Annotated in this window: 58 protein-coding genes; 29 read left to right on the forward strand and 29 right to left on the reverse strand. The window is 52.2% G+C overall.

The features are described 5' to 3' along the window. Positions 1 to 142: 142 nt before the first annotated feature. The 4 genes from ABSB80_RS11485 to ABSB80_RS11500 all read right to left on the reverse strand — a co-directional run bounded on the left by ABSB80_RS11485 (position 143) and on the right by ABSB80_RS11500 (position 3,770). A complete protein-coding gene (locus ABSB80_RS11485; RefSeq protein WP_428370763.1) occupies positions 143 to 829 on the reverse strand; it encodes a hypothetical protein in 687 nt (228 codons plus the stop codon). Between the two features lie 13 nt (positions 830 to 842). Further along, a complete protein-coding gene (locus ABSB80_RS11490; protein ID WP_428370764.1) occupies positions 843 to 1,151 on the reverse strand; it encodes a hypothetical protein in 309 nt (102 codons plus the stop codon). A gap of 827 nt (positions 1,152 to 1,978) precedes the next feature. Beyond that, complete coding sequence (locus ABSB80_RS11495; protein ID WP_428370765.1) at positions 1,979 to 2,479, reverse strand: flavodoxin domain-containing protein; 501 nt, start codon at positions 2,477 to 2,479, stop codon at positions 1,979 to 1,981. 223 nt (positions 2,480 to 2,702) lie between these two features. Then, positions 2,703 to 3,770 (reverse strand): DUF5677 domain-containing protein, encoded by a 1,068-nt coding sequence (locus ABSB80_RS11500; protein WP_428370766.1) that lies wholly within the window; start codon positions 3,768 to 3,770, stop codon positions 2,703 to 2,705. 194 nt (positions 3,771 to 3,964) lie between these two features. On the opposite strand from ABSB80_RS11500, the gene ABSB80_RS11505 reads away from it, so the two are divergent. Continuing rightward, on the forward strand, positions 3,965 to 6,784 hold the full coding sequence (locus tag ABSB80_RS11505) for a tetratricopeptide repeat protein (RefSeq protein WP_428370767.1): 2,820 nt from the start codon (positions 3,965 to 3,967) through the stop codon (positions 6,782 to 6,784). Between the two features lie 194 nt (positions 6,785 to 6,978). Here the strand turns inward: ABSB80_RS11505 and ABSB80_RS11510 are convergent, their stop codons facing one another. Together ABSB80_RS11510 and ABSB80_RS11515 are read right to left on the reverse strand one after the other, a co-directional pair. After that, complete coding sequence (locus tag ABSB80_RS11510; protein WP_428370768.1) at positions 6,979 to 7,236, reverse strand: helix-turn-helix domain-containing protein; 258 nt, start codon at positions 7,234 to 7,236, stop codon at positions 6,979 to 6,981. 1,085 nt (positions 7,237 to 8,321) lie between these two features. Next, complete coding sequence (locus ABSB80_RS11515) at positions 8,322 to 8,576, reverse strand: CBS domain-containing protein (RefSeq protein WP_428370846.1); 255 nt, start codon at positions 8,574 to 8,576, stop codon at positions 8,322 to 8,324. Between ABSB80_RS11515 and ABSB80_RS11520 the strand changes: the two genes are divergently transcribed. The 3 genes from ABSB80_RS11520 to ABSB80_RS11530 all read left to right on the forward strand — a co-directional run bounded on the left by ABSB80_RS11520 (position 8,575) and on the right by ABSB80_RS11530 (position 11,066). Then, positions 8,575 to 8,766: a hypothetical protein gene (locus ABSB80_RS11520; RefSeq protein WP_428370769.1), complete on the forward strand. Its 192-nt coding sequence runs from the start codon at positions 8,575 to 8,577 to the stop codon at positions 8,764 to 8,766. The genes ABSB80_RS11515 and ABSB80_RS11520 overlap by 2 nt on opposite strands. A 179-nt stretch (positions 8,767 to 8,945) precedes the next feature. Further along, positions 8,946 to 10,301: an ATP-binding protein gene (locus tag ABSB80_RS11525; RefSeq protein ID WP_428370770.1), complete on the forward strand. Its 1,356-nt coding sequence runs from the start codon at positions 8,946 to 8,948 to the stop codon at positions 10,299 to 10,301. Positions 10,302 to 10,466: 165 nt separating this feature from the next. Continuing rightward, entirely contained in the window at positions 10,467 to 11,066 is a 600-nt protein-coding gene (locus ABSB80_RS11530) for a nitroreductase family protein (RefSeq protein ID WP_428370771.1), read from the forward strand. An 80-nt stretch (positions 11,067 to 11,146) separates the two neighbouring features. Here the strand turns inward: ABSB80_RS11530 and ABSB80_RS11535 are convergent, their stop codons facing one another. The 3 genes from ABSB80_RS11535 to ABSB80_RS11545 form a co-directional block, all read right to left on the reverse strand. After that, positions 11,147 to 11,314 (reverse strand): DUF2769 domain-containing protein, encoded by a 168-nt coding sequence (locus tag ABSB80_RS11535; RefSeq protein WP_428370772.1) that lies wholly within the window; start codon positions 11,312 to 11,314, stop codon positions 11,147 to 11,149. 92 nt (positions 11,315 to 11,406) lie between these two features. After that, on the reverse strand, positions 11,407 to 11,730 hold the full coding sequence (locus tag ABSB80_RS11540) for a protease inhibitor I42 family protein (protein WP_428370773.1): 324 nt from the start codon (positions 11,728 to 11,730) through the stop codon (positions 11,407 to 11,409). A 226-nt stretch (positions 11,731 to 11,956) separates the two neighbouring features. Continuing rightward, entirely contained in the window at positions 11,957 to 13,063 is a 1,107-nt protein-coding gene (locus ABSB80_RS11545) for a hypothetical protein (RefSeq protein ID WP_428370774.1), read from the reverse strand. 1,160 nt (positions 13,064 to 14,223) lie between these two features. Here ABSB80_RS11545 and ABSB80_RS11550 point away from each other — a divergent pair. Next, on the forward strand, positions 14,224 to 14,739 hold the full coding sequence (locus tag ABSB80_RS11550; protein ID WP_428370775.1) for a hypothetical protein: 516 nt from the start codon (positions 14,224 to 14,226) through the stop codon (positions 14,737 to 14,739). Between the two features lie 216 nt (positions 14,740 to 14,955). After that, positions 14,956 to 15,357, forward strand: a complete 402-nt coding sequence (locus ABSB80_RS11555; RefSeq protein WP_428370776.1) for a hypothetical protein — start codon at positions 14,956 to 14,958, stop codon at positions 15,355 to 15,357. A 91-nt stretch (positions 15,358 to 15,448) separates the two neighbouring features. Here ABSB80_RS11555 and ABSB80_RS11560 read toward each other — a convergent pair whose 3' ends face one another. Together ABSB80_RS11560 and ABSB80_RS11565 are read right to left on the reverse strand one after the other, a co-directional pair. Continuing rightward, complete coding sequence (locus tag ABSB80_RS11560; protein WP_428370777.1) at positions 15,449 to 16,204, reverse strand: hypothetical protein; 756 nt, start codon at positions 16,202 to 16,204, stop codon at positions 15,449 to 15,451. Positions 16,205 to 16,245: 41 nt separating this feature from the next. Next, entirely contained in the window at positions 16,246 to 17,484 is a 1,239-nt protein-coding gene (locus ABSB80_RS11565; protein WP_428370778.1) for a C39 family peptidase, read from the reverse strand. 510 nt (positions 17,485 to 17,994) lie between these two features. Between ABSB80_RS11565 and ABSB80_RS11570 the strand changes: the two genes are divergently transcribed. Then, positions 17,995 to 18,201 carry a hypothetical protein gene (locus tag ABSB80_RS11570; RefSeq protein ID WP_428370779.1) on the forward strand — a complete coding sequence of 69 codons (207 nt, stop codon included), beginning with the start codon at positions 17,995 to 17,997 and terminating at the stop codon, positions 18,199 to 18,201. Then, positions 18,198 to 18,590: a type II toxin-antitoxin system VapC family toxin gene (locus ABSB80_RS11575; RefSeq protein ID WP_428370780.1), complete on the forward strand. Its 393-nt coding sequence runs from the start codon at positions 18,198 to 18,200 to the stop codon at positions 18,588 to 18,590. Before ABSB80_RS11570 ends, ABSB80_RS11575 begins: the two co-directional genes overlap by 4 nt. Before the next feature lie 165 nt (positions 18,591 to 18,755). Here ABSB80_RS11575 and ABSB80_RS11580 read toward each other — a convergent pair whose 3' ends face one another. The 3 genes from ABSB80_RS11580 to ABSB80_RS11590 form a co-directional block, all read right to left on the reverse strand. Continuing rightward, positions 18,756 to 19,001, reverse strand: coding sequence for a DUF2769 domain-containing protein (locus ABSB80_RS11580; RefSeq protein WP_428370781.1), 246 nt, complete (start codon positions 18,999 to 19,001; stop codon positions 18,756 to 18,758). A 138-nt stretch (positions 19,002 to 19,139) separates the two neighbouring features. Then, complete coding sequence (locus ABSB80_RS11585; protein WP_428370782.1) at positions 19,140 to 20,795, reverse strand: adenosylcobalamin-dependent ribonucleoside-diphosphate reductase; 1,656 nt, start codon at positions 20,793 to 20,795, stop codon at positions 19,140 to 19,142. A gap of 244 nt (positions 20,796 to 21,039) precedes the next feature. Then, complete coding sequence (locus ABSB80_RS11590; RefSeq protein WP_428370783.1) at positions 21,040 to 21,177, reverse strand: hypothetical protein; 138 nt, start codon at positions 21,175 to 21,177, stop codon at positions 21,040 to 21,042. Positions 21,178 to 21,279: 102 nt separating this feature from the next. Here ABSB80_RS11590 and ABSB80_RS11595 point away from each other — a divergent pair, with 102 nt between their 5' ends. Further along, entirely contained in the window at positions 21,280 to 21,834 is a 555-nt protein-coding gene (locus ABSB80_RS11595) for a TATA-box-binding protein (RefSeq protein WP_428370784.1), read from the forward strand. Between the two features lie 239 nt (positions 21,835 to 22,073). Then, positions 22,074 to 22,298: a KTSC domain-containing protein gene (locus ABSB80_RS11600; protein WP_428370785.1), complete on the forward strand. Its 225-nt coding sequence runs from the start codon at positions 22,074 to 22,076 to the stop codon at positions 22,296 to 22,298. Positions 22,299 to 22,440: 142 nt separating this feature from the next. On the opposite strand, the gene ABSB80_RS11605 is transcribed toward ABSB80_RS11600, so the two are convergent. From ABSB80_RS11605 to ABSB80_RS11620, 4 genes are all read right to left on the reverse strand, one after another. Next, positions 22,441 to 23,616, reverse strand: a complete 1,176-nt coding sequence (locus tag ABSB80_RS11605) for a serine hydrolase domain-containing protein (protein WP_428370786.1) — start codon at positions 23,614 to 23,616, stop codon at positions 22,441 to 22,443. Positions 23,617 to 23,764: 148 nt separating this feature from the next. Next, entirely contained in the window at positions 23,765 to 24,460 is a 696-nt protein-coding gene (locus ABSB80_RS11610) for a C39 family peptidase (RefSeq protein ID WP_428370787.1), read from the reverse strand. A gap of 256 nt (positions 24,461 to 24,716) precedes the next feature. After that, the gene (locus ABSB80_RS11615) at positions 24,717 to 25,787 is read right to left on the reverse strand and encodes a metallophosphoesterase family protein (protein WP_428370788.1); all 1,071 of its coding nucleotides are present in this window, start codon (positions 25,785 to 25,787) and stop codon (positions 24,717 to 24,719) included. 78 nt (positions 25,788 to 25,865) lie between these two features. Beyond that, positions 25,866 to 27,389, reverse strand: coding sequence for a carboxylesterase/lipase family protein (locus ABSB80_RS11620; RefSeq protein WP_428370789.1), 1,524 nt, complete (start codon positions 27,387 to 27,389; stop codon positions 25,866 to 25,868). Positions 27,390 to 27,787: 398 nt separating this feature from the next. On the opposite strand from ABSB80_RS11620, the gene ABSB80_RS11625 reads away from it, so the two are divergent. Both ABSB80_RS11625 and ABSB80_RS11630 read left to right on the forward strand, forming a co-directional pair. Further along, positions 27,788 to 28,774, forward strand: a complete 987-nt coding sequence (locus tag ABSB80_RS11625; protein ID WP_428370790.1) for an ATP-binding cassette domain-containing protein — start codon at positions 27,788 to 27,790, stop codon at positions 28,772 to 28,774. Positions 28,775 to 28,776: 2 nt separating this feature from the next. Next, positions 28,777 to 29,526 carry an ABC transporter permease gene (locus ABSB80_RS11630; RefSeq protein WP_428370791.1) on the forward strand — a complete coding sequence of 250 codons (750 nt, stop codon included), beginning with the start codon at positions 28,777 to 28,779 and terminating at the stop codon, positions 29,524 to 29,526. A 391-nt stretch (positions 29,527 to 29,917) separates the two neighbouring features. Here ABSB80_RS11630 and ABSB80_RS11635 read toward each other — a convergent pair whose 3' ends face one another. Beyond that, positions 29,918 to 30,346: an EVE domain-containing protein gene (locus tag ABSB80_RS11635; RefSeq protein ID WP_428370792.1), complete on the reverse strand. Its 429-nt coding sequence runs from the start codon at positions 30,344 to 30,346 to the stop codon at positions 29,918 to 29,920. A gap of 155 nt (positions 30,347 to 30,501) precedes the next feature. Here ABSB80_RS11635 and ABSB80_RS11640 point away from each other — a divergent pair, with 155 nt between their 5' ends. The 5 genes from ABSB80_RS11640 to ABSB80_RS11660 all read left to right on the forward strand — a co-directional run bounded on the left by ABSB80_RS11640 (position 30,502) and on the right by ABSB80_RS11660 (position 34,021). Next, complete coding sequence (locus tag ABSB80_RS11640) at positions 30,502 to 31,182, forward strand: phosphoribosyltransferase (RefSeq protein WP_428370793.1); 681 nt, start codon at positions 30,502 to 30,504, stop codon at positions 31,180 to 31,182. Then, positions 31,142 to 31,771, forward strand: coding sequence for a hypothetical protein (locus ABSB80_RS11645; protein ID WP_428370794.1), 630 nt, complete (start codon positions 31,142 to 31,144; stop codon positions 31,769 to 31,771). Before ABSB80_RS11640 ends, ABSB80_RS11645 begins: the two co-directional genes overlap by 41 nt. Before the next feature lie 308 nt (positions 31,772 to 32,079). Then, entirely contained in the window at positions 32,080 to 32,856 is a 777-nt protein-coding gene (locus ABSB80_RS11650) for an NYN domain-containing protein (RefSeq protein WP_428370795.1), read from the forward strand. A 359-nt stretch (positions 32,857 to 33,215) separates the two neighbouring features. Beyond that, the gene (locus tag ABSB80_RS11655) at positions 33,216 to 33,344 is read left to right on the forward strand and encodes a hypothetical protein (protein WP_428370796.1); all 129 of its coding nucleotides are present in this window, start codon (positions 33,216 to 33,218) and stop codon (positions 33,342 to 33,344) included. A gap of 2 nt (positions 33,345 to 33,346) precedes the next feature. Further along, on the forward strand, positions 33,347 to 34,021 hold the full coding sequence (locus tag ABSB80_RS11660; RefSeq protein ID WP_428370797.1) for a PIN domain-containing protein: 675 nt from the start codon (positions 33,347 to 33,349) through the stop codon (positions 34,019 to 34,021). A gap of 106 nt (positions 34,022 to 34,127) precedes the next feature. Here the strand turns inward: ABSB80_RS11660 and thsA are convergent, their stop codons facing one another. Next, the gene (gene thsA / locus ABSB80_RS11665; protein WP_428370798.1) at positions 34,128 to 35,771 is read right to left on the reverse strand and encodes a thermosome subunit alpha; all 1,644 of its coding nucleotides are present in this window, start codon (positions 35,769 to 35,771) and stop codon (positions 34,128 to 34,130) included. A 401-nt stretch (positions 35,772 to 36,172) separates the two neighbouring features. Here thsA and ABSB80_RS11670 point away from each other — a divergent pair, with 401 nt between their 5' ends. Continuing rightward, positions 36,173 to 36,739: an HdeD family acid-resistance protein gene (locus ABSB80_RS11670; RefSeq protein ID WP_428370799.1), complete on the forward strand. Its 567-nt coding sequence runs from the start codon at positions 36,173 to 36,175 to the stop codon at positions 36,737 to 36,739. A gap of 55 nt (positions 36,740 to 36,794) precedes the next feature. Here ABSB80_RS11670 and ABSB80_RS11675 read toward each other — a convergent pair whose 3' ends face one another. Continuing rightward, on the reverse strand, positions 36,795 to 38,597 hold the full coding sequence (locus ABSB80_RS11675; protein WP_428370800.1) for a hybrid sensor histidine kinase/response regulator: 1,803 nt from the start codon (positions 38,595 to 38,597) through the stop codon (positions 36,795 to 36,797). Positions 38,598 to 38,873: 276 nt separating this feature from the next. Between ABSB80_RS11675 and ABSB80_RS11680 the strand changes: the two genes are divergently transcribed. Then, a complete protein-coding gene (locus tag ABSB80_RS11680) occupies positions 38,874 to 39,575 on the forward strand; it encodes a DUF1003 domain-containing protein (RefSeq protein ID WP_428370801.1) in 702 nt (233 codons plus the stop codon). A 483-nt stretch (positions 39,576 to 40,058) separates the two neighbouring features. Here ABSB80_RS11680 and ABSB80_RS11685 read toward each other — a convergent pair whose 3' ends face one another. Continuing rightward, positions 40,059 to 40,382 (reverse strand): YnfA family protein, encoded by a 324-nt coding sequence (locus ABSB80_RS11685; RefSeq protein WP_428370802.1) that lies wholly within the window; start codon positions 40,380 to 40,382, stop codon positions 40,059 to 40,061. Positions 40,383 to 40,747: 365 nt separating this feature from the next. Here ABSB80_RS11685 and ABSB80_RS11690 point away from each other — a divergent pair, with 365 nt between their 5' ends. Further along, entirely contained in the window at positions 40,748 to 41,086 is a 339-nt protein-coding gene (locus ABSB80_RS11690) for a hypothetical protein (protein ID WP_428370803.1), read from the forward strand. A gap of 292 nt (positions 41,087 to 41,378) precedes the next feature. Here ABSB80_RS11690 and ABSB80_RS11695 read toward each other — a convergent pair whose 3' ends face one another. Next, positions 41,379 to 41,801, reverse strand: a complete 423-nt coding sequence (locus ABSB80_RS11695) for a YkgJ family cysteine cluster protein (protein WP_428370804.1) — start codon at positions 41,799 to 41,801, stop codon at positions 41,379 to 41,381. A gap of 94 nt (positions 41,802 to 41,895) precedes the next feature. Between ABSB80_RS11695 and ABSB80_RS11700 the strand changes: the two genes are divergently transcribed. The 6 genes from ABSB80_RS11700 to eif1A all read left to right on the forward strand — a co-directional run bounded on the left by ABSB80_RS11700 (position 41,896) and on the right by eif1A (position 46,786). Next, entirely contained in the window at positions 41,896 to 42,039 is a 144-nt protein-coding gene (locus ABSB80_RS11700; RefSeq protein WP_428370805.1) for a hypothetical protein, read from the forward strand. 66 nt (positions 42,040 to 42,105) lie between these two features. After that, a complete protein-coding gene (locus ABSB80_RS11705) occupies positions 42,106 to 43,248 on the forward strand; it encodes an aldo/keto reductase (RefSeq protein WP_428370806.1) in 1,143 nt (380 codons plus the stop codon). Positions 43,249 to 44,145: 897 nt separating this feature from the next. After that, a complete protein-coding gene (locus ABSB80_RS11710; RefSeq protein ID WP_428370807.1) occupies positions 44,146 to 44,508 on the forward strand; it encodes a response regulator in 363 nt (120 codons plus the stop codon). A 5-nt stretch (positions 44,509 to 44,513) separates the two neighbouring features. Further along, a complete protein-coding gene (locus ABSB80_RS11715) occupies positions 44,514 to 45,119 on the forward strand; it encodes a chemotaxis protein CheX (protein WP_428370808.1) in 606 nt (201 codons plus the stop codon). Positions 45,120 to 45,129: 10 nt separating this feature from the next. Beyond that, positions 45,130 to 46,269: an ATP-binding protein gene (locus ABSB80_RS11720; RefSeq protein WP_428370809.1), complete on the forward strand. Its 1,140-nt coding sequence runs from the start codon at positions 45,130 to 45,132 to the stop codon at positions 46,267 to 46,269. A 175-nt stretch (positions 46,270 to 46,444) separates the two neighbouring features. Further along, positions 46,445 to 46,786 carry a translation initiation factor eIF-1A gene (gene eif1A, locus ABSB80_RS11725; RefSeq protein WP_428370810.1) on the forward strand — a complete coding sequence of 114 codons (342 nt, stop codon included), beginning with the start codon at positions 46,445 to 46,447 and terminating at the stop codon, positions 46,784 to 46,786. 345 nt (positions 46,787 to 47,131) lie between these two features. On the opposite strand, the gene ABSB80_RS11730 is transcribed toward eif1A, so the two are convergent. The 3 genes from ABSB80_RS11730 to ABSB80_RS11740 form a co-directional block, all read right to left on the reverse strand. After that, positions 47,132 to 47,548 carry a phosphate-starvation-inducible PsiE family protein gene (locus ABSB80_RS11730; protein WP_428370811.1) on the reverse strand — a complete coding sequence of 139 codons (417 nt, stop codon included), beginning with the start codon at positions 47,546 to 47,548 and terminating at the stop codon, positions 47,132 to 47,134. A gap of 389 nt (positions 47,549 to 47,937) precedes the next feature. Next, entirely contained in the window at positions 47,938 to 49,113 is a 1,176-nt protein-coding gene (locus ABSB80_RS11735; RefSeq protein WP_428370812.1) for a PEGA domain-containing protein, read from the reverse strand. A gap of 427 nt (positions 49,114 to 49,540) precedes the next feature. After that, positions 49,541 to 50,647, reverse strand: coding sequence for a response regulator (locus ABSB80_RS11740; RefSeq protein ID WP_428370813.1), 1,107 nt, complete (start codon positions 50,645 to 50,647; stop codon positions 49,541 to 49,543). A gap of 255 nt (positions 50,648 to 50,902) precedes the next feature. On the opposite strand from ABSB80_RS11740, the gene ABSB80_RS11745 reads away from it, so the two are divergent. After that, entirely contained in the window at positions 50,903 to 52,588 is a 1,686-nt protein-coding gene (locus ABSB80_RS11745) for a PAS domain S-box protein (protein WP_428370847.1), read from the forward strand. Here ABSB80_RS11745 and ABSB80_RS11750 read toward each other — a convergent pair. Both ABSB80_RS11750 and ABSB80_RS11755 read right to left on the reverse strand, forming a co-directional pair. Beyond that, positions 52,568 to 52,903: a hypothetical protein gene (locus tag ABSB80_RS11750; protein WP_428370814.1), complete on the reverse strand. Its 336-nt coding sequence runs from the start codon at positions 52,901 to 52,903 to the stop codon at positions 52,568 to 52,570. The genes ABSB80_RS11745 and ABSB80_RS11750 overlap by 21 nt on opposite strands. Beyond that, entirely contained in the window at positions 52,887 to 54,422 is a 1,536-nt protein-coding gene (locus tag ABSB80_RS11755) for an anti-sigma factor antagonist (RefSeq protein ID WP_428370815.1), read from the reverse strand. The genes ABSB80_RS11750 and ABSB80_RS11755 overlap by 17 nt, the downstream gene beginning before the upstream one ends. Before the next feature lie 350 nt (positions 54,423 to 54,772). Between ABSB80_RS11755 and ABSB80_RS11760 the strand changes: the two genes are divergently transcribed. Beyond that, on the forward strand, positions 54,773 to 55,084 hold the full coding sequence (locus ABSB80_RS11760) for a hypothetical protein (protein ID WP_428370816.1): 312 nt from the start codon (positions 54,773 to 54,775) through the stop codon (positions 55,082 to 55,084). A gap of 280 nt (positions 55,085 to 55,364) precedes the next feature. Here the strand turns inward: ABSB80_RS11760 and ABSB80_RS11765 are convergent, their stop codons facing one another. Next, positions 55,365 to 55,526, reverse strand: a complete 162-nt coding sequence (locus ABSB80_RS11765) for a hypothetical protein (protein ID WP_428370817.1) — start codon at positions 55,524 to 55,526, stop codon at positions 55,365 to 55,367. A gap of 184 nt (positions 55,527 to 55,710) precedes the next feature. Here ABSB80_RS11765 and ABSB80_RS11770 point away from each other — a divergent pair, with 184 nt between their 5' ends. Continuing rightward, complete coding sequence (locus ABSB80_RS11770; RefSeq protein WP_428370818.1) at positions 55,711 to 56,043, forward strand: hypothetical protein; 333 nt, start codon at positions 55,711 to 55,713, stop codon at positions 56,041 to 56,043. Positions 56,044 to 56,075: the final 32 nt, after the last annotated feature.

Raw genomic sequence — 56,075 nt, forward strand, 5'->3', positions numbered from 1 at the left:
GAGCTGACCTGAAATCACGAATATTCCAGATTCAGAAGAAAGAAATTTCATGCAAGATCATTCTCGCTAACCTTGACAGGTTTATACAATTTGTCTGGATAGAGGTTTTCTACAGAGCAAATATTTCACAATAGCGAAAATTTCAAGGAAAAACGCGTCTCGTTTTTGCATGTCCACGAACTTTTTCGTACTCATCTTTGTATAACGAAAAAAGAGTCCCACCTTTTTTTATTTCAATAACAGGAAATTCTTGGTTTCTTCTGAGTAATGAATAAGGATTGACTAAGAGTAAATTGTCATTTATGATTGAAATTGCCATTGTAGGCATTAAATCATAAATCCACACATCAATTTGCGTTCTGTATTCAGAAGTAGAGAATGTATTTTCAATCCAGTTGATAAATCCATTAGTTTCTCCTATTAAGTCTGGGTTTTCTTGATAGGTTCTTTGTTTCATAAAAGGTGAAGAGGGATCTAAGAGTAAAAACTCAAACTTACAGCCACATTTTAAATGAGAACGAATTCGTTCATCCCCCAAATTTTTTATCCGAGCTAAGGACATACCCATATCCTTTACACTACTCAATTCGGTTGAAACGTGGAGAGAGAAAAAAGGATTTTCATTTTCGACTTCTGTTCTTGTTCTATATATCTTTTTGATTCCTAAAATGTCCGTCTCTTTTAAGAATGATATACGTTTACAAAATGATTTAACATTAGAAAACTTCCTTTTTAAGAAATCTCTTGCCCTATCGCTACAAAAAAATGCGATTACGGCGGTTGCACTTATGGATATAATTAATATTAAAATATATCGTTCTATATCCATAATATAATTCCATTTAATCACATATCACCTTAAACATTTTTCCCAATGTTTTGAATACATAACTCTGGATTCTCACCACCCCCAAGCCATTGATTATGAGGTAATCATACCCACCATCACCCCTCATCTTCAAAAATTTTTCAACGACCCCATGAACCTTTGGAGAATTTTTTTCACAAAATTTTCCCGCGCTACAAATTTTCACGTAAAAATTTTCCAAAAAATTTCCGGAAAATTTTTCCCGGCCCGGCCAAAAAAAATCCCTCCACATTTCCCATCGCCAACTCTCCCCAAAATCCCCGCAACCCACCTCTGAAACCACCCCCCAAAACCACCTTTTTTCGAAACCGACAACCTCCAGAATCCGGGCGTGTATTCAGCCCCCGTTTCCAAACGAAGCCCAGAATGAGCCCCCGTTTGGCCTACCGAGATGAAGTGAGGGAATCTATGTCTCCCGCAGTTAAAAGGCCGGGAAAAGCGATCCCGGAAAAGGGGGTTTCCCTGGCAGTCTCCTTTCCTGCCACCCAAACCATGTGGCAGTTCCCGATCCTCAAAGGAAACTAACTCTAAATAGGCCGGTTTTTTCCCTCGTAAAGTCTCCCGTTTGCCAAAGGGCCAAAGGAGAGGGATTTCCCGGAAAACCTAGCTCAAAAACCCCCGAAACAGGCCGGTCGGCACTTGGCAAAAATGCCAATCCGGGGCAAATTCGGGCCCGGATTGACAGAATGTCTTGCAGGTCTCCCGGGTGAATCATAACGATCCCTGTTACTGACGGTATCCGCCTTGATCGCCCCTCCTTCCGGGGGTGGCCCGGACCTCAAATCCCCAGAGAAATTATCTGCCCGTAAAACCATCCGTTTGCCAAACGGAGCCCGATTTGAAAAACCGGTTTTTTGACACTCGCGTTTTTTTGCGAATTATAGAACATAAGTCGGAAAATACTTAAAATTCAGGGGTTGTTTTCGATTTTAGGGGGTTTAATCGCCCGGAAAAACGTCGAATTGTTGCCTTTTGGATGATCCGGGAACCGGATTTCTTGGGATCAGGTCGTGAAATGAAATGGCGGGGGGTCCGGGATCCGGGACCGCCAAGGTCCGGTTCGGTACGGTATTTTGTTGTTAGGGCGGGCGTCAACGGTTTGGCAGTTTCTCAGATCCCCATCTTCCCGGGCAGCTCCTGGGCCCAGGCTCCGATCGCCGCCCAGTCGCGGAAGTCACCGACCGGCGATTTCACCTTCTTCGTGATCCAGTTCTGGAACCACGAGAGTTTTGCCGGGTCCAGCCTGCCGGCAAATATCGTCTCTGCCACCGGCTTGAGCGGGGCGAGGGATGCATGGAGCGCTTTCTCTGCCCATGCGATGCCGGCCGGGTCCTTCGAAACTGCTGCAAGGCCGACAATAAATCCGGCGACCGGTACCTTCGTGAGCTCGTCGCGGTGCCGTTTCACAAACTTCCCGACATCGCTAACCATCCTTCCCATATACATCGGCCCACCGATGACGACCGCGTTGTATCCCGCGAGCGATGCCACGGTCCCCGTCTCCACGACGTCGGCGGCGTGGCCGGCGGCCTGCAGTTCCTTTCCTATCGCCTGCGCAATCTCCGCAGTCGATCCCTTTTTCGACGCGTAGGTTATGAGGATGTGTGCCATGGTTTTCTCATTTGTGCGGGAGTGGGATAAAGGCGGTGGGGGGATTTTGGAAAAGCCGGTGAATGCCCCGAGTTCCTGGGAGGCGAGGCGGATGAGGAAATCGTGTATTTCTAAACGGAATTTTATGGGATAGAAAATGATGGTAGAAGGGAGCGGTGAAAATTTTGGGGACGGGATTTTTTATGTAGAACAGATTAGTCTTTTTAATTTTATTATTGAAAGATTATGGTATCGGATTTAACGAAGCTAAATAAAATTCATTTATGATTTTTTTCGTAAGAAGATCCACCGTTTTCATAGTTATTAATCTGGGCAAAGTTACATAAATAGATAAAAATTGAATATTTATTTGTGATAATGTAATCCCACTCATCATTCCCGGTTCAGCAATTCCGGCTGCATCACTTGGTCCAGCAAGAATAACTTTTTTCTGATATTGAGGCTGACCCAAGACCATCGTCAAGCTTTTTGAATTAGAGTGAACTGGGTAGCTTGCCCAAGAATAATAGGGATAATAATGAAAATAATCGCTTGTTTCCGCAATTTTTTTAAATGAAGGTTTTTGATTTTTTGATAATTTCAAATCGTGAAATGCCCATCCGTATGAGTTTTTAATTAGATCGCCATATTTCTCTTTTAGTGGTTTGATACGTTCTTCAATTTCATTAAGTTCTTCTTTTGAATACGGTCTTTTATTTATTTTATTAGCGCATTTTTGGTAAACCTCAATTCCTTGATAATCCTCAATTTTTTCGAATTCGATATATTGATTCGCTGTATTATTACCATGCTTTTTGATAAAATCCGAAATTATTAAAATTTCATAGAGTGTACGCCAACGTGCCATTGCTGCATCAGGATAACCATTTCTTAATAATGTAACAATTTCTCCACTAACCAAACAGGCACGTCCATGTAGCAATTTCAAAGTTAAAAAAACTAGATCTTTATTATCCGAAGCATTTTTGAAATTTTCATCGGAAAATTTTTGGCCAGTCTCAACAGAAAAATGCCAAAAATATTCTAACAAATCTATAGCTTTCCCCCACCGAGCTTCTAAGAGTGAGTAAAAGGGAAACATATCATTATGATTTTTCTGAATTTTTTCAGATACATTTTCAACTATTTTATCATATTCTTCTTCAGAAAAATGATTAGACGATCTTTCAATTATATGGGATATTCTTTTTTGTAATTCGGACGAATTTTCACCATTTTTAACAGCATTCTCTAGTTCTTTAAGATCGTTTTGTATCTCTAAATTTTCCTTTTCCTTATCGGTAAATTCCATTCAGTGTAAACATGATTTGCTCATATCATAGTATTTTCTATTTTCTTATGACCATTCAGATAACCGGAAGATCTCCTGACTTAAATATCATATAAGATGCATTTCGAAATATTATTTAGATGGTTATTATAACATATTCGTGATTAAGATGGATTGTTGAATTTAAGTATCTTTGAATTATATACCCCATTGCAATGAAAAAATCATATAAATTTGGAATATGGCTTTTCTTTGTAATCATATTTGCTGGTTTTGTTTACGAAATTTTTGTAAATGTGTTAGGTAATATAATTTCTGCATCTTTATCAGAAGATGGAATTAAAAATATTAATGATTTTTTTAGTTTACTAATAGTCAATTGGATTTATACACTTTTTATATTTTTATTAATTATCTGTATTGCATTTTTCTTATGGGTAAAAATCAGGACTAATGAATTCTCTCAATTTTGCGAATTTTACCAAGCGTCTGAATATATCAAACCTGTTGATTTTCAAATTCAAAAATTTAAATCCACTTATATACTCAGGAAAAGCGATATAAATTTAGAAAATTTCCTAAAAAATGAGCAATGGGTTTTAATTGCAGGTAAACCAAAATTAGGAAAAACAAGAGCAGCTTATGAATCAATTAAACGAATGAAAAAGTTTTCAGTGATAAAACCTCGTCCTAAGGATATAGATATCGAAAAACTTTTATTGCCTCCATTAAGCAATAGAAATATTATTTTATTTTTTGATGATCTCGATCATTTCATTGATAAAAATATAGATGAAATCATTAATCGGATTAAATATCAAAGTAAAAAAATAATTGTTGTTGCAACATGTCGTACCGGAAAAGAATTGGATTTAATAAAAGAGAAAAATCTTCCTTTGTATAGGGAATTCGAATTAATTTTTCCCGAAGCGATTAGCATAAATGATTGTAATTTCCTTGTAAATGAAATAAAGAAAGACGATTCTCTTTTTTCATGGAAACTTGAACTTTTTGATGGAACACCTGGATCTGTAACGCTTGATTTAGAAGATATGAAACAGAGATATCACAATTCTGGAGATGGAAAATATATATTGAAATCATTGAAGCTTCTGTGGGATGGTCAAATCTATCTTTATGAGGAATTCTATGTGAAGGAAATATGTAAAATCATTTTTGAATCACCGCCAGATTTATCAAGAAGACATGTCTGGGATCAAATTACAAATAATTTAATTGAAAATGGTTTTATTACAAAGGATGAAGATTTTATTTATACATATTCATCATATCTTGATTTTTGCATTGATGACTATAAACCCACTCAAAGTGATTTGGAAAAATTAAAAGAAATTTTTATTTCCCTAAAGGATTTTGAGAATTTACGTTTTCTGGGCAATGGATTTTTAAATAAAAACCATTTTTTTAAGGCAATCGATTGTTATGAACAAGCTTTATCTTTACAACCAAATTTTGCAGGAATTAGACATCAATTAGGTTATTTATTCACAAAACTTGGAGAAAATGAAGAAACAAAAGGCTATTTTGATAATGCAGTAATATATTATCAAAATGCTTCTAGTCAATATAAAAAAGCAATTGAAATAAATTCGAATTTTGCCCAGGATTACAATGGTCTTGGGTATGTTCAAACACATATTGGAGAAATATATAAAAATAAAGGGAAATTTGCAGAGGCAAAGGAACTATTCAAAGAAGCAGAAGATAATCATAGAGTAGCAATATTACTTAATCCTAATTATTCTCCTGCTCATCACAGTCTAGGATATTTACTTAGTACTCAAGGAAAATATGCTGAATCAGTCGAGGAATTTCAAAAAGCAATTGAATTAAATCCAGAATCTCCATTTTCGCATAATCTTTTAGGACATCTATTTAATAAATTGGGAAGGTTTGATGAAGCTCAAATTGAGTATACAAAAGCAATAAAATTAAAACCTGATTATCCTTCTGCGCATAATAATCTCGGATATCTATTGATGACATTAGGTCAAAATGAAGAAGCAAAGAACGAATTCGAATTAGCAATTGCCGCATATCCTGATTATGCTGTGGCTTATGCAAACCTTGGTCATCTTTTTAATGCCTTGAAAAAATTTGATGAATCTCAGAATGTATTAAAAAAAGCTCTTGAAATTAATCCAGATTACGCTGAGGCTCGCATTGCACTTGGATATGCATTGATGAATCAAGGTAATTTCGAAAGTGCAAAACAAGAATATGAGAAAGCTATAATGATAAATCCTAATTTAGAAGGTGCATATACAACTCTAGGGTATGTACTGTCCATTCAAGGAAAACATGAAGAACAGATAGGAAATATGAATAATGCGAAAAATATATTTGAAAATGCAGAAAAAAAATATAAAACCTGCTTATCTATTAATCCAAATAATGAGGATGCACTTCATGGTCTTGGCATTATTTTAGAACGATTGCATAAAGATGGAGATGCTGAAGACTGCTACAGAAAATTACTCCTATTGAAACCATCTGATAATAAAGTAAAAACAACCTATAACCTTTTTTTATATTCTCGTGCAAAACGGTTGTTAACGACAGGAGAGTTAGGGAATGCGGACCAAGTAGTCGATAAGATGATAAAAATTGATCCTAATAGTCCGATCGCGAATAAAATTCTTGGAATCTTAAGAGAGAAACAAGGAGATATTGCGAAAACTGAAATTGAAAAGATTTCATTTTATAAAAGTGCTGAAGAGAAATTACGAATGGCAGTAGAAGGGCATCGACGCTCACCTTCAACTCGCAGACATTATGCGAATATATTATCAAAATTAAATAAGAATGATGAAGCCCAAATCGAATATGAAAAAGTGAAAAGAATTGCGCAAAATTATCCAAAAAATAATCGGGATTATGGATTTTTTTTAATAAAATGTAAACGATATACCGAGGCACGAGCCGAATTACAAGTAGCATTGAAATTATTTAAAATGAATAAAAATGAAGATGAAGTAAAGAAGATATATGAATTATTAAATAAAATTTCGTAAAGCAACAATTCTGATATGAACCTGTATTATGTAATTGATCATCATAAGGTGGAGTCCGAAACTGTACTATACCTAAACCGCATAGGCTTCAACAGGTCACAAGACCTAGAGGAGGATGAGGAGAAACCTTTAGGTTTCTTCGGGCCTGACCCTACTACCCGCATTTGAAAAAAATAATCGGCCTCCCAGAGAACTTATTCCCCTTTCCCCTCAATAATCGCAACAACTCTCTTCCCGGTTTCAGTTATCCGGTAATAGCGGCCCATCCGTTCATCCGGCGTCAGGCATTCGACGAGGCCTTTCTCAGCAAGTTCAAGGACCACCCGGCTTATCGTAGACCGGTCCATGTCCAGTTGTTTGGCGAGATTCGTTGGCGAGTTGGGTTTGTGAAGGGCTTTGAGCACCTGCCTCCTGTCTCGACCCCTGCCAACAAAACTCACCAGTTCAAACATCTTATGAAAATGGGGTAAAATATGAGATGAATATTGGTAGCAAATACATACTATTCACGTTGCAAATATACTACACAAAAAAATATTATAATCCCCCTCCCCGCCCAATACTTCCTCGGTGCCTGGTGAAAATAATCCGGATACATGTGGATGTGAAAAAAACCCGGAGCGGCCACCCCCGGCTTTCAACATATGTTCCGATCCGGAACAGTGTCGCTCATCAGGGACTTCGCCAGACACCAGGACGTTGGGGGATTTTTCGTCGGATCCCCCGCCTTTTTAGAGTACTCTCCTCTCCCTTGCGGGAAGTAAGAGTAGTTTGAAGAATCTGATGATTCTTCTCATCCTCTCATAACCTGACGGCTATGAGAGTACCCCCAAAATAACCCCTCGAAGAATCTGTTCCGGATTCTTCGAAGAACCTCGTTCAGGAGAAGATTATTGATCTTCTCCTGCTTCAGGTCTGCCGACCTGAAGCACTTCTCATCTCACAAGTCTGATGACTTGTTCGATTCTCATGCCCCCTTCCTGATGGAACGGGGCACTGTACGGGCTCCGATTCCCTGTTTTTCCGGAAACAGGGGAAGTAATTCCGGAAAATGAGACAGTAATTCATGCATTTCCGTTCATTTTTACGCCTGAAACCACGAGGCGCCATTTGGGTGTATTTGGACGATGAAAAAGAAGGGGGATGGGTTTTTGCCTGTCTTTGCATATTTTCGGGAACAGAACGCGTTTAAACGCTTGTACCAAAGGCTCTCCTTCCTCTGGCCCCGCCCCCACCCCCTTCAGCCCGGGGCGGCCTGAGATACTCCATCCAAACAGCTCCAAACAGGCCGGTTTTTCTCCTCGCAAAACCTCCCGTTTCCCCATCAGAAGTTAAATCAGGATTTCCCGGAAAACCCTGGCTGAAAATCACTGAAACAGGCCGGTCAGGTGGTGGGGAAAATAGCAATCCGGGGCCGTGGCGTGCCCCGTTTGACCACTTCTGGAGAGAACCAGGTCTTATTCGTGAAAATGCGTGTCCCATTGCATGCTTCACCGGGTAGATCCGAAAAAGATGACCGGTATGTCAACCGGAATACTTACTTTGCATATGCTTCCACCAGGTCCCGTGCGGTGATGATCCCAGCAATCTTCTTCTTTTTCATGATGGGAAGCTGCCGTATATGTTGTGCAGCCATGATCTTTGCTGCCTCATGGATACTGACCGGACGGGGATGCCGTCTTCCCCATTTCCCATGTCCATGCCAGTGGAAAAATCCTGTATCAGGAACACGGGTCTTTACGGCTATAGCAGGATTACTATTTTCCGGGTGCTTATATCTCCTTACAATCATGAGCACGAAAGCGAGAATTCCGGGAGTTCCCAGAACTCCTGTCGTGGCACCACGCACGAAGACCCGGTCATTGCCGGACCGTGATGAAGAGGTGCACCTCTCCCCGGTCCAGCGGATGCGGGGAAAGATCTCTCTTTCGGATCCGGAAATGGTCCGCCGTATTATTTTTGATCCGTCCCTGGAGTCGTGACCGATGGTGGCGTGGCACCGGAACTGCCGCTGAGGTTGAGCGGTAAAATCCGGGTGAGGAACAGGGCAACCCTGTGTCTTCTGAAAGACCGGGGATTTGAGAAGGTTCAGGTTTTCAGGATTCCGGTGCACCCGAAACCACCGACACATTAATAATCCTAATCGTGATTAGTACTAATCATGATTAGAGAGTTCATCGACCGGGAGGAGGAGCGCCTGCTGCTTGAGCATGAGTGGCAGAGTTCCGGCGGGCTCATCATCCTCTACGGCCGGAGGCGGATCGGAAAGACCCGGCTTATCGATGAATTTATCCGGGACAAGCCCGGCATACTCTATATCGCAGAGGACGCATCCCCGCATATCCAGATAGCCCAGCTCAAGGCCCGGTGTGCGGAGTATTTTGGCGATCCTCTCCTCGCCGGGCTGGATATCAGGACGTGGGAGCAGCTCTTTACCTATCTCGCACAAAAACCGCTCACCAGGAGAACGTACCTTGTGATCGATGAGTTTACGTACCTGATCCGGAACGACCCCTCCATTCTTTCTGCGCTCCAGAAAGCCTGGGACCGGAGTATCACCGGCTCCGACTGGTGCCTTCTCCTCTCCGGGTCGATACTCTCGCTCATGAGCGATCTTGCCCTTTCGTCCACATCCCCGCTCTATGGCCGGAGGACGCGTGACCTGCTGCTCGGGCCGCTCCGGTTCTCCGATGCGAGAAAGTTTTTCCGTTTCCCGTTCTCTGACACCCTGAAGGTGTACCTGTCGATCGGAGGTGTGCCGGAGTATCTTCTCAAGGCCGGCGCGTATGAGGATTGCAACTCATTTTACAAAACCGAGTTTTTCAACCGGTACGGGTACTTTTACCACGAACCGTACTTCATCCTCTCGCAGGAGTTCCGGGAGCTCAAGGTGTACCAGTCCGTCCTCCACGCGATTGCGCTTGGCAACACCGCCCCGACAGCGATCGCCCAGTTCTGCGGTCTCGACACCCGCCATGTGTACCCGTACCTCGAATCCATGATCCGGCTGGGGCTTGTGGAAAAAGAGGTGCCGCTTCTGGGTAATCCCCGGCAGGGGATATACCGCATCCGGGACCGGGTCTTTGATTTCTGGTACTGCTATGTGTTCCCGCGCCGGCAGGAGATCGAGACCGGGCATCCCGGCTCCGTACTCCCGGACATCAACCCGTTCTTCGGCAGGCAGTTCGAGGCGTTCGTACGGGACGAGTATGCCGGGATCGTTATGGCGGGATACCGTACCGGCCACTGGTGGTATAAGGAGGACGAGATCGATCTCGTGGCGGTCGACGATAATTCATCCACCGTTATCTTTGGTGAATGCAAATGGGGGGATGTCAGTCTTCAGCAGGCAAAGAAACTCCTCGCCATGCTGAAAACAAAGTCGAAGCTCGTGCGTGCCGACCAGTACCGCCACAGGAAGTACGCGCTGTTCTCTGCCGGGACAATTGAAGGAAAGGCCCGGTTGCGGGACGATGGCTATCTTGTGTTTGACAGCACTGACTTAGAAGAGTCCTGACGGACTCTTCACGTCTTCGATGTTCTGATGAACATCTCTGACTACGAAGGATTCTGATGAATCTTTCGCGTCTTCGAAGTCTGATGGCCTCCGGATTTGGTATCGTCCTCATGTATAAATAGAGGAAATGGGGAACCAACCGGGTAGTAAGCAGAGGAATGCACTATGGATTTTGCAAAGATTGTGATGTCGAGGTATGCGACAAAGAAGTTTGACGGCAGAAAGATTCCTGAAGCAAAGGTAAGCGAGCTTCTCGAGCTGGTGCGGTTTGCCCCGTCTGCGATAAACCTCCAGCCCTGGAAGATCAAGGTAGTCACCGACAAGAAGGTCAAAGAGCAGCTCAGGCCGGCGGCCTTCGACCAGGAACAGATCACCAGCTGTTCGCACCTGCTTGTTTTCTGTGCAGATCCCGATTACGACAGCCTCATCAGCAGGCTCGGGGCCCTGTTGAAAAAGAGTGGTGCGCCTGAAGAGATGCAGAAGATGGTTGTCGGGATGGCGGTCCAGTTCACCAAGCCGATGTCACCGGAGCAGAAACTGGCATGGTCGCAGGCCCAGACGTATCTTGCGCTGGGGAACGCCTTGAACGGTGCAAAATCACTGGGTTTTGATTCCTGCCCGATGGGAGGGTTCGACCCCGGGGAGTTTTCCCGGATCCTGAAGATCCCTCCGCCCCTTGTACCGGTGATGCTCTGCCCGCTGGGGTACGCGGCTGACAAGCCGATGAAAAAAGTGAGGTTCCCAAAAGAGGATATTGTGTTCTGAAACGGGGCAATTTTTTTTCATTACGGTCCCTGCAACCGGAAAAAATTACCGGACCGGGACCCATACGAAAAAAGTGTGATCTAATCCTTGACGCAGAAGTGCCCGATGACGAGACTGTGCTTCTTCCAGAGTTCGCAGGCCGGACAATAGCAGTTCAGCTCTTTCGGTGACGGGACCGATGTCGTTCCGCGTGCGCAGAAGAGTTCGGCGGGCCACCGGAATCGTCCAAGGGGTTGTGACAGGATCATACGTGACCGGCAGGGGGACTCCTGACACAAGTCCACGATCCCGAAATCCGTTCCGCACACCGCCAATGATGCCGTCTCTTGATACCCGGTTTTCAATTAACAACGATGGTCAAATCAAATGTCTGTCCTGAACCGGAAACCTCTCTTCCGGGAAATTTTAGAACAGCCTGTATTTTCTGTACGCCCTTGTCCTTCATCGTGACATTCCATTGATGTATCCCGAATTCAATTAACGACACAGGAGGAACTCCCGGTTCATCATACCAGGTAACTCCGTTGTCTTCAATCTGAAGACCAGGGCTCGCGGTTACGAACCACTCCCGTCCGGTTCTGCTGGAGTCCTTCAGCTGGACTATCACCGTGCTGTTCAGGCTGGCACAGATTGTTGCATTGTTCTGGGTTTCATTGATGATCATATCGTGTCCTGCTACTGAGTATTCCGAACACTGTACCGGCGCCACATCTGTCTTCAAAGGATGCTGATCGGTACCGAGACAGCCCGCCCCGAACATCATCATAAGGATGATTACCCATGATACCATTAAACCCGATTTTTGTTGAATAGTGTTCACCCCATACCAGACTACCTTGTTATTTTTCTGATTTTTATTTTCAAGTCCAAAAATAAATATATTTTTAATATCACGGATTTTTTGTCCATAGTGTTACCGGGGTCATACCGCTCCAGGCAACATTGAGATTTGTTAATCCCATTCCGGTATTTGTATATTTATTCCAGCTGAATGAAACCGGGTTAAGGTTTACATTCCGGAATCGCATGTTGTAAAATGTAATTGTTCCCGGAACATCGTTATCATTATTGATATTTTTTCCTTCCAGAGCACAAAATGCGCCAACATTATTTGTACCGATGTTTGGGGCATTTGTTGAGAAGCTGGAGGAATATCCGCCATTGCTCAGATCCTGGAATATAATATTCCATCGGTTCAGATTCTGATTCCAGCCCAATGTCCCTCTTACGGTATGACCAACAGAGGTACTGATCGGTGTGCCACGGTATCCCAGGTTATTACTGTCAACATACCACGGGGCGCCAGTCCATTGGTGGGTTCCTGCGACATTGTACTCAAGAACGGGTTGAACAATTCCCACGCTGTTACCAGGCTGAATTCCGTTGAAAATATAATCAATTGCCCCGGTCTGCCGGTTGGGGGGTGATGATGGCACCGTCCAGTCAGCAATGAACTGGCCCAGTTCTGGAATATTCCAGGCATAGGAATCCTCGATCCAGCCACTCGTTGACGCCACAGGTATTTTTTTACCGGCTGGTGAAATTACTGTCAGGACGCGTTGACCCTTTGAATAGACGTTTGTAATCCCGTTATCTTTCACATCTATAGAGGATCCGTCCGGAATCTGGTTGATATTTACTGCGGGAAGGTCTCCATAAGGTGTGGGGATCTTTGGTGAATCAATATCCTGAGAGATTGAAATTTGTTTTCCGTCAGAATCAAAGACCCGTGTAATTCCATCACTCGAGTGCTGAATAATTGATCCTAAGGGAATCACTGTTTGGGAATCACCTTGCGCAAAACTGAATCCATTCCGGATTACTACTTTCGTTTGTGAATCATCGGGCTTGAGTTGAGATAATTGGAAATTATCTCCTTTTGTTATCTGTCCATCAGCACTTACTATCGGTACTATCGCCATCGCTGCCAGCAGCAGTGCCAGCAGGACGATGCTTAGTTTTCGTAGACTCATTTTTTTCAAACCTCCTGTTTTCATACGCTACGCTCGAAGGCACGGGAAAACCTTCATAGGAATGAACGATAATGATCTCATGCCTACGGGCGGGACCGGGTTCAACGAAGTTCGTCGCTTGGTGGACCCGTTCTCTTCTTTTCGGGACAACCCCGGCTGTCCACAATGAGCGATTTATAATTTGAGCATTTATTCTTTCTAGCGCGGTTATCTACCGGTCAGGGTACTAAAGAAAAGGAAAATCACCGGGCGACAAAACGCAAATAGAATCATCTGAATTTGCTGAATTCTTGCGATCGCCGCCGGTTGCCAAACGGCATGTACCGGAGGAAAAATACCGTATAAGAGGATCGAGGCGACAAGAAAATAGAAGACGTAATTCCTTTTTTCATCGGCATGTTGTCTCCCCTCATCCATCCGTCACAAGAAGAAGGGTCATTTCGGGTACTCGGCAGCAGAAGACCGTCAGTTTCGACCGGATTGTGTCCTCTTCGATTCATGATATTCGAGTATCGACAACCTGAAACTGATCCGGTCCCTGAAGTGGCATTGGTGCACCCGCCTCAAATCCAACAGGTTGGTAGATCCGGATCATACGTACAACCGCTCAATCTCGGAGATTGAAATACCCTCCGAAGGAAGGGTTGTCCACCTGCGCCAATATGGTTTCATCAAAGTTTTCAGAGTTGTTCATGCGGATGGAGATCCTGAACACTGGGCTACAGACATCCTCGATACATCAGAACATGACAGAAAATCGTTCAAAGATCTTGGGTGGAACATCGAAGAATTTCACCGGGGCGTTAAGCAGTGTACCGGTATCGAGAGATGCCAGGGGCGCAAAGAGGTTGTCCAACGCGGCCACATTCTCCTCTCGCTGATCGCATTTCTTCGCCTCGAATCTCACCGCTTAAAAACAGGGATCAGTTGGTACGAGTCGAAACGCTCGATTCATCGATCGGCTTCTTCCCTCTTTATCTCCAAACCGACGTTCTAATCCTATTCCTTTTTGCGGGGGTTACGACAGAATTTTCTCGCAACAGATTAATTCAACTGCGTAAGTCCTAATAACAATTAACGGAAAAAATGGTTTGAAGACACAAATAACCAAAAAATGGTTCTGTCAAGTCTGCGGAAGGTAAGAGACATTTTTCAACGTAGTATTTGTCATAACTCCCGGAGACTTGACAGAACCGGAAAAGATCATAAAATACATCCAATCTGTAGTCTACACAACTGCTATGGAATTGTCAGCATCCCCTTTATATTTACTAACATTGCTTGTCCCTTGTATACTCATCACAGGATGCACGGGAAATTTTATTCTCTCACATAATCCTAGTAGTCCGATAATAACCATTACGCCAGTAAATAATAGTCCGGTTGTGTTCAACGAATCGGATAATGGGAAGATCTATGCAATCCCCCAAGATACCGAATTCTGGATTAATCTTACGGAAACACTCGCAACCAACGAGCCGTGGCAGGTAACGTTTAGTCCCGGCCTTGAGCTGATGGATTCCCAGTATTTTGCGAATCCCTCTATGCCAAGATTTGATATCGATGGAACCCACCGATGGATTTTCAAGGCTAAGGAACCCGGCATGCAAATATTCCGTGGGGAAACCGGTTGGTATGGTAAAGATGATCCCCGAAGCCAGTATAATATTTCATTTAATGTCATTGAGAAGTCTGACTAGATTTTTCATTTTTTACGATAACAGGTTCATGATTTACTGCTTTTTTACCCGTGTTAGTTATTCTCTCGGTTCTGTTAACTTGGCATGGGATGGATAATTTTCTTCTTCGAAGAAACATCTCTATCCCTCAACAAGTTAACAGAACCCAGATATGCATTACTTATGTTCACAAAAAGTGAACAGTAATTAAATAGTGAACATACTGAATACCATAGTATGTTCACAAAAAAAGAACATCCGTTACATAGTGAACATGGCCCGGACCTGTTAGCAAACCTGTTCTCGAAAAAGGCCACCGACATCATACGCGTCCTGCTGGTCAACTATCCGAAAGCATGGGCGCTTCGGGATCTGGCAAAAGAATCCGGCACTGCACTGGGATATACCTCACGGGTATCAAACACGCTGATCAGCCAGCGTCTCGCGCTCCGTGCCTCTGCCCGGTCGGAACTGAAGCTCATGGCTCCTGAAGATCTGCTCAAACGCTGGGCAACGTTCTCCCACTTCGTCGCAAACACCGTATTTGTTGAATACTACTCCAGTGAGCAGGCCAAGCCCGGAAAATTTTTTTTAGAGAATCACCGGATTCCCGTCCCCCCCGGTCCCGGTTCATCATAACACGCGGGGTCCGCGAGAGAATGAAAATCGAACCGGAAATAAACGAGGCGAAAAAAATTGAATGGTTTTTAAGTGATTTCGGCTTCCGGAATCATGGTAAATTTTTACTTACATTCTCTGTTGGCAGCGTATCCATCAACCGGGAAATCCTGTCGTACGGAGGAAAACCACCCTGAACCATAAGTACGGTAAGAAAACGGGAATGAGCTGACATATCGTTTGAATCCAGAACCCCGTAGTAAACGATCATGTAATCCTCACGATCCTGAAGAAGCGGCCGCCGGAACTCCATGAAGTAGCCCGAAGTTTTGTTGCTGATATATTGCGTTACAGGAACCTTATTGAAACCGTACTGCGTTTCGTTGTCTCCAATTGCCGAACGTCTCCTGAGTTCCGGCCCTATGTCAAGAATCATTACGGAAATGTTTCCGGATTCTTCCAAGGACTGATACAGGATTTTTTCAGCGTTTTCGAAATCTTCGGTTCTGTTGAAACTCCAGCTTATTGCAACGTACTTATCATCCATCGGAGAAAGATCAGGATAGAAGCGCTCGTACTGTCCCCCAATACACTCGTCTGAAATATTCGGGAACATCAGCGGACAGGTTGAGGATATTCCTCCAATCCTGCCGAAATGCTCCGTTCCGGTCCCGGTAAACATCCGGGTCCCGTTATTGTAAAAACCATCCGGTTCCGGAAAATACCACCCGTTAATCGAATCGGGGAGACCCGGTCCGATAAATCCAAAATGGAAATACGATCCCGCAATAAGAATAATAGAAATGAGAACCATGACAAGAACAATCAGAGTTTTTGGTTTACATTTACTCATTGCCATTTTCACCAATTATCTTGATAAAATATGATATCAAAAAAAGGTAAAGGTTGTTAGTGCCTTACCCAGTCTGTCATTGCAGCTGCCCAATTCCCGTTTGCGATAAGTCGGTCCGAGCTTAGGGGATAGTTGGGCGGGTTGTTCCAGGTATCGTGGATGGTAATGTAATTCTGGACACCCCGGACATAACCGACACCGGTGACACTGTGGTATCCATACGCTGTCGGTTTGCCAACAGCCATCCCTCCGGCTGCCATCGATAAGACGAATGGTCTCTGGGCATCTACTTCACTTGCCATCTCTTCGAAATGATCCCCGTATAACCATATATTTTCAACCCCGTCGAAACTGGTATAGCCATGGTTTCTGGCTACGGTCTCTATACCGTCATCGATAAATATCGGCCATGTCACTCCGTTAAGCGGCCAGGTTGAACCTGTTCCCATCGCGGATGCGAGTTCGTTAATCACCGTTGTTCCGGTAGGAAGGTTAGAATATCCATGGCTGCTCCAGTAACCCAATACCATTCCTGCAGCTGTCGGAGAGCAGCCGAGGTACCATTGATAGAATGGAACATCATAGATATAGTTGGAGGACCTCAATAACGGAGAAACTCTTGATTGACTTGACGGACTTTGCTCGTTCCAGAGTTTCGCAATCTCTTCTTTTTTACTCTGTTGATTCTTCAGCAGACTGTCTTTTGTCAAGGGAATTCCCATGCCAGTATCCGATACATTAATCACTTTTTTGTCGGTGAGATCGACAAAAACATGATCAACTACGGTTCCCGTTTTATTTTCTAATGGGTACTCCATCAGGAAGAACGTAGCACCCAGGTACACGGGTTTTGGATCAGCTGAAGTCAAACCTTCGGTCTTCGTACGCTGGGACACCACTGAAAGGGATTCGGTCGCGGCTTCCGGACTCAGAGTGGGTATAACACCTTTCGAGCATTCAAGGACCGGATAATTGTTGACAGTTGCCGAAATGAGAATATACCCATCGTACTTCCCATCGTGTTTTATGTCAAATGCGTACGCAGTTGGTGAACCGGAAAGATCATAGTACGTATTTGAAAACCACACTGTTGAATCCATCCAGTCAGAAAAATTTTCTTCGGAATGTGCAATGTCGTGAATATTCAATAACGCAACATTTTGCGCTTGATCTTTGCTTACCATATCGGATTGTGCATTTACCAATCCAGTGTTTCCCGCACTCGCGCACGGTACAAGCGCCATCGCCGCCAGCAGGAGTGCGAGCAGGATGACTCCGAGTTTCAGTGTTTTCATGTTTCCATACCTCCGTTTTTTTGCTGTCGCTCGGAAGGCACGGGAAAATCTTCATAGGATCAGAAGATAACAATCTCATGCCCACGGGCAGACCGGGTTCAACCGCAATTCGACCTGAGGTGGACCCGTCTTTTCTTTTGGGACAACCCCCGGCTGTCCACAACGAGCGATTTATAATACGTGCATTTATTCTTTCTAGCCCGGTTGTCTACCGGTCAGGGTACTGAAAATAAGGAAAGTCGCCGGCCTATAAAACACAAATTGAATTATCTGGATTTGTTGAATCCGCCGGCTCGTGCCAAACGCCATACGATAGCCCGGTGATCGCGGCCCCTTGCGAGTACAGGGCTAAGGCCTTCCGCCCCCGACACCTGACCCCGGGCTTGGCACGCGATTACCGGCCCGGCACCCTCACGGCCACGATAATGCCCCGGCCCCGTCCGGCACTACACTCTGTGGCATTCCCTGGCCGGGAAAACTATATTCTCTTGCGGGAATAATGATGGTACAATGAATGAAATCCAGTACGTGTATGATGCTGGCGGCCACAAGAAAAGCGTCATAGTTCCCGTTGAACTCTGGGAGCGGACACTTCAGGTGCAGAACCCCAAGACTGCACCCTGCAATCCGCAGGAGTATTACGGGGTATACCGTGAAAGGATTAAAAATCCACAGGACGTTGCGCGGGCCCTCCGGAGTGAGTGGAACCGCGGATGACCTCTTATCTCATCGATACCAATATTCTCATCTATTACCTTGCAGGAGCGATTCCCGATGAGGAGAAACCAGTGATCGACCGGATTCTTCAGGAATCCTTTAATATATCTGTCATCACCCGGATCGAGCTACTCGGCTGGAAAGATCATACTCCTGAAGGACTTGCAAAAGCAAGGAGTCTCCTTGATTGTGCCCGGTGCCTGCCTCTTTCCGATACTCTTGCAGAGAAAACCATCGGACTCCGCTCGAATGTAAATATCTCACTTCCCGATGCCGTCATCGCCGCATCGGCCTTATCACTGGATGCAACACTCGTTACCCGGAACGAGCGGGATTTTGAACAGGTGCCAGATCTCATAATTTACAATCCGTTTCAGAAGACTGCCTAAGCGCAATTTCCCAGTTCCACCCTTCTGATTCGCGATCGCCGGCTCGTGCCAAACGCCCCGCACTCCCGGCTCCCTGCTGCCCATACGAGTTTAATCCCAGGCCCCTGCCACCCCGGCCCGGCACCCGGCAACTCTGAGGGATAACCAACAAGATAAAAAAATCGTCTACTGCCTGACGCAGAAGTGTCCGATGACGAGACTGTGCTTCGTATAGAGTTCGCAGGCCGGACAATAGCAGTTCAGCTCTTTCGGTGACGGGACCGATGTCGTTCCGCGTGCGCAGAAGAGTGCGTCGGGCTGATATCGCTCAAGGGAATTATGTTTGTAGGTCGGGCATGCCCTGCAGGTATTCCTGCAGATCTGCCGGTTCTCTTCCGTATCCTCCACCATGGTCGTGCCGGTTTTCATCATAATGAGTGGATAGTGCGATAATGGATAATAGGTTTCTTGTGGATTCTTCAGGTTTTTTCGGGAAAAAATCCTGACCGCTCATTATCCTCCCGCCCTCCGGCTCCTGCCGAACGCCCCGCTCTCCGGAGACCGGATGCCTCACCCCCCGGTCAGGAAATCATCCCCGCAGACCTCGCAGCCCCGCAGGAGCACCTGGTCTTTCTTGCTGTTGTACCGGTAGATCGTCACCCCCTTGCACCCGAGCGACCGGGCGAGGAGGAATATCCTGCCGATCTCCTCCGCATCGGCATCTTCGGGCAGGTTCACGGTCTTCGAGACGGCGTTGTCGACATACTTCTGGAAGACCGCCTGCATCCGGATGTGGTGATCCGCCGGGATCTCGGGGGCGGTCTTGTAGAGCTCCTTCACGGCCTCGGGAACCGGCGAGGAAGCAAGGGTGCCTGTCCGGTTTACCTGTGCAAGGATATCCGTACCGCTGCTGAGGGACTGGAGGTATTTCTTCAGGAGGGGATGGAAGAGGGGCAGCGACCACGGGCCCATCCTCCTGGTGCTGGCAAGGGAGAAGAGCGGCTCTATCCCGCTGCTGGTATCGGCGATGAGGTGGAGCGAGCCCGTAGGTGCAATAGTTGTCACGGTGGCGTTGCGCATCGGGTTGGTGTAAATGCTCTTCTCAATCGCAGGAAACGAGCCCTTCTCCTCGCCCAGTTCCCGGGAGGTCTCGTGTGCCTCGCGGGAGATGAGCGCCATCGTACGATCGGCAAAGGCGAGCGCTTCCTTCGATTCGTACGGGATCCCCAGGAGGATGAAGGCATCGGCAAGCCCCATGATGCCGAGCCCGATCTTCCGGGTAAGCAGGGTCCTCTCCCGGATCCCGGGCACAGGGAATTTGTTCACATCGATAACGGCGTCGAGGAACTTCACCCCTAGGCGGGTAACCGTCCGCAGGAGGTCCTCGTCCAGGTTCCCGCGGGCGATGCAGCGGGAGAGGTTGATGCTCCCGAGGTTGCAGCTCTCGAACGGGAAGAGCGGCTGCTCCCCGCAGGGGTTCGTTGCGTCCATGGTCCCGAGGCCCGGCACGGTATTCTTTTCGTTGATGATGTCGAGGAAGAGGACCCCGGGATCGCCGGTCTGCCACGCCGCAGAGCAGAGCGCATTCCAGAGTTCGCGGGCATCGATGCTCTTTTTTACCGAACCGTCCCGGGGATTGATGAGATCGTACTCCAGTCCGCGCTCGAGGCATGCGAAAAAATGTGCATCGAATCCGACGGAGATGTTGAAATTGTCCAGTCCTCCCTTGTTTTTAGCATTGATAAATGCCAGGATATCCGGGTGGGAACTGCTGAGCACCGCCATATTTGCCCCTCTCCGTTTCCCCCCCTGTTTGATGGCATTCGTTGCCTCGTCAAAGACGCGGATGAACGGGAGCGGGCCGCTCGCGACACCCGATGTCGAAGCTACCGGATCGCCGGCGGGACGGATACGGCTGAACGAGAACCCGGTACCTCCGCCGCTCTGGTGGATCTGTGCCATGGTAGCAAGGGTGGAAAAAATTCCCTGGAGGGAGTCTTCCACAGGTAATACAAAACAGGCAGAGAGCTGGCCGCCGGGTGTTCCGGCATTCATCAGGGTCGGGGAGTTGGGTATGAACAGCAGTTCTTCCATACTATGAAGGAAAGCATCCGACCCGGGAGTATCAACTGCATCTGCCACACGGCGGAAAAGTTCGTCGGGAGTTTCGTCCGGAAGAAGGTACCGGTATTCCAGGAGTGCTTCTGCGACAGGAGTCAGATCCATAAAGCCACTAGGTGCCCGTGTTAACGTAATGCCATATAAAGTATTGGTTCATGGTCAGCGGTATCTTCTTGCCTTGCGAAATTCCCGGAAAAATCTTTCCACAAAACTTTTTCCGGAACATTTTCTGCCAATTCAAAAAAAACCGGCCCATCGCGTATCCTCCATACCGGCCAGCCGGGGCGCCACCACCGGCCCCCGGCTGCACCGCTACGCGAGTACAGGCAAGGCCCCCTGAAAAAAGAATTTACGTGTTCGGGGGCGACTCGTTCATGCCAAGGAAATTGAGTGTATTCTCCCCGTACTCGACAGGTGCATACCGGGATCCGATATGCGGGAGCCCCTTGAACCGCACGAGCCATGGTCCATTGATCTGCCGGGCCATCCGGCACCGGAGCTGATATTGCCGGAACGGACAAGAGGAACTGCCTCGTCCATCAGCCTTATGCTCCGGTGAACATCATTGGATAGAAGATGTGGATAAAAGATGGCTGATAAAAAGTATGAATCATTGATGATTGAGAATATCGTTGCATCCGGTGTAATCGCCGAGTCCATAGATCTCGCTGAGTTCTCAAAAAATGTGGAGAACTGCGAACTCAACAAGAAACGGTTTCCCGGTGCGGTATACCGGATCCCGGATCCCAGGATCGCGTGCCTGGTCTTCTCGTCGGGCAAGATAGTTCTCACCGGCATCCGCAACCACCAGGCGCTTGCTGACGGACTTGCCATTCTCGCCAGCTCGTTAAAAAAGGCGGGTATTGAACCTCTCAAAGAGCCCAGGGTTGCGATCACCAATATGGTCTGTTCCTACAATCTCGGGAGATACATCAATATCAACAAGTTGAGCGTCACGCTCAATCTCGAAAATATCGAGTACGAACCCGAACAGTTTCCCGGGCTGGTATACCGGATCAAAGATCCCAAGATCGTCGTCCTTATATTCTCTTCAGGAAAGATCATTCTCACGGGTGGCAAGAACCTACAAGACATCAAGAAGGGGCTTGATATCCTCGAAGAGAAGCTCGCGAGCGTCCTGTAAAAGAGAACATATTTCCGGCTTTGTCGATGCGGCAAAGACTGCATGGCAGTATGCCGGCAGCGGTTGCTGTAGTGCGGGCAGGATCCATGTCTCGCACGTGCACGACGCCGTCTGTTTCCTGTATAACCTGGGGGGAGTCCGCGATGCACCATGCCGCAGGAAACGCCATGAGTCACGACAACTCAAATCAGAACCGTTCATAAAAACCATTAACCATTCAGCGCACGTGTAAGAAAATGGTGATACTCCTGGAAAGACAGCCCGTGAAGTCCCGTATTCTGCGCTCCGTGGGATATGATGCCACCACAAAAATCCTGGAGATCGAATTTCAGACAGGACTTGTGTACCAGTATTCGGGCGTCCCTCCGAAAGTCTGCAAGGATCTTATGAGCTCCGATGCGATTGGAAAATATTTTTCCGAGAAGATCCGGAACCGGTTCCACACAAAACCGGTGGTCAGATAACTATCATTCCCAAAAGGACCCGCATGACAGCATTGGCCAGCCCCCGTGCGGCGATCGCATGAGTTGAGCCCCGCTCCTCCCCCGCCGGCCAGCCGGGGCGCTGTCACCGTACACCGGCTGCGGGGGGAACGTAACAAGATCTTCAGGTTCTGCCCACAACCGTCCCGTTATTCACGTAGGTAAGAACAGCCGTGCGGATTATTCTCAGGTTATCCAGGGACGTCCCAGCTGAATTCAGGTTGAAGGTCACGTAGGTATCCTTTTCCGGCAGGTAATACCAGAACGTGTACGATCCGGGATACCCCCCGGTATGACCCTGCACGATAAGATTTGCGGGTGCGACAAACTCGGTGGCATACCCGAGACCATAGCCCGTCTTACCTGACTGAGGTGTTGGTTTTTCCATTTGGACGAGTGATGCCCTGCTGATCAGTTTCCCTTCTCGCAGCGCCCGGTGGAAACGGTTGAGATCGGCCGTGGTGCTGACCAGGTCCCCCGCCCCGCGATCGAAGAGCACATAGAGATCGGTGAAATCCATAATTGTGCCATTCGCGCCGGGCATGGTGGCGCTCATGTGCGGCCCGGGGATGTGGTTGGTATGCTGGAAGAATGTGTCGTTCATGCCTGTCGGGACGAGGATAGTCCGGGTTACGTAGTCCTCGTACGGGACACCTGCTGCCTTGTCCACGATGAGCGTCAGGAGGATGTAATTCACGTTCGAGTAGGTGTAGTTCGTTCCCGGCGGGTAGAGCGGGCTGGCGTTGATACCCTGATCGAGACCGGTCTGGTACGGCACCGGCATATCCGGGTGCTGGTATTCCTGGAGGTTGATGGAGCTCTCATCATAATCCGCAATCCCGCTCGTGTGGTCGAGGAGCTGGCGGACCGTGATCACATGGCCGTTCGGGATCCTCTCCACGAGGTCGGGCGGCAGCCAGCGGGCGATGGGGTCATCGAGCGAAAGTTTCCCTTCCTCCGCAAGTTTCTGGACGGCCACGCTCGTGAAGGTCTTCGAGACGCTGGCGATCAAAAAGCGCATGCCGGCCCGTGCCGGTTCGCCGGTGACAGGTGATGCGTTCCCTGCAGCAGAATTCCAGGTCCACTGTGGCGTGGCGATCTCGATCTGCATGCCGGGAATGCCGGTATCCCTGATTGCAGTATCGGCGATGTGCTGGAGATCGGCGCTGACCTGCGCCGGCGGCGGGTTCTGCCCTTTGTCAGCCGCTGGCTGCTCTGAGGTTACGGGTTGCGTGCAGCCGGTGGAAATGATTGCTGCAACGACGATGAGGATGATGAGGATACGATAAATCTCCGACATAGGTGTAACAATCCGGTTATCGGTGCATAAGGTAATAAACGGCAGGCATTCAAGGCCGGACCTTCCCTCACTGGCGATCCCGGTCAATGGAGCTCCCTCACGCCGCCCCGGCCCGGCCGGAGCGCCACTCCCGGCCCCACGGCTGATTTTAATCCACATGCGTGAATTCCGGATACGCTGCGGGCTCTTTTCCCCGGATGAAGATCCCGGCATGGTTCAGAACTGTCGAGTTCTTACTGAATGGCGCATCCCCTTCGTAATCATGCCAGCGGGAGAGGAACTCCTGTCTCGGGATCACCCCCCGTGTTCCGAGCATGGCCGGGTCCTCGAAATACACGTTGCTGCTGTCCATCCCGATCACGACCATGTAGTGACCGTCCTCCCAGGTATCATCCCACGACCTGTTTGCTTCGCCGGGGTCCCGCCAGGCCTGGCATGCGATGATCACCGGGACCTTACCGGCCAACGACTGTTCCAGATCGGTAAGCGTGAGGTTTGTCCGCAGGTCAGCCTCCAGGCCATGGGCCCGGGCAACCCGGACAATGGACTCCGGGGGGGTACCGGTTGCTTCGGTGGTGTTCAGTTCCTGGATGAGCATGCCTTCCCGCTGATCGATTCCCCAGTAACTGAAGACGGCCTGCAGGGATGCAGCCCCGCAGGAATATGACTGGCTCTGCCGGACATCCGGGACCTGGTCCAGGAGACCGGGGACCGTTGCCGATCCCGTTACGGTCTGGTTGTGCAGGTCCTGCGGGGAAGCGGAATTCTGCACGCAACCGGCTGAAACGATGACCCCCGCGAAGAGGGCAAGGGATATGATGAGCAGAGGGAGAGACCTGTGCATGGCAGCACCGTGATTCAGTGTGAATTGTCCCGAAACCATTTATGGTTTTATTTTTGTGTCGAAGAGGAAAGGGGCTCTCCAGTGATGTGATTTCCCTGGGTTGTCTGGTTTTTTCCGCACGGAAAACCCAACGTGCCGGTTCCGGCATCAGCCCCGCTCATCACACCTGCCAAAGCCCGCCCTCTATTAACCCCGGCCCGGTGGGGTGCCCAGCCACATCGGCACCGGGCCCCCCGGTCAGGGGATCGCGGCAATTTTACCGTGCTTTGAGGGTGAAGGTATCCCCGACTTCCCACGCACCGGTCACCGGGTTGAGCACTTTCTGGACCCCGTCGAATGTCCCGCTGTCTTCATGAACCGTAATGAGGAGGTAGCCGACTTTCTGATCATTCTGGGAGATCGGCGAAAGCGGGTATTCGAGCGTAAGTACCGGGTTGACAAGTGCGGGATCGAAACCCTGCATGGGCGCCCCGCCATTCCCAACGACTATCTGCGTGAGGCCCTGTGATTCGGCCCTGACATACAGGTGGGCATGTCCGCAGAAGTAGGCAGAGACGTTGTTGTTCACCATGCTGTTCCAGAACGTGTCGCGCTCGGCGGGACGAGTCGGGAGGCTGTAGGGGATGTCTTCCGTGTCGTTGTCCACGAGGTACGCGGGGGAATGCCCGAGGACGAACATGAACGGCCGGGTATCCTGCGTGAGCTGCCCGTCGACCCAGCTCTGGTTCACGGTCTCTTTCTTACCATTGTGCTCGATATAATCGTCGTTGAGGATGAATTTTGCACCCTTGTGGGCGAAGGAATACGTCAGCTTCTCCTCTCCTGGCGGGCCGTTTGCCGGCATGCCGGATGCCACCGTAGTGCGATAGGCGTCGAGAAGGGCGGCATTAATCCTGTCAATACCGTCCTCGTGATTTCCCCGGATCACATACAACGGGATCCCGGTGCCGCTTGTATAATTATAGATGGGGGAGACTGCCTTCTCCCAGTTCCCGAACTGGCCCGTGAAATTATTCTGCATAGGGGATGCATTTGTTAAGTCCCCCCCGTTGATCAGGTCACCGATATACAGGGCCAGGTCAGGCTTCTCTGCGGCAACAGCCTTCGCAATCGGGCTGAGGTTCGGGCTGACGCCGGTCGTCGTGTTAGCCGCCGGGTCGGGTGAGTCCCCGAATACGACAAATGTCCAGTTCCCGGACCCGGCGGGTGTCGTTGGTGCTGCAGTTGTCGTGGTAGTGCGGACCGGGGCCGGAGACGGGCCCGTGCATCCGCAGATGCTTGCTGTAAGTATCACGATCAGGAATAATGTCAACAAAGGGAATCGCATGGGTGTGTATCTTGATCCGGACATTAAAAAGGATGTGATATTCCGGTCGTTGTCGTTTTGAACAGGAAAAAGGAGATATTAGTACCCGCTCTTCACCGTCAGGGTCTCATTGATGTCGAGATACCGGCCCCCGTCCCGGGTATACTGTGGCCAGGTTACACTCATCCCGCCGTTCGGGTCTCCTGTCTTTGCGAACCGGGTCCAGAGATCCACGAGGTTGTCACCGACCGCCGGATCCGACGGGATTCCCGGCAGGTTGAACAACAGGAGGGTCTCGCTGCCATGGAATGCCCCGTTGGGCTGCCCGGGCAGGATATAGGAGTACCGGTACAGGTACGAGCTCTGGTTCAGGTCGGCCATCGATCCAGCGGCAAACTTCGCGGAGTCGGCAAAGTCGTAGTGAGTCATGATCTGGGCAAGGCGGAGCTGGACCTCCTGCGTTGAATTTGCAGGATACCTGAGGAGAACTGCATCAGCGTCCTTCCCGAAATAGTTCCTGACAAAACTCACGTACTCCGGAACAGTCATGTTCGCGTTCGCGGAGAGCGTGGTCCCGTCATTGGCGTTCGTCCCGATCATCAGGGGGACCGGGTTCTCGCGGTGGAGACCGAACAGGGCGTCCACGGAGTCAGGAAGGATCCACCCGTCAATCGTCGGCTCGAAACGGAGGGTGTGGGTGAGATTCCATGAGGTTGACGGCCAGGGCATTGCATTGATCAGATCCCCGACACTCCTGTTTCGCATCTGCGCAATCGCATCCGGGCCCGGATACCCGAGGCTTGTCGCGTACGCTTCTCCAATCTGTTCGGCGTCGGCTTTTGAATGGACGTTGTCAATCGTAGGCCCGTTCGCCCAGAATGGGCCGCTCTCGACAATTGCCTGCTGGTAGAGCCCCCTGCTCTGCGGGCTGACAAGATGGATGAGGACGCTCTCCCCTCCTGCCGACTGCCCGAAGATGGTCACCCGGGACGGGTCACCGCCGAACGCCCCGATGTTCCGCCGGACCCACTGCAGGGCCGCGACCTGGTCGAGGATACCGTAATTGCCGGAGCTGTTGTACGGGGTCTCGTTGTCCAGCTGGGGATGGGCAAGGAAGCCGAGAGCGCCCATGCGGTAGTTGGTCGTGACGATGACAACCCCTTTTTCTGCAAGGGTCGTCCCGTTATAGACCGCCATCGTGCCGAACGGGGCTACCTGTCCGAATGCCCCGCCATAGAAGAAGACCATGACCGGCAGTTTATCATCAGGACTCTGTGCGGGAGTCCAGACATTGAGATACAGGCAGTCCTCGCTCATGTTGGGAACATAGGATCCGGTGACCGGCTGGAGACACGTCGGTGAGTACTCTTTCGCTTCCTTTACGCCGTACCAGGGCTGGACCGGCGCAGGGGGCCTCCACCGCAGCTCTCCGGTCGGGGGAGCCGCGAACGGGATGCCGAGATAGACCCGGAGCCCGTCCTGCTGTATTCCTGAAACTGAGCCGGCGTCGGTCTTCACAACACCGGATGCCGGTTCTTTCTGGGTACACCCGCCCAGGAACAAAAATCCAATGAGGACCAGGCAGATTACCAGAACACCACTTGTCAGCTTGTACGTTTGCATACGATTGCATCCTCTCCTGTTTTCAGAATGGAAGAGCCGGTTGTTCGCAGGAGGGCGGGCGGTTTTTCCGGATCCCGCTGCACCTTCTCATCCAAAAATAACCAGAGGTTTTTGTGCATATTACACTGCGACACATTAACGCTTTGTATCTGCAGGTATCCGAAGATCATTCATGCGTGACAGCTGGTCTCATCCTTTACAGATTCTCTTCCCGTCTCCGATACCACGACTCTTCCGATCCCGGCACTCCCAATCCTGCCTTTCCTCCCGCATCTCCTCTGCCTCATGTTCTCCCCAACCGTTCGAGATCTCCCGGGGATCCCGGTAACAAGCGTATTAACAGAAAAAGGCAGTAATTATACCGGCATACCTCGGATTGAAGTAAAGGATACCATCTCATGACGGTCGCACTGCATATCAGGAACCTGACCAGGCGCTTCAACGACCTGGTCGCTGTCGACAATATATCATTTGATATCGACCAGGGAGAGATCTTCGGCCTGCTGGGGCCCAACGGCGCCGGGAAGACGACCACCCTCTCGATGCTCGCCACCATGCTCACCCCCACGTCCGGTTCGGCCACGGTCAATGGCATCGATATCGGGGATGACCCGGACGGGGTCAGGAAAGCCATCGGGATCGTCTTCCAGGACCAGAGCCTTGACGAGGAGCTGACTGCGTGGGAGAATATGGATTTCCATGGCCGGCTCTACCGGATCCCGGCAGAGACCAGAAAAGAACGGATCACGGAGCTCCTCATGCTGGTAGAACTCAACGACCGCAGGGACGACATCGTCAAGACGTTCTCCGGCGGGATGAGGAGGCGCCTCGAGATCGCCCGCGGCCTGCTCCACCACCCCTCGGTCCTCTTCCTCGACGAACCGACGCTCGGCCTCGACCCCCAGACCCGCAACCACCTCTGGAACTACATCGATGCGCTCGCCAGGGAAAAAGGGATCACGATCATCCTCACCACGCATTACATGGAAGAGGCAGACCGGTTGTGCAACCGGGTCGCCATCATCGATCACGGCAGGATCATCGCCATCGACACACCGGAAAACCTCAAGGACGGCCTGGGAGGGGACCTGGTGACCATCCGCTCCCCTGAACCGGCTGCCGCCGCCGAAGCCCTCAAAGAACCCTGGGTCGTCCGGGTGGAGACCCATAACGATGAAGTGACCGTCAGCCTGAAAAATGCCGACCAGTTTGTCAGTACCATTGTCACCCTTCTCAACAAGCGACAAGTCCCTATCGCATCGATCGCAATCCACAAGCCGACCCTCGAGGATGTCTTCCTCTCCTTCACCGGGAAGACCATCCGGGAACAGGAAGCGGATCACAAGGAGACCATGCGCACCTACCAGCGGATGATGAGGCACTGACCATGGACATCATCTATACCATCTGGCTCCGGAACATGAAGCGTTACATCCGCTCAAAGAGCCGGATCATCGGCAGCATCAGCATGCCGCTCTTCTTCCTCCTCTTCCTCGGCTTCGGCCTGAACTCCGTGGTCCAGCTGCCCGGGCTCGGCGGCAATTACATCGTCTTCCTGATGCCGGGCATGGTCGCGATGAGCGTCATGTTCACGTCCGTCTTCTCCGGCATCCAGGTCATCTGGGACAAGCAGTTCGGCTTCCTGAAAGAGACCCTGGTCGCACCGGTCTCCCGGCTGGAGATCATGCTGGGCCAGACCGCCGGCGGGGCGACGACGGCTGTCCTCCAGGGGTTCATGATCCTCGTCATCTCCCTCTTCATCGGGCTCCATGTCTCGAGCGTGGCCGGCTTCCTGGTCGCACTCCTGTTCATGGTTCTGATCGGTATCTCCTTCACGGCCTTCGGTATTGCCATTGCGTCAAGGATGGACGACATGACCGGCTTCCAGCTGATCATGAACTTTGTCATCTTCCCGATATTCGGCCTTTCGGGGGCCCTCTTCCCCATCAGCTCGCTGCCCCCGTGGATAACGCCGGTCATCCTCATCGATCCCCTGACGTATGGCGTGGAAGGGATCCGGTATGGCCTGACCGGGGTGTCGCAGATCAACCCGGGGGTCTGTCTTGCGGTGATCGGCGGTTTTGCCCTGGCAATGACGGCAGCCGGGGCGTACCTCTTCAGGAAGATCAGGATATAACCAGGGGAGATGGATCAGGGGATCTCCCAAAACAGCTCTTCCTGTCATTCAGGTGCGGGTCGGACCGACCCGGACTTCGAGGGAAAGGGGATGTCTTTTCGTAGTCCCACCTGCCTCATCCTGTTCCAGCAATCGATCGCAGTTGAAGAACGCTTTGCGCTCTTCTCATGCTTCAACAGCCCTTCGGGAAGTTTCAGCATCTCATCAGCGCCTGTCAGCTTCCATCATCGGATCCTGCTCTATGCCGAATCCAGGCAAACGGAACACGCTCCGCGATGTTCCTAAAGCAACAGGGCTGCATTTTCGCGACTTTGGCGCGATCCGGGGGCCAGGAACCGGAAGATGAGTGGAGGTCCCCAACGGAGAAGGCGGTGCCGGATGACCGGTCCTGTTATCCCGTGCCTGCAAATGCCTTCTCGATCCGCTCGAAATCCGGTTGCCGGATCTCAAGCAGGCCGAACCGGAAGGCCGATCCCCATGACTTTTTGTTCCGGATAAACTGGAGATCGTTGATGAGCGGCTCGATCTTCACCGTACCGGTCTGCAGGTACTTCACGTTTCTCCGGAACGGTCTGAAATCCGCTGACATCTCGACCTGCACGATCTCCTCGTCCGCAACTTCGCCGATCGCGGTGAATGCATGCAGCGTTTCGTCCCCCCCGTATACCTCTTTCGGGGAATAGTATATGAACCGGTCACCGGCATGCATCCTGGCAAGACCCGATCGCTTCCCGTGGCCGGCCTGCGCAAATCCCCCCGCTACGCCAAGCTTCACGTGTTCCCTGGACGCGACAATGATCCAGTACCGCGGAGTTGTCATGGTTACGTGGTATTCCCCTGCCGGGTGAAAAACCATCGGATAGTGGTATGAACAGGTGCCTGCTCTGTCGGCATACCGGATCACTCCCGGGAGTCGTTCTATCCTTTGACGGGTAGCGTAAGAATTATCTGCAATGGGATCCAGAGCAACCGCACATGGGAGAGATCATCGATGATCCCCGGCTCCGGGAACGAAGCTATGTCTTCTCCGACCGTCACGATGCGGGAAGACGGCTGGGAGCGTTGATAAAAACACTTCCCGCCATCCGCAACCCGCTGGTCCTCGCAATCCCGGCAGGAGGCGTGCCGATCGGTAAGGAAGTCGCCGCGGCGCTTGGCGCACCGCTCTCGCTTGCGATCGTGAGAAAGATCCGGATCCCCGGCAGCACTGAATCAGGATTCGGGGCGGCGACATGGGACGGTCAGGTACTGATCAATGAACGGCTGCGTGCTGCCCTCGGCCTTTCGGCGCCTGAGGTCGATGAGGCGATCGCTGCCACGCAGAAAAATGTACGGGAGAGGGTTGCCCGGTTTACCGGGGGGGGAAAGGTTCCGGCACCTGCGGGAAAGACCGTCATCCTGACCGATGACGGTCTTGCATCGGGGTTCACGATGCTAGCCGCCGTAAAAAGCATCCGGCTCCAGGAACCTGCCCGCATCCTTGTCGCCGTTCCCACGGCATCCGCGTCCTCCGCCGAGATGGTCTCCCGGCAGGTGGATTACCTGGTCTGCCTGAACATCCGGAGCAGCCGCATGTTTGCCGTTGCCGAGGCATACGAAGAGTGGTATGACCTGGATGACCGGGAAGTTCTTGCAGAACTGGCAGGTGCCCGATGAACGGGGTACCCGCCCGGTGGTACCGGCAGGGAGGTCTCCGGCAATGAACGTCCTGTACGGGAACATCCCGGCCGAGCTTGCCGGGCTGGACCGCTGGGTTGTATGGCAGTACGAAGAGCGGAACGGTACGATGACCAAGCCCCCGTATGTTCCGGCACCGGGGAAGAAACGTCACGCTCTCGTCAATGTCCGCTCAACATGGGGCACGTTCGGGCAGGCAAAAAATACCCTTGAATCCGGTGGTTTTGACGGGATCGGTTTTGTTCTCGGGGAAGGAATATTCGGTATCGATTTCGATCATGCAGACGATGCGATGGTACAGGAAGCACTGTCCCTTGGTTCCTATACCGAGTGGAGCCCGTCCGGTCACGGGGTGCATGTGATCGGGCGTTCCCGGTTCGTACTGAAAGGCAGGAAGAAAGGATCCGTAGAACTCTACATGAAGGGACGGTACTTTACGGTCACCGGCTCGCTCGTATCCGGTTCCCCTGCCACCCTCCGGGAAATTCCCCCCGCTCAGATGACGGACTTCTTCCGGCGGCATTTTGAGGACGTGCCGGCCCCTGGCCGGAACGATGATAGCAGCTGAAGGGGTCTGGGGGAAGGGTGATCCGGATTGGATTGTTCTCTCCCCCGGTCAGACACGTGACAGTTTTTTTTATCCTGCTCATCATAGCTGCGGAGCGGATGAACCGGACCGCGGCCACTCCGCGGTACCTGGATCCATACAGGACCTTGCAGGGCTGACGGGACATGACCTGCCCGGTGCACACCCGGAGCGATCGCTCTAGAGACTGATGCGTTTGGCATATGCAATTATCCGGATGTTTCCTGGAACCAGGCAGTGCGGCCAGACCAATACTCAACATTAAATCCTCTGAAACGAATCTTGGATCAATGGAGTATCAGTCACACCCGATCGAGCGGCAGAAGAAACTGGCAGTACTGATTGACGCGGACAACGCCCAGGCAAGCATCATCAAGAACCTGCTGGACGAGGTTGCCAAGTACGGCGTGGCGTCCGTGAAGAGGATCTACGGCAACTGGACCACGTCCCAGCTCCTGCCCTGGAAAGATGTCCTCCTCTCGAATTCCATCATCCCCATCCAGCAGTTCAGCTACACGACCAGGAAAAATGCGACGGACAGTGCGCTGATCATCGACGCGATGGACCTGCTCCACGCGGGAAACCTGGACGGATTCTGCCTGGTATCGAGCGACAGCGACTTCACCCGCCTGGCTTCAAGGATCCGGGAGTCCGGCCTGATGGTCTACGGGTTCGGGGAGAAGAAGACCCCCAAGGCCTTCGTGGACGCGTGCGACAAGTTCATCTACACGGAGATCCTGCGGCCCACGGAATCGGTAGAGACGGCCATCCCGGTCTACCAGGATACTTCCGTATTCAAGGACGTGAAGAAGGACCAGGGGTTCCTGAAACTTCTGAAGAACAGTGTCGAAGATTCATCGGACGAGGACGGCTGGGCGGAGCTTGGGCTGGTCGGGCAGAACATCCAGAAGAAGAGCCCGGAATTTGACTCGCGGAATTACGGGTTCAGGAAACTGTTTGACCTCATACGGTCCCTCGACCTGTTCGAGATCGATGAGCGGCAGTCGAGGGACGAGGTCGGAAAGATCCTCTACATCCGGGGACGGCTGAAAAAACCGAGGAAATAACCCAGGCCGGCGGATCCCCGCGAATGAAAAACCGGAAAGAAGGACCGGGAGGGATGGGATGCGCCGAGAGGCGTGACGAGAATACGATAAATTTTGCCAAGCTGAAGAAAGCGCGTAAGGTGAGTTGCGGCCTCCTTCCCAAAATTTTTCATGACATTCGATCGTTTACGAAAATTTTTCCGCTCTGAAAATTTTCATCCAAAAATTTTCAAAAAAAAAATCTCCAGAAAACTTTTTCCGGCCCGAACACATTCTCATTGCCAATCCCCGCAAAAATCTTCCAGCATAACTCAGAACGATTCTCCCATCAGAAGGCAAAAAACTAATATCGTACACGAGATATGTTATGTCAGATCCCTATGCCAACCAAACGAATCCACAATCCTGTCACCGGAAAATATTATGAGCTGCGCCAGCGCTCGAGTGTCAACGGCGAAGCAGGGCAGATCAAGGGCCTGTGGAGTCCGAAGAAGAAAGCAAGGAGATAGGTTTGGCGTACTCCGGCAGCCGGTGGTGTATCGACACCAATACCCTTGTACCCTGGCTCATAATAGACTCCGGGGTCCTTGATCTCCTCGTCAGGAAATATGGAATTCCCTCCGATTTTCGCGACATCTACCTGAACCGGCATAAACCCTCCATCGATTTTATCCAGAGTATTATCGATCTGAAATCAAAGGGGTTGCCAGATGAATTTTATTTCTCATACCTCGCGATGAATGAGGTATACTCTGCGGTCCGCGATGAGATCCGCTGCATCCTGTTATTCAGGAACGGCACCCCGCTTTCCCGATGGAATGAAGAGAAGAACTCTCTCGATCTTCCTGAAGATTCCATGGAAACCGTGTACGAAGAGATCGAGAACAAGTTCGATGTATTGTTTGATAACGGAACGATCATTCCTCTTTCCGATGAACCAGAAGAAAAAGGGGATAATTTTTCTGAGATCGTTGCATCACTTATCTTCAGATACAAACGGGTAAAAACACAGGATGCAATTCTCCTGACAACCGCAATATCCGTCAGGACAAATTATTTCGTCACGTTCGATCAGAGACTCATTGCGGAAGTTGGGAAGGATCTCGCCGAAAAGTACCGGGTCCGGCTTATTTCACCACGGGAAGGAAATGCTCTCATCAGGAAAATAAAAAAGCAGATTACATAATCCCGACATCTCTTCTTCTCCGCACTCCGGCCATTACGATACTGAATATCTTCGAGGAAGAAAAGGCGGGTCTGGTAAAAAAGGACGGGAATGGAATTCCCCCGGATCAATAGTCACCCATTCCCGGTGGCATCCCGCCCATCCCTCCCGGCGGCATCCCACCGGCAGGCCCTGCAGCCTTTGACGATGCGATGACATCGTCGATGCGAAGGATCATGACCGCAGCCTCGGCAGCGCTCATGATCGCCTGCGTCTTCACCCGCAGGGGTTCGACGATGCCCGCCTTGAGCATGTCGACCGGTTTTCCCTCGTAGACATCGAGCCCGAATGTCCTGTGGCCGGCTTCATGCGCAGCCCGGATCGCCACGATCATATCGATGGGATCGAGCCCGGCATTCTCGGCAATGGAACGCGGGATGATCTCGAGCGCCGATGCAAATGCCTCGATCGCGAGCTGGTTACGCCCCCCGACGGTTGACGCATAGCTCCGCAGCTGGAGCGAGAGCTCGGTCTCGGGAGCCCCGCCCCCGGCTACAATTTTTTTGTCCCTGATTACGTCGCTGACCACCATCAGCGCGTCATGCATGCCGCGTTCGAGTTCGTCGATCACGTGCTCCGAACCGCCCCGGATGATGATCGAGACCGCCTTGGGGTTTTTGCACCCCGAGACATAGATCATCTCCTGGCCGGAGAGTTTCTTCTCCTCCACGAGGCCGGCAGTCCCGAGATCGCCGGGGGTGATGGCATCGATGCTGTTGACGACCGCTGCACCGGTAGCCCGCGCAAGGTTCTCGATATCGCTCTTCTTGACCCTGCGGGCGGCAAAGATGCCGGCTTTTGCGAGGTAGTGCTGGGCAGTGTCGTCGATGCCCTTCTGGCAGAACACGACGGTTGCACCGCTGGCTGCGATCTTGTCTGCCATGGTGTGGACCATCTGCTCGTCCTCGTCGACGAATGCCTGCACCTGGTCGGGGCGGGAGATGTTGATCTTCGCGTTGACCTCCGTCTTTTTGTACTCGAGCGCCGCGTTCAGGAGGAGGACTTTTGCATTCTTCACGACCCGGGGCATCCCCGGGTGTGCCCGTTCCTTGTCGATGACCATGCCTTCGATGATCTCGGTATCCTCCACTTTTCCGCCGACTTTCTTCTGTACGTTCACGTGCCCGATATCCACCGTCCCGTCAGGATCGACCACCATCATGACCGCACGGACGACAATACCGCAGAGCAGGCCCTTGTACGCCTCTGCACCCTTGCCGCTGATCGCCGTCTCCGCAACGTGGGTCAGCATGGCACCGTCGGTCGGTTTCACGCTGATGGCAATGGCCGAAAGGATCTCCAGGGCTTTTGCCGCGGCCTGCTGGTATCCTTCGGCAATAACGGTCGGGTGGACCTTCCGGCTGAGCAGGCTTTCCGCCTTCGTCAGGAGTTCTCCTGCAATGACGACTGCCGATGTGGTCCCGTCGCCTACTTCGTCGTCCTGGGTCTTGGCGATCTCGACCATCATCTTGGCTGCGGGATGCTCGATGTCCATCTGCTTGAGGATGGTGGCGCCGTCATTGGTGATGACGATATCCCCCATCCCGTCGATGAGCATCTTGTCCATGCCTTTTGGCCCGAGGGTCGAACGGACTGCGTTTGCCACCGCCTTCGCAGCGGCAATGTTGCTGTTCTGGGCTTCCTGCCCGCGGTTCCGTGTCGTCCCCTGCCTCAGAATTATAATAGGCTGTCCGCCCAGTTGTTGTGACATTTTATTCCCTGTTTTTATTCCTGTTGTTCATATTCCGGCAAAGCCGTTCATACCCTTGTCCCGCCTGCATCGCGGGCCGGGGGTCCGGATACTCCGGATCCACGAACGGGCCTTGTACCGTGCATCAACCGCCGGAGATTACGCCCTCCGGGGACCGTGCCCGGTTCGTGAGAACGTTAATCAGCCCGGCCGGGCTGATCCGGGAGCATTTCATCACCATGTCGTGATGGGCTACCATTGCTTCGTGGCATCATATGTCTATCTATGGTGGAGGAGGATCCGGCCACCGGGGCAACGGCTGTCGTGGACCAGCCCGGACTCCGGGGACGATCCACCGGATTTCCGGTCTGCCCGAAGGAAGGGCAGTCATTAATATCCCGGAAAGAAGAGGAGGATCCTGTATGTATGAGTACTGTGATCTGAAATGGGGCACAATCACCGCCTCGGGTCTCCTCGCGCTTCTGATCGGGGTTGCAGCGTTTCTCTTTCCCCGTCATGCCATCGGCCTCATCGTCACGTTCACCGTAGTCGTCATCCTTGTCCTCGCCGGCACTCTCATTGCCGAAGGGTTGTTCATGGAGGGCAGAGGAATGTCAAAGTGGGTGATTGCCGGCATTGGCATGGTGGGGATTCTCCTCGCTCTTGTTGCCCTGATGCACCCGCAATGGATCATCGTGACCGCCGGTGTCCTCATCGGTATCTGTCTCATTGTCTTCGGCTGCCTGATGATCCTTGCCGCGGCCACCATCATATTCGATTTCTTTGTCAGGAACATTGTTGCGTTCTCTTCGTTCTTTGCCGTCATGCTCGGGGCCTATTTTGTGGTTGTACCGGAGAACAGCCTGTATATCTTCACCCTGACCATCGGGACGTTTCTTATCCTCTACGGGGTTGTCCGGATGGTGTACGGTATCCGCCTGAGAGAATGGCAGAAGACCTGCCCGGTATCGTATCGTCAGCAGAGGTAATGTTCTGGTTCAGGAGAAATTATCAGATACCACAGGATTTTTCTCCTGTGCATCCTCATTCGTTCGCATTTTTACCGGTTGAAACCTGGTATCTGCCTTTCGGGACCCGGATCTCGAACCGTGCACCCCGGCCCGGTTCACCGGTCTCGCAGATGGTGATCCCGGTCATGGAAAGAATTTCCCGGGCCAGGAAAAGGCCAAGGCCGGTATTTTTTCCGTATCCCTGCCGGAATATCTCCTCTTTCTCCTGTGCCGGAATACCGTTCCCGTCATCTTCCCACAGGATGGTCAGCCCGTCAGGAGATTCGCGGGCCGAGACCCGGATCGTTGTTACATCTTTCCCGTGCCGCAGCGTATTGTCGAGGAGATTGAAAAAGATCTTCTCAAGGATCGGATCTGCATACACCTGAAGCCCGTCGACATCTGCCTGCAGGGTTATTTCACGGGGGACGCGGGAGCAGGGGAGGACCCGGGTGAGATCCTGCCACCGGGGTTCGGTGGAGCCGAGATCCTGGTAGATCCTGGTAAACTCAATATGCTCGCCGATCGACCGTGTATTGGATTCCAGGATTCCGATTATCTCCTTCATCTTCGGATCGAGCGGCTCCTGTTGTACGAGCTCGAGGTAACCTGAAATTACCATCACCTTGTTGAGGATATCGTGGCGGGTGATGCTGTTCAGGAGATTAAGTTGCCTGTTCGCAGACCGCAGCGCCTCCTCGGTCCTCTTCCGCCCGGAAATATCGCGGGCCACCACCTGGATAGCCGGTCTTCCCTGGAACATCGTGCTGGTCGCGATCACTTCCACGTCGACCGCTGTCCCGTCAAGGCAGCGGAACCGTTCCTCGACCAGGGGGACCGCTGCTCCCGGGTCTGCCGACATCGTCCCGATCCGTTCGCTCACAAGAGTGAAAAATGCCGGATCAACAAAATCAAGGGTAGCTCGTCCGACCATCTCCGCAGGACTCTTTGCTTTCACCAGTCTTGCGGCGGCATCGTTGGCAAAAACCACCGACCTTTCCTGGTGAATGACGACCGCGTCAAAGGATTGGGTGATAAGCCGGCGGTACCGCTCCTCGCTCTCCCGCAGTGAATCTTCCATCTGTTTTCTACGGGTAATGTCGCGGGCGAATGCGAAACTGTAATCTTTGCCATCCTTTGAGACATGGTTGGCCATTATTTCCACATCGACGATCGTTCCGTCCTTGTGTCGGTGCCGTGTCATGAAAATGTTCGTTTTTCTCTCTTTGAGGATCATCCTGGATCTTGCCAGCATTTCTGGAGTGAAATCCGGGTCGAGGTCAAAGACCGTCATGGCAAGGAACTCGTCCCGCGAGTACCCTGCGTTCCGGCATGCCGAATCGTTCACGTACAGGATCTTTCCTTCAGAATCCAGCCAGAAGACCTGGTCGGAGGCCCAGTCCACCGAAGCCTTGAGGAGCCTGAGCTGGGATTCGTTGTCCTGCAGCTCTTTTATCGCCTTCCTCCGCTCGACCGCTTTTCTGATCTTATGGGCAAGTTCGGCGAACTGAGCGCTGGGATCACCGCCCTTCTGGAGATAGAAGTCGGCCCCGTTGTCGATCGCTTCGATCACGATCTCCTCGTGCCCCTTTCCCGTGAAGAGAATGAACGGGATGTCCCCGAACCGCGACCGGACTTCTTTTAAGAACGCTATGCCGTCCATCTCTGCCATCTGGTAATCGGACACGATGGCATCATAGGAGTTGTTCCGTATCTTTTCCAGCGCATCGGGTGCTGAATTCGTGGTTCCGATCGTAAAATCCCCGCTCTCTTCAAGATAGGTCCTGCACAGATCCAGAAGCAGTTCTTCGTCATCTACGTAAAGGACGGAATACATCGAACACATCGGGAATACAAGAGGTGGGGATTGATAGTTGAATAACTATTCGAAAAAAACTGATTTCCCTGTCTCTCTTACCGATAATCTCCCAGAAACGCTCTTGCCCGTCCCGGTTTCCCCCTTGTAACCCACCCAGGTTACGCTCCGTGTGCAGCCGTATCCCGGCCTGCAACCCGGGCAGGGACCCCACCCCCGGCACCCCCCGGTGCTCCCGGACGTTCCCTTTCCTTATTTATGATCGGAGATCCATTGATCGTTGTTAGAGGAAACGGGATGGCTGATCAGGAGACCGTTCCCTGCCAGGTGTGCCGGGAACAGAAGAGACGGAACGAGGTCGTGCCCGCGGGATCGATCCCCGAATCGATCGCCGGGGTAATCCGGAGAGAATATCCCGCGTGGTCGCGGGAAGGCTGCATCTGCAGCACCGACCTGAACCGCTTCAGGGCACAATATATCAGGGAGATCCTGGAGAGGGAGAAAGACGAGCTCTCCTCGCTGGAAGAGACGATCGAACGGAGCATGAAAGACCACGAGCTTACGGCAAAAAATGTCAATATCGAATTTGACCGGCAGCTGAGCTTCGGGGACCGTGTCTCCGACCGGCTTGCCGATTTCGCCGGGAGCTGGACCTTCATCACCATATTCACTGGTGTCTTTCTCGTATGGATTGCGATAAACACCATCGTCCTCGTGTTGAGGCCGTTCGACCCGTACCCGTTCATCCTCCTCAACCTCGTCCTCTCGGCCCTTGCCGCTATCCAGGCCCCCGTCATTATCATGAGCCAGAACCGGCAGGAGGAACGGGACCGGATGAATGCCGAGCACGATTACCAGGTGAACCTCAATGCCGAGATGGAGATCCACCAGCTGCACAAAAAGATCGATCACCTCCTCATCAACCAGGGGGAGCGGCTCCTGGAGATCCAGAAGATCCAGGTTGAGCTGATGGAAGACCTGGCCAAAAGGACCGGGTAAGGCCGGAGGTATCTTCACCGGATTTCCGGTCAGAGGGTCATCTCCTGTCCTCCCGCCCGGATACGGCTGTCTCTGATCCTGCCTGTACCGGATGCTGAAACGGAGGTACGGTGTCCCGGGCAGAGGGGCCCGGTTCGAGATCGTCATCCCCGGGGGAAGGTACCGGATCGGGTAAAAAAGGGGAGAGTGTCATTGTAACCACCATCTTTTTTCAAAATATACGACAGGAAAAAATGGATGATCAGATACCAGGAATAATTCCCAACATAGTGAATCATTGATGTAAAATACGGTGAATTCAGAGTTTGTCAACTCAGGGCGGGATGACAGGGCGGGATGAACAAATTGTTGGTTTAATCTTCGTGAATAATGGTCAGAATAAGTAGTCAGGTCATGTAATTGATTTTTTAATCTGGTATTTTTTTATCGTATAACAAGGTACCAGAACCCGGGTTCCGGCTCTGTTAAAAAAATGTGAACGGATCATCGTGGCCAGTACATAATAACGGATACACCGATAAGTGCGATTGCACCGCCGATGATATCAAACCTGTCCGGTAGTACTCCATCGATCTGCCAACCCCAGAGCAGTGCAAGCACAATAAAAACTCCACCGTACGCTGCGTATACTCTCCCGAAATTTGTAGTCTGTAATGTAGGGATAACCCCGTACAGCACGAGCAGGATTGCACCGAGTACCGCATATTCAACCCCTTTGCCTTCCCTCAACCAGATCCAGATGAGGTATCCCCCACCGATTTCGAACAGGCCGGCCAGGATAAATAAAAAAATTGAGAGGAGAATCATGGTAGTACCAGCATCACAATCGTATAAAAATGACCGGTCTTCGGCAAGGAGTTTCGGTTACGGCTGAAGGACCAACGACGGTTTCGTAATCAAAAGCGAGATGGAAGATTCCACGACGACTTTTTACTCGTATGTTTCGCCGGATATCACCACAAAAGAGCAGCGGCTGACCCCCGCTGTTTTCCCCCGTCGCTGGGACGAGAGAACTACCCTCTTCATCGGATTGCAGACCGGTGCACGGAGGCCCGGTCATGCGTCGCCTCTTCCTTCACGCGGGGGAAAGCCGCAACCACCCATCGTTCATTCCTCTCACTCATATGAACGAATTTTTATGCGATGACCTGCAATCCCTACTTGAGTAAGAAATGAGAAAAACGTCCGATCTGGTAGATGAGATGCTTGCCGAAGCAAAAAAAGCCTGGCTTGTCGCAATTGCTGTCGGGTTTGAAAGCGAGACAAAATTTGTATTCAGTTCGCAAAAGCACCCGCTTGAAGAACTGAATCAGTACGTAAAGGAGGGGGGATCCCCCATAGGACTGCTGCGGTTTGATAAAGAGGACTCCACCGTACAGGGATCATACCGCCCGTTCGGGGAATATGCGGATGAGGAATGGGTAACGAAGTATCTTGCCGGCCTCCTGGAGAATACCGGGGAGATCATCGGGTTGAGCCGGCAGAAGCAAAGTGTCCCTGAGGCTTCCTGATACCCATCCTCAATCTCTGCAATGGTTTCTGGATACATTTTCAGGATTTTTTTCCTGCAGTCTCCCGTCCGGTCAACCTCCGGCCTTCCTGCACGCTGTCCCGTTCCGTTCAGGTGCATCGGGCTTCGGAGAGAGAGCCGGCTTCCCCCTTTTTATCTACAACGTTCAGCTGGAGGGAGCGGGTCCCAGGCCCGGTCTGAAAATTTCCTGCCGGGGGAGTGGCCCCATTAAAAAATTATTGAGCAGGGACGGGGGAGTGATAAAAATGTTTCATCGGGGCTATGCTTCCGGATCAGAGCGGCCACCTGCATTCCCGCCCGCTCTTTTTCAGGGCCCTGCAGCGGTTGAAGAAGGTCTCGCCCCAGATCCACGGCTGGTAGGTACAGCACATCTCGGGTTTCAGCTGGTGGATCCCGCAGAGGTACCGCTCTTTTGCCACGCGGCGCAGGAACGGGCAGACCGTGACGTACTCCCCCGTGTCGGGGTTGCGCATCTCGACAGCGACAACATTCCCGAGGTCTTCTGCCCGGAGCCCGGCACAGTTGACCGGGGTGCCCGTCTCCATGAACGCGACGAACCAGCGCAGGATATCGGTCCGCTCCTGCTCCATCCAGACGTACACGTTCGGTACGGTCGGCATAATACCGGGGCCGAAGATCCGGCAGCAGAGCCCGCACTGCTCGCAGGGCCCGTCTTCCGTTACCAGGTCATCCATGGGTTCCCATCCACTATTCATCCGGCATCTGGATAATGGTTTGCCGGTACTCCGCTCGAAGAACGCTACCGCGCCTACTCCGGACTCTGTTCCCATGGGAGACAGATGGTATCCGGTGATCCCGCTCGAAGAACGCTTCTGCGTTCTTCTCGGGCTCGTACTCCCCTGCGGGTCCGGTGATCCAGTCGAAGAACGCTCATGCGTTCTTCTCCGGCTCTCACTCCCCTTCGGGGAGTGATTCGCCAATGCAAGAATTTATACGGTATCGGAAACGCAATCTGGATCAGGACATTGGTGAAGGACCATGCTCTACAGGAAGATGAACAAGGCAGCACCGGGACTCTCCATCCTCGGGTTCGGGTGCATGAGGCTACCTACGACAGAGGACGGGAAGATTGACGAGGAGCAGGCAACCGGGATGCTCCGCTACGCGATCGACCATGGCGTGAATTATGTCGATACCGCGTATCCCTACCACAATGGCGAGAGCGAACCGTTCGTCGGGCGGGCGCTCGGCGGCGGGTACCGCGAGAAGGTGCACCTCGCGACCAAGCTCCCGAGCTGGCTGGTCAGGTCCCGGGAAGATATGGACCGGTATCTCGATGAGCAGCTCGCCCGGCTCAAGACCCGGACCATCGATTTTTACCTCGTGCACGGGCTCAACCGCCCGTTCTGGGAGAACCTCTCGGCACTCGGGGTTACGGACTTCCTTAACGATGCGATCGCCGACGGCCGGATCCGCCATGCCGGGTTCTCGTTCCACGACAACACGGCGCTCTTTAAGGAGATCGTGGACGGGTACGACTGGACGTTTGCCCAGATCCAGTACAATTTCATGGACGAGCACTACCAGGCGGGGACGGAGGGGCTGGAATACGCGGCGAAGAGAGGGCTCGGCATCGTGGTGATGGAGCCGATCCGGGGCGGCCTGCTGGCACGGAACCTCTCGGGTATCAAAGAGATCTGGCAGAAGGCGAAGGTCCGGCGCCCGCCCGCAGAATGGGCGCTCCGCTGGGTCTGGAACCACCCGGAAGTGACCGTCGTCCTCTCCGGCATGTCGGCGCCGGAGCAGGTCCGGCAGAATGTCGCCCTCGCCGAATGCGGCTTTGCGGGTTCGCTGAGCAGAGCGGAGCTTTCCCTGTTCGGGAAGGTCAGAAAAGAGCTGGAGAAACGGATCCTGATCCCCTGCACCGGGTGCAAGTACTGCGTGCCCTGCCCGCACGGCGTGAGCATCCCGGAGTGCTTCGAGATGTTCAACCGCGGGCACATCTACGAGGACGAGGAACAGACAAAGCAGTACTATTCGATGTTCCTCGGCGGTTTCTTCGACGGCACCCCCCATTTCGCTTCGCTCTGCCAGGAGTGCGGGGAATGCGAGGAGAAATGCCCCCAGAGCCTCCCGATCCGCGAGAACCTCAAAAAAGTAGGGGAGTATTTCGGGAAATGATATACGGTTTTGGCTCTGGAGAAACACGCATGAACGGATCGAGTTCACCCCGGAACTTGAAAATCGTTCAGTTATGAGGGTTCCCCGCCTCAGGGCCTCTCCTGGGACAGCCCGGAGGGCTGTGGAGAAGAATCCATAAGGATTCTTCAACTTGGGAAGGGTTCGTCAGAACCGCGAAGTGTGAGAAGTTTGCAGGAACTTCGAGCACAGAGGAGCAATGGGTTGAACTGCCGCGGGGGGGGCGAGTTGGGGGCAGCCGAAGGCTGTGGAGAAGATATCAATCTTCGACTGCGGCGGCGTCCATCGCAATGATAAAAAGAGGGCTCATCTCCTGTGATATCTGAATACTACGATTTTCATAGGAAATCATCAGAACTTCTCTCTGCGCTCTAGGGGGGACTGCTCTTCCCGAAGGGAAGAACCGGCGGGAGAAGAACCGGCTGGTTCTTCGATAAGGTTGAAGGTCGGCTCACGCCTCCCTTCTCCTCTTCGAGGTTTTGAGAAACCTCTCCGATTTCCGAAGAGATTTATCAGGTCCTCGGGGATAAGAGGAACTCGTCAGAGTTCTTCGACCTGAGAGGGGGTCACTCTCAAACCATTGAAGAATATAAACAAATCACAAGCTAAAATAGGATTTATACATAGCCTAAGGTTTTGATCCGACTACCCGTTCGTCCGGAGGAAGTCGCCGATAAAGTCCTTTATGGTGCCGGAGCCGCACCGGAATTCGTCGCCGGAACGAATGCGGTCATTGTATCGTGCCTGTGTCCGCTTTCTGATACCGGGCACTTTCGGGACGGCTGTATCTGTCCGGGAATACGGGCGATATGATTTTAATGATATAAAGGCTATCCATCAACAGGGACATTATCTGACAATCGATGGAGGGTTTTTATTATGGTTACAGTTCTGGTCATTGACGATTCGTCATTTCAGCGGAAAATTCTTGACGGTATCCTGACTGAAAGCGGATACAAGGTCATTCATTCCGAAAACGGAAAAGATGGAATTGAACGGGTGGAAAAGGAACAACCGGATCTCATCATCACGGACCTTCTCATGCCGGTACATGACGGTTACTGGGTACTTGAACAGTTGAATGCCAGGGGATGCACCACGCCCGTTATTATCGTTACTTCTGATATCCAGAAGACTACCGAGAAGAGGTGCAGGGATCTTGGTGTCGCGGCATTCATGAATAAACCGGTTGAAAAGAACCAGGTGATATCGACGGTCAAGGACGCGCTTAAGAGGTCGTGAATCAGATGGATATCGATAAGGAATCGCTTGACGCAATAACGGAAATCATCAACATCGGCGTAGGGCGATCGGCATCCCTCCTGAATCAGATGACCAATTCCAATATCCGGCTCAGGGTTCCGAAAATTTTCGTGATCCGGTTCAAAGACCTTGCGGATACGAACGCAAGTCTCTTTGGCGGGGAAGTGCTGTCAACGGTCATGCTGGAGTTCCAGGGAAATTTTTCCGGAGTGACCGCAATCCTGTTCCCTCCCGAGAGTGCGGCCGCCCTCGTGACGCTCCTTTCCGGTGAGAATGACCCCGGGGCCGAGATGGACGCGATCCGGGTGGAAACCCTCAAGGAAGTGGGGAACATCATCATCAACTCAGTCATGGGCTCGATATCAAATGTGCTCTCACAGCACCTCTCCTTCACCCTTCCGGTATATTACGAGGGGAAACTCTCATCGATTACCGCGACCCGTCATACGATTGAGGATGACGATTGTGTCATCGTTGCCCACACCCAGTTCCTGATAGAATCGAGGAACATTGAAGGGAAAATTCTTCTGCTGCTCGAGGTAGGGTCTCTGGAGCATCTTGTTGAGAGCATCCAGGGAGCGTACATTTAGAGGATTTTTCATGAGAGGTCCGGCAATAAGCGCTGAATGTCTCCCCTTGTTCGATCAGCTTCCGTTCGGGCTCATCCTTCTGCGAAAAGATTTATCGATCCGTTTCTGGAACCGGTTCCTTGAGGAATGGACCGGCATAAAAAAAGAGGATATCGAAGGAAAAAACCTTATTGAGCAGTATCCCGAGCTCAATCAGGCATCGGTCATCGCGCGGTTTCCCGAGGTGTTCGATGGGGGGCCGCCGGTCTTTTTATCTTCCCAGTTTCACCCCCACCTCATCCCGTCTTCGCTCCCTGACGGCACCCAGCGGGTTCAGAAAGGATCCGTTATACCTGTCTGTTTCGAAAACGAGATACATGCAATTCTGGTTATTGAAGATGTCACGGATCTTTTCAGGCAGGTTACCGCGTACCGGAAGATGCGGGATATAGCCAAGCAGGAACTCGCAGACCGGAAGGAAGCAGAGGAAGCTCTCAGGATAGCAAATACCAAGCTGAGCCTCTTTTCTGATATAACGCTCCTTGACATCAAGAACCAGCTTGCCATATCCATGGGTTTTGTCTCTCTCATCGAGAAGGTTCGTGACAATCAGGTTGCGATCAGTTCGACTACCTCCCGGATCAAGGATCAGCTGGCAAATATTGAAAAATCCATTGAGCTGATGCGGGAATATGAGAAGCTGGGAATGCAGCCGCCCCGCTGGTATGCGATGGAGGAGGTGCTCATGCATTCCTCTCTGCTCGCACAGTTTTTCAAAACGGACGCAGATCCATCGATTGCAGGTCTGGAGATCTTCAGTGCCCCGCTTTTCGAACATGTCCTTGCCAATCTCCTGGAGAATGCACAGGAGCACGGGAAGACCGTCACCCGGCTGAAGATCTCGTTCCGGATCGATCATGAATCCGGGATTCTTTCTCTGGAGGATGACGGGAACGGTGTGCCCGGTGACCGGAAAAAAGCCATCTTCATGAAAGGATATGGGAAAAAGACAAGGCTCGGGCTCTATGTTTCGCGCGAGATCCTTGCCATGACCGGCATCACGATAGAAGAGATAGGAGAGGAAGGAAAAGGGGCCAGGTTCGAGATTACGGTACCAAAGGGAGGATACCGGTTCGCTCCCGCTTCCACGTGCAAAACCCGGATGGAGTGATCCCCGCGTCATGTCCATCCGGTGACACGGAGACCATCAGGATTATCCTGGAGAGATCCCCCGGGGATCACCGGATTGGGCCGGTCATCGCCCGGGCTGCGTTCTATGCCAACCTGTCTGCTAACATAGCTTCAACATGTCAGCCATCATCGATAGTACATACGTAGTTGGTTGAATGAGTGGTTTTCATAAGAAAAATAATGAAGCAGCTGTGGATCTGAATGCAGTGAACCCCGATGGTACTCCCGTAGCACGCGTGCGGCTGCCCAAGAAATGGAACAGAGAGCAGTTCGCCCTTGCCGAGACGATGCTGGGGGCAAACCATATCCGGGTCCAGTGCATGGACGGGGTCACCCGCATGGGGAGGATCAAGGGAAAGATCAAGAAACGGGCATGGATACGGGAAGGCGACACCGTGCTCGTCATACCTTGGAGTTTCCAGGACGAAAAGTGCGATATTATTTACCGGTACCTCAAGCCGCAGACGGACTGGCTGCGGAAAAACCGGTACCTCTAACCGGTATTTTTTTTCAATTTCAATGTGTCGAGTTCATCAGAACGAGACAGGAGAAGACCGCAGGTCTTCGACTACCAAGCTGTAATCTGACATGGAGTGGATCTGAGTACCATCATATCCACGAGTTTGGAGGCTGATCCTCCATCAATTCAACGTTGATTTAAGAGGAGTTACCCACACAGAATAGCGATGAACCGAAAGATGTGATAAGGTATGGATGGAATACTATTAGAGTACCCAAAAATGCCCGCCCGGCACGATATCGCCCCGTCAGCCTCTTCCATTCTGCGGTCCCGGTCGCCGATTTCCACACTACATTCTCTCCGTTGCCCTGGTGCCGGGTATCTAGTGATTTCCGATTCCTCCTTTCTTAAGGAGATAATACCCCGAGCAGAGAACGAAGATGATCGCGGCGGTCCCGAACATATTCAACGGGTTCGCGGTGGCGGCATCCAGCAGGATGACTCCCCGGGCAACTGCGATGATCGCAATTTCTATCACGATCTCGACATGGATCACCTTTTCATTGATGTAGGCCGATATCGTTGCCAGGAGCTCTACACCTATCAGGACCAGAAGGAAATACCCGAAAATATCCAACAGTTCGTGATTCTGAAGAAGAAACGGGGTGTTTACAAAAAGGGCTACATATAAAATGTACGCGAGTTCTCCTATCGAGAATGCGACGATGATCGCGAAGAGGGCGATGAGGATGAGATACACGATCTTCTCGTATTTTTTCAGAATATCGGTAAGGTCCATAGTAGCATTTGATCAAACCATTGATTTATAGGCTCTGAAAAAACTCCGGCTCATGCAGTGTTCCTGTGGACCCCTGGAACGGCCCATCGCAGACAGGAGACGCCACAACGACGGAGCCGGTGACTCCTGTGATGCCGGCCGCGTTCCTCCCTTTCGCCCCTTCCTGCAATCTCTCTGCTTTTGGACCTGCATTCATTACCTGCATTCATTGTTCCTGTTGCCGGAAAGAGGCGGTAATCCAGGTTTTTTCCTGCAGGTACGGAGTTTTCGTATCCGGCCCGTGGCCTGAAATGGACTGACAGCGTGATTCACACGGATCGAAAGGCTGCTGACAACCATTCCGCTGAGCCGCGGGGAGCTGCCGCGTGATCGGTGAAAAAGAAGGAGAGTTACTGTTTCTTATTCCCGGACAGGACCGCTGCCCCACAGATCCCGATTGCCACCAGGGCGGCAAACCCGGTGAGCCCGGCCTTTGTTGTCGGCGGGACGGTTGTCGGGGTGACCGTTGTCGGGACGTTTGCCGGGTTGACGGTCGCCACCGGTGTGGCGGGCTGGAGAAGAGCGTTCACCTCTACGGTCTGGCCGGGAGCCACGGAGACCTGCAGGGAATAGGGTTGGTAACCGGAAGTAATCACGGTGATCGTGTGCCGGGTGTTTGCAAGGACATTGGAAAACTGCGTGCTCCCGATGCTGTCCCGTACCCCGACGTTCGCGTCGCATTGTACGCCGTCAAGGCAGACCGTGCCGCCGCCCGGGGTTACAAAGACCTGGATGTTACCGGTCGGGTTGATGAGCGGCTGGAGGACCGCATTCACTTCATTGACCTGGTCCGGCTGTACATAGACCTCGGTGGTGAACGGCTGGTAACCGTTTTCCGCAGCGGTGATCGTGTGGTAGCCATTCGCTGACACGCCGCTGTACTGGTAACTTCCCGTGCCGGACGCCGTTCCCACGCCGGCCTGGCACTGGCCGCTGTCAAGGCAGATCGTCCCCCCGCCCGGGGTGATGTAGACCTGGAGACTGCCGGTCGCAGGCTGGGGCTTCTGGAGGACTGCATTGACTACAGTGGTCTCCTGCGCGATCACCATAACGTTCTCGTAATCGGTCTGGTACCCGGGTGAAGAGATGGTCAGCGAGTGGTAGGTACCATCGGAGAGCCTGTCGAAGGTCGCCGGGGTCGTCTGGCAGTTTCCGCCGTCAACACACGCGGTGGCGCCGGAGGGGGTCGAGTAGAGCTGGATGCTGCCCGTCGTGACCGGAACCGGCTGCAGGTAGGCATTGACCACATCGGTCGCCTGTGCAGTCACCAGGACGTTCTCCGTGTATGTCTGGTACCCGCTCAGGTAGATGGTCACGGTGTGATAGGTGTTCGAGGTCAGCCCGTCGAAAGTCGCCGGGGTATACTGGCAGTTTCCGCCATCCACGCAAGCGTAAGCGCTCGTGGGTGTGGAGTATACCTGGATGCCGCCGGGCGGTGCGAGTGCGGCCGCCGGTACTGTTATAAGGCTTATGAGGATCAGTGCTGCGAGTGCCGCAAAAAATATATAATGTTGCTGGATTGTCATAATGCAAACGTGGTGAGAGAACGGGGATAAGGGTTTTGGAGCATGGTGGGACCGGTTATGGTCTCTTTGGTGAAGAGCAGGCAGAATACGACCCGATAGAATTTCTCCTGAGGTATCCGGGTATAATGGTTCCATCTGCCTCTTTCAGGGCCTGGAGAACCAGAGATGAACCGATCGGGTTCACCCCGGACCTATGAAACTCGTTCAGGTACGAGAGCTCCCCGCCTCAGGGCCCCTCCAAGGAGGCATCGTCGCTTCAGCGAGGATTGGCTGGAGAAGAATCCGCAAGGATTCTTCGACTTGCTTCCTCCTGTACAGATGGAACAGGGGAAGTCTGGAAAAACTTCCTCTGGCAGAATCCCGTGAAAGATGAGGCACGGCAGGGCAGGGAGGTTGAACCGCAGGGAAATGGAGACGGGCCCGGAGTTCACCGGCAGGTTGTATCGATAGATATCACGGCAACTGCGGTGACCGCCTCTCCCTCCGGGTCGAATATGGGGTACAGCTTCCGGAGGAACGATTTGCCGTTGCAGGTATACGTATCTTCAAAGGCCTCACGGGTTTCGATGACCTGCCTGAGGTGATCGGTGAAGATCCGGGTCTCCTCGGGGGTGTGGAACTCACTGTAGTGCCGCATCTTGTATGTGTCCCCGTTGACGGCGATACGGCGCTTGTGGTGCGTGTTCATGAACAGGTACCGCCCTTCCGGGTCGACCGTGTAAATGGAATCCTGGGTAGCTTCCACAAGGATGCTGTAGTTCTCGTCCGCGAACCGCAGCGCTTCTTCTATCTTTTTCCGGCCCGTCGCTTCGGCCGATATGACGGTGACGGCAAACACCCGCTCGAGCGTCTCGTTCCGGACCGGGCTCAGCCGCCTGATAAACCAGCGGCCTTCCCGCTTGTACTCGTCCTGCACGGACCTGCCGGACTCGATGCTCTCCTTAACCGATCGCGCAAACCTCTCCGTCTCTGCCTTCGTATGGAAGTCCGCATAGTCGCGCCCTTCGTAGTTGCCATCCGTTATCCCGAGACGGCGCTGATGGTAGGCGTTCATGAAAAGATACCGGCAGTTCTTGTCCACCAGGTAGATGGAGTCGTCGATTGCTTCGACGATGGTCCGGTGGTTGATCTCGGAGCGGATAAGCGCGTCCTCCACGCGCTTGCGCCTCACGGCCTGATGCACCATGTTGCGGAGTTCGGCGTACTGGGTGACCGGGTCTCCGCTCTTCTGGAGATAGAAGTCGGCCCCGGTGTTCAGCGCTTTGATGACGATCTCTTCACGGCTCTTGCCGGTAAAGATGATGAACGGCTTGTCGATCGCGCGTTTCATGAACTCTGTAAGGAACTCTATCCCGTCCATGCCACGCATCTGGTAATCGGAGACGACCGCATCGTACTTCCGTTCCTTGAGCAGGACAAGGGCTTCCTCGGCGGATGCCGCGGTATCGACAAGAAGGTCTCCATCTTTTTCAAGAAAAAGGCGGGCGATCTCGAGCAGATCCGGCTGATCATCAACGAGAAGGATCTTTATCATGGCGGTCTTCTCCTGACCCGGTTACGGGAGCGGCTGTCCGGTCGGGAACCGGGTGCTGTCTGAACCCATCAGGCCGACGGATTTTAATTCTATCCGGACAGCTTAATTCTGGCTTGCTATACACACCCAAATTATTTAATCCTATTATATTGCGGCCCGGCTCAGGAACAGATCTGACCAGGATCCCCGGGCAAGGTTCGCCGTGAGATATGAGCAGGTGTGTTTATACCTGACGGTACCCTAATGACTTCTTTGATGAGGGATCCGATCGAAATTACGCCGCCTGGCCAGAGGCTCTTTGTTGTTTTTATCGCCACATTTGCCACCATGTCGGTGTATGAATCCGTCAGCCCGTTTGTTATTCCAACCGTCCCGGACTGGTGGTCCAATCTCCTGACGATTGTATTTACGAGCGTTGTGGCCGTCATCATCGCCTTCTTTCCCCTCAGCTCATTCCACAAGCAGTACGAACGGTCTCTTGCCGAGATGGAAAAACGCACGGCTCTTGAGCGCGAGTTACGGCAGAACGAGATCAAGTTCCGGGAGATGTTCAATCATGCCAATGACGCAGTACTCATCCATGAGATCTCCCCCGCCGGGCCCGGGCGGTTCATCGAAGTCAACGACCAGGCGTGCCGCATGCTGGGGTATACCCATGAAGAGCTGCTCCGGTCAAGTGTTCCGGATATCGATGTTCCCGAACAGCAGGAGAATGTGTCCGCCATCAAGGAAAAACTCTTCAGGGAAAAGAACGTCATCTTCCGCACCGAGCACCTGACCAGGGACCGCCGGAGGATCCCGGTGGAGGTGAGCAACCGGTTGATCGAACTCGACGGGCAGACCGTCGTCATGTCCATTGTGCGGGACATTGCCGAATGCAGGTCTGCAGAGGAGGCACTCCGGGAGAGCGAGATAAAATTCCGCGGGATTTTCGATGCTGCAAATGACGGCATCCAGTTCCACGATGTCCTGGAGGACGGGAGTCCCGGGCAGTTTATCGACGTGAACGATGTTTCCTGCAGGATGGTCGGGTATACCCGCGACGAGATGCTCAATATGAGCCCGCTCGATATTACCACCGGCTACCACAACCGTCCGCTTCCGGAGATAGTCCGCGAACTCAGCCAGGGACATGCCACATTCGAGACCGAGCACCGGAGGAAAGACGGAACCACCGTACCGGTAGAGATCAATTCCCACACCATCCTTCACCAGGGTAAGAAGCGGGTAATCTCCATTGTCCGCGATATCACCGAGAGGAAACGGACCCAGGACGCGCTGCTCCTCTCCAACCGGAAGCTCAACCTGCTCTCGAGCATCACCCGCCACGATATCCGCAACCAGATCACCGCGCTCCAGGCCTACATCGAGTTGTCGAAGGAGTCCGTGACCGATCCGGTCGAGCTCGCCCGCATCGGCCATGAGTTCCGGATCGCGGAGAAGATCCGTTCCCAGATCGAATTCACCGCCGATTACGAAAACCTCGGGGTGACGTCCCCGGTCTGGCAGGAGATCTGCGGGATTGTCAATACTGCCGTGGCAGCGCTCCCGATGGGCGGCGTACGCCTCGACATCAGGCAGGACGGGCTCGAAGTGTTCGGGGATTCTCTCCTGGAAAAGGTATTTTATAACCTGATCGACAATGCCCTGCGATATGGCGGGGAGCGGCTGACAACCCTCCGGATCACATCGCGGGAAAACGATGGCGGGCTTGTCATATCCTTCGACGACGACGGCATGGGGATCCCCGATGCCGACAAGGACCGCCTCTTTACCAAGGGGTTCGGAAAGAACACCGGTCTCGGCCTCTTCCTCTCCCGGGAGATCCTGTCCATTACCGGCATAACGATCACCGAGAACGGCGTGCCCGGCATAGGGGCCCGTTTCGAGATCACGGTGCCGAAAGGCGCCTACCGGTTTTCAGGAAAAACGGGCGCCTGATCCGGAAGTACACGGCTTCCGGGCCTTACGTACCCTCGCCGTTCTCCCGGTACCGTTTTCCGGCAATTTTTTCAGTTCGAACAGGGAGTCCGCCTCATCGGCCGAAAGGATCCCTTTTTCCACGGCAAGGTCGCGGACGGCACGCCATTTTTCCATGGCTTCGCGGGCGATCCCTGCAGCCCGCAGGTAGCCGATCTCCCGTTCTTCCCGGATCCAAAAGTGGCCCGGTCCATAACCCCCGGGTATGAGGGTGAACAGACGTCGGGAAAATGGCCGCCGCCATTCTTTGTAAAGCGCGTTAGTCTGCTTTCTCATACCGGGGCAATGAAAGGGTGAAAGCAGTGCCGGCACCCGGTTCGCTTGTGACCGTGATATCCCCGTTGAGCAGTTCTGCCATCTTTTTTGCAACCGGCAGGCTGATCCCGACGAACCCGAACTTTTCCAGGAGCTTGGACTCATCCGTGACAAAGAAGGGCTTGAAGAGATCCGGTATGACCTCCTGCGGGATGACAGCGCTCCTGTTTCTGATGGTGAAATGGTGATATTTTTCATTATCGTGCTGGGTGATCTCGATGCGTGCAGGTCCCGCGGAATAGCGGATCACGCTGAAGACCAGGCTCTGGACGATCAGGTAAAAATATTCGCTGTCCGTGACTATCTTCAGATCTTCGGGAATCTCGACGTCAATCGCGATATCGCTGGAGCATTTGAGCACGGATGTATATGCGTTGAGGATGTCCTTTGGCGAGGTCTGGCGGTACTGGGGTTTGAACCGGGGCAGCATCTGTTCCGGGCCGTACCCCATGTCACTCAGTTTGATGATATGCCCGATCATCTCACGCATCTTATCGGCATTTTCCGAACACGTTTTCAGGAGAGATCTGGCTTCAGCATTCAGGCCGTACGCATCCGGATCGTCGAGGATCATGTGCAGGTACCCCATGACCGGCTGAAGGGGGGTGCGCAGTTCGTGGGCGGTGAGGATAAAAAATTCCCGTTTCCGGGTCAGCTCGTGCCGGAGGTCCTCTTCAATCTTGCGCAGCTCGGTGATATCGAGCAGGGAATAGATCCTCCGCGGCGTTCCGGGGATCATGTCCAGGATCACGTAGATATTCCTTATACTGCCCCCGCGGTCCTTGAGCCGGAACTCGTAATGCCGGGGCAGGGTACCCGCGTTCTTCCGGACCAGATCGTGGAACTCCATCACCATCCCGAGATCGTCCCTGACAATGAATGGTAACAGGGTGAACACCTCGCAGAGTTCTTCTCTGGGGTAGCCTACCAGTTTCTCAAATTCGGAGTTGACAAGGAAGATGGTCAGGTCGTCATCCACGATAGCCATGGCGGTGCCCGAGCTCTCGAAGATAGCACGGTACATGGTTTCGGACTGGATCAGGCTCTCTTCTGTGCGTCTCCGGTCCTCCTCGATATCCAGGGTCGAGCCAATGGTATCAAGCACCCGTTTCTCCTGCTCGTTGAGATCCACGTACGAGAAGCTCCTGAGCGCCGCTTCCTCGGTCTCGTAGAAGATGAAGATCCGGTTGAAACCCGCGAGGAAGAGGATCTCCTGGACCCGGGGATTCAGGCAGGCTATCTTCAGCGTCCCCTGCTTTTTTTTCATCTTCCGCAGGCAGACAAGCATCACGCGGAGACCCGAACTGCTGATATACTGTACACCCGCGAGGTTGAGTACAATCTGGAGGCTGCCGGAGTCAACGAGCTGCCTCAGCACAGCATCCAGCTCGGCGGACGTGTTGGAGTCCAGCCTCCCCGACAGATACACGACGTCAGCAGTGTCTGCTTTTTTCTGGTAGATCTCCAGGACCGCGGGCATTACCGGTTAATTCATTTGAGGTACTACATAATCGTTAGGAAAAAGATCGGGAACGGAACGGTACCCGTACTGATCCCTCGGATCACCGACCTTTCCAAGGGCAGTCACGGCGATACCCCGGACATCCCGGCCCTTGCCCCCCGACCGGATAATTCACTGGACGGCAGTTGCCGGTAGTGCAACGAGATTCGGTTGCAACAGTCGTACCCCTTTTTCCTGCGGGAAACCACAGGTCGTTCCCATCATTCTTTACGCCATGAGCGCGTATACTGATGAGATCATATGCGGTTCTGGCATCAGTGTTAGCCGGATGAAGGACATTTTTGTTCCTCTCTTCTGCAAAACCCTTCGTGTGGAGAGTACCTGATGCCCGAAAAGAGCGGCACCGTGTGAAAAACGAGAACGATACGTCAATGACATTACATTTCGAAAAACCTGAAATTCCGGGTACGAGGAGCGGGTATGTGATCCGGTTCTCCTGCCCGCTGTGCGCTGCCGAGAATGTTATCATCAACAAAACCCCGCGGGATCATTTCAAGGAATCCCGGATTGCACCGTGTATGCAGTGCAGGAAACGGTTTACCGTAGTAACCCCTCACCTGAACCAGAGACCGGGATACTCCCCGCTCCCCCCCTATGCCGGAGGTAAGGCACCGCGATAAATTCCCGGTGATGCCGTGGGGATGCATTCCCCGGTTTCATTATTTCCGGTGTACGACTTCCCCCCGTGGGTTGTAAGGGGGGTCCGTACTCGTGATCCAAGGCCTGATATTTCAGCTCTTCCCATGATGCCTGTTCGTACCCGGCAGCCCCGTCCGTGCCGGATTAACCCTCTTCTTCTGGTGATAAGCATTGATTTATCTACAGGCAGCGGGAGTATAGACTATGTCACCGCGACATGTACCCAGACCGGATCCCCGCGAGCCGCAGTCCCATCTCGGGTCAAATCCCAGCCAGGACAAGGAGCGTCACGAGGAAGAGGACCGGCACCACCCCATGGATCACCCGCATCCCCACCCGGCGCATCACCCGCAGGCCAAACCGGCCCTCCAGCCCCGGCATAACGCACATTCCCATCCCCATGGCGATGAGTTGCCGGCCCATACCAATCCCCCGGGGCCCATCAAGCCCTCCAAAAAGGTGACCAGGACCGGGAAATCCTGATGCCGGGATCTCCTGCCATGGCCCGCATTCTACAGGGCTGCAGGATGAAATTTTTCCCGGTTTTCAATGTGCAAAAAAGGAGTATCCGACAACACCGTTGCGGAAGTAAGAGAAAGGGTTACCAATGTTACGACCAGAAGATGTTGAAACGATCCTGACAACACACGATCTCTCGGTGTTTCTCAGGGATTTGGTGAGGAAAGAAGATCGCGATCTGAAAATTGACATTGATTATGAATCCGGTGAATTGTTCATCGATTGCCCGGGCTTTTCCTATGGTCTCTCAGTGACCACCGATCCATTCGGGGTCTGGGTGATAAGCGAGATGATCTCGCAGGACAATGACGGGGTTTTTACCCAGAGCGGGAACCTCCACAGGACTGAGAGGACCATGACTGTGCTCAGGGCCGTTGCCAGCTGGATTGTGGATATCGAAGAGAGTGCCCGGAAGGGTTAAAGACAGTATCCGTTTTTCAGGAAAGACTGGCA

The sequence above is a fragment of the Methanoregula sp. genome (assembly GCF_050010295.1).
GTDB lineage: Archaea > Halobacteriota > Methanomicrobia > Methanomicrobiales > Methanospirillaceae > Methanoregula.

Bases quoted from the DNA above. Each gene is read 5' to 3' on its own strand.
- ABSB80_RS11620 (WP_428370789.1), bottom strand. From the start codon at position 27,389: ATGCAAACGTACAAGCTGACAAGTGGTGTTCTGGTAATCTGCCTGGTC.
- ABSB80_RS11505 (WP_428370767.1), top strand. From the start codon at position 3,965: ATGAAAAAATCATATAAATTTGGAATATGGCTTTTCTTTGTAATCATA.
- ABSB80_RS11610 (WP_428370787.1), bottom strand. From the start codon at position 24,460: ATGCACAGGTCTCTCCCTCTGCTCATCATATCCCTTGCCCTCTTCGCG.
- ABSB80_RS11605 (WP_428370786.1), bottom strand. From the start codon at position 23,616: ATGTCGGAGATTTATCGTATCCTCATCATCCTCATCGTCGTTGCAGCA.
- ABSB80_RS11575 (WP_428370780.1), top strand. From the start codon at position 18,198: ATGACCTCTTATCTCATCGATACCAATATTCTCATCTATTACCTTGCA.
- ABSB80_RS11770 (WP_428370818.1), top strand. From the start codon at position 55,711: ATGTTACGACCAGAAGATGTTGAAACGATCCTGACAACACACGATCTC.
- ABSB80_RS11755 (WP_428370815.1), bottom strand. From the start codon at position 54,422: ATGCCCGCGGTCCTGGAGATCTACCAGAAAAAAGCAGACACTGCTGAC.
- ABSB80_RS11530 (WP_428370771.1), top strand. From the start codon at position 10,467: ATGGATTTTGCAAAGATTGTGATGTCGAGGTATGCGACAAAGAAGTTT.
- ABSB80_RS11710 (WP_428370807.1), top strand. From the start codon at position 44,146: ATGGTTACAGTTCTGGTCATTGACGATTCGTCATTTCAGCGGAAAATT.
- ABSB80_RS11675 (WP_428370800.1), bottom strand. From the start codon at position 38,597: ATGTATTCCGTCCTTTACGTAGATGACGAAGAACTGCTTCTGGATCTG.
- ABSB80_RS11630 (WP_428370791.1), top strand. From the start codon at position 28,777: ATGGACATCATCTATACCATCTGGCTCCGGAACATGAAGCGTTACATC.
- ABSB80_RS11750 (WP_428370814.1), bottom strand. From the start codon at position 52,903: ATGAGAAAGCAGACTAACGCGCTTTACAAAGAATGGCGGCGGCCATTT.
- ABSB80_RS11500 (WP_428370766.1), bottom strand. From the start codon at position 3,770: ATGGAATTTACCGATAAGGAAAAGGAAAATTTAGAGATACAAAACGAT.
- ABSB80_RS11645 (WP_428370794.1), top strand. From the start codon at position 31,142: ATGACCGGGAAGTTCTTGCAGAACTGGCAGGTGCCCGATGAACGGGGT.
- ABSB80_RS11615 (WP_428370788.1), bottom strand. From the start codon at position 25,787: ATGCGATTCCCTTTGTTGACATTATTCCTGATCGTGATACTTACAGCA.
- ABSB80_RS11700 (WP_428370805.1), top strand. From the start codon at position 41,896: ATGGGAGACAGATGGTATCCGGTGATCCCGCTCGAAGAACGCTTCTGC.
- ABSB80_RS11625 (WP_428370790.1), top strand. From the start codon at position 27,788: ATGACGGTCGCACTGCATATCAGGAACCTGACCAGGCGCTTCAACGAC.
- ABSB80_RS11555 (WP_428370776.1), top strand. From the start codon at position 14,956: ATGTTCACAAAAAAAGAACATCCGTTACATAGTGAACATGGCCCGGAC.
- ABSB80_RS11580 (WP_428370781.1), bottom strand. From the start codon at position 19,001: ATGATGAAAACCGGCACGACCATGGTGGAGGATACGGAAGAGAACCGG.
- ABSB80_RS11650 (WP_428370795.1), top strand. From the start codon at position 32,080: ATGGAGTATCAGTCACACCCGATCGAGCGGCAGAAGAAACTGGCAGTA.
- ABSB80_RS11730 (WP_428370811.1), bottom strand. From the start codon at position 47,548: ATGGACCTTACCGATATTCTGAAAAAATACGAGAAGATCGTGTATCTC.
- ABSB80_RS11525 (WP_428370770.1), top strand. From the start codon at position 8,946: ATGATTAGAGAGTTCATCGACCGGGAGGAGGAGCGCCTGCTGCTTGAG.
- ABSB80_RS11495 (WP_428370765.1), bottom strand. From the start codon at position 2,479: ATGGCACACATCCTCATAACCTACGCGTCGAAAAAGGGATCGACTGCG.
- ABSB80_RS11515 (WP_428370846.1), bottom strand. From the start codon at position 8,576: ATGATTGTAAGGAGATATAAGCACCCGGAAAATAGTAATCCTGCTATA.
- ABSB80_RS11535 (WP_428370772.1), bottom strand. From the start codon at position 11,314: ATGATCCTGTCACAACCCCTTGGACGATTCCGGTGGCCCGCCGAACTC.
- ABSB80_RS11740 (WP_428370813.1), bottom strand. From the start codon at position 50,647: ATGATAAAGATCCTTCTCGTTGATGATCAGCCGGATCTGCTCGAGATC.
- ABSB80_RS11640 (WP_428370793.1), top strand. From the start codon at position 30,502: ATGGGAGAGATCATCGATGATCCCCGGCTCCGGGAACGAAGCTATGTC.
- ABSB80_RS11635 (WP_428370792.1), bottom strand. From the start codon at position 30,346: ATGACAACTCCGCGGTACTGGATCATTGTCGCGTCCAGGGAACACGTG.
- ABSB80_RS11715 (WP_428370808.1), top strand. From the start codon at position 44,514: ATGGATATCGATAAGGAATCGCTTGACGCAATAACGGAAATCATCAAC.
- ABSB80_RS11510 (WP_428370768.1), bottom strand. From the start codon at position 7,236: ATGTTTGAACTGGTGAGTTTTGTTGGCAGGGGTCGAGACAGGAGGCAG.
- ABSB80_RS11655 (WP_428370796.1), top strand. From the start codon at position 33,216: ATGCCAACCAAACGAATCCACAATCCTGTCACCGGAAAATATTATGAG.
- ABSB80_RS11695 (WP_428370804.1), bottom strand. From the start codon at position 41,801: ATGGATGACCTGGTAACGGAAGACGGGCCCTGCGAGCAGTGCGGGCTC.
- ABSB80_RS11585 (WP_428370782.1), bottom strand. From the start codon at position 20,795: ATGGATCTGACTCCTGTCGCAGAAGCACTCCTGGAATACCGGTACCTT.
- eif1A (WP_428370810.1), top strand. From the start codon at position 46,445: ATGAGTGGTTTTCATAAGAAAAATAATGAAGCAGCTGTGGATCTGAAT.
- ABSB80_RS11670 (WP_428370799.1), top strand. From the start codon at position 36,173: ATGTATGAGTACTGTGATCTGAAATGGGGCACAATCACCGCCTCGGGT.
- ABSB80_RS11545 (WP_428370774.1), bottom strand. From the start codon at position 13,063: ATGAAAACAGGAGGTTTGAAAAAAATGAGTCTACGAAAACTAAGCATC.
- ABSB80_RS11595 (WP_428370784.1), top strand. From the start codon at position 21,280: ATGGCTGATAAAAAGTATGAATCATTGATGATTGAGAATATCGTTGCA.
- ABSB80_RS11565 (WP_428370778.1), bottom strand. From the start codon at position 17,484: ATGAAAACACTGAAACTCGGAGTCATCCTGCTCGCACTCCTGCTGGCG.
- ABSB80_RS11720 (WP_428370809.1), top strand. From the start codon at position 45,130: ATGAGAGGTCCGGCAATAAGCGCTGAATGTCTCCCCTTGTTCGATCAG.
- ABSB80_RS11765 (WP_428370817.1), bottom strand. From the start codon at position 55,526: ATGGGCCGGCAACTCATCGCCATGGGGATGGGAATGTGCGTTATGCCG.
- ABSB80_RS11485 (WP_428370763.1), bottom strand. From the start codon at position 829: ATGGATATAGAACGATATATTTTAATATTAATTATATCCATAAGTGCA.
- ABSB80_RS11685 (WP_428370802.1), bottom strand. From the start codon at position 40,382: ATGATTCTCCTCTCAATTTTTTTATTTATCCTGGCCGGCCTGTTCGAA.
- ABSB80_RS11540 (WP_428370773.1), bottom strand. From the start codon at position 11,730: ATGATCATCAATGAAACCCAGAACAATGCAACAATCTGTGCCAGCCTG.
- thsA (WP_428370798.1), bottom strand. From the start codon at position 35,771: ATGTCACAACAACTGGGCGGACAGCCTATTATAATTCTGAGGCAGGGG.
- ABSB80_RS11735 (WP_428370812.1), bottom strand. From the start codon at position 49,113: ATGACAATCCAGCAACATTATATATTTTTTGCGGCACTCGCAGCACTG.
- ABSB80_RS11690 (WP_428370803.1), top strand. From the start codon at position 40,748: ATGAGAAAAACGTCCGATCTGGTAGATGAGATGCTTGCCGAAGCAAAA.
- ABSB80_RS11520 (WP_428370769.1), top strand. From the start codon at position 8,575: ATGAGCACGAAAGCGAGAATTCCGGGAGTTCCCAGAACTCCTGTCGTG.
- ABSB80_RS11570 (WP_428370779.1), top strand. From the start codon at position 17,995: ATGAATGAAATCCAGTACGTGTATGATGCTGGCGGCCACAAGAAAAGC.
- ABSB80_RS11705 (WP_428370806.1), top strand. From the start codon at position 42,106: ATGCTCTACAGGAAGATGAACAAGGCAGCACCGGGACTCTCCATCCTC.
- ABSB80_RS11680 (WP_428370801.1), top strand. From the start codon at position 38,874: ATGGCTGATCAGGAGACCGTTCCCTGCCAGGTGTGCCGGGAACAGAAG.
- ABSB80_RS11745 (WP_428370847.1), top strand. From the start codon at position 50,903: ATGAGGGATCCGATCGAAATTACGCCGCCTGGCCAGAGGCTCTTTGTT.
- ABSB80_RS11590 (WP_428370783.1), bottom strand. From the start codon at position 21,177: ATGGCCCGGCAGATCAATGGACCATGGCTCGTGCGGTTCAAGGGGCTC.